This is a genomic window from Brevibacterium sp. p3-SID960, assembly GCF_025144725.1.
In the GTDB taxonomy this organism is placed as follows: Bacteria; Actinomycetota; Actinomycetes; order Actinomycetales; family Brevibacteriaceae; genus Brevibacterium.
In genome coordinates this window covers 56342-113832 of record NZ_JALXKS010000002.1, presented here as the reverse complement: position 1 = coordinate 113832, position 57491 = coordinate 56342, and the positions used below count along the sequence as shown (strand labels likewise).

Sequence of the window (57491 nt, the reverse complement as noted above, 5' to 3'; positions counted from 1 at the left end):
CGGGCGCGCGGCTGCGCTGCTGAGCACTTCGTTCGTCAGCAGCGTGCGCTCTTCGACCGGCACATCGACGTCGGCCAGGGCGAGTGCCCCCTCGGCGTCGCCGCTGGAGAGCTTCGACAGGTAGGAGCGCACAACCCCGTCGGGGCCGTAGAACCGTGAGTTGATCTGCCCGACAGCGATGACGCCGGCGATGAGCGCGAGCACAAGCGCTCCGGCGGCGATGGCCCAAATCTTGGCTCTGCGCCGGTCGATCGGCTGCGGCGGGCCCATCGGAGCCGCCCCGTATGCCGGGGGCGGTGATGCCGCTCCAGGCGGGGTCATTGCGCCGGTCGGCATGGCGCTCGGCAGCGGGGTGGCTGGCGCCGGTGCCGAGGCGGCGAACGATGCTGTTGCCGCGCCCGGTGCCGAGGCGACAGGCGGGGCGCTCGGCGAAGGCGGCGCTGCCGGCCCGCTGGGGGTCGTCGCTCCGCCTGAGGGTGCGACCGGGGGAGGAGGGGTCTTCATATCCGGGTGGCGGAGTGCACCGCGCGGCTCGCTGATGCCCAGCGGCTGACCCCAGTACGGGTGGACGGCACGCCCACCGAGCCAGGCGGCCAGCTGCGGCATCGTCAGCGCGATCCGCGGTGCGAGCGTGATCGCGAGGACCTCGATGAGCAGGCCCCAGAGGGCGAAGATGAGGAATGTCCACGGCAGCAGGCCGATACTGAGATTCATCATCGCCGGGAACTCGCTGTCGAGCAGCTCGGCACCCTGTCCGCTGACCCGGCCGCTGACGGTGACCGGCAGCAGCACGAGTGAGAGCAGCCCCCACAGCAGACCGAAGGCGGCCGGCAGCTGCCAGATCGCGGTCCACGGGCTGGAGACGCCGGACTGATGCGCCCAGCTCGGCCGGCGTGTGACGGCGGCGGCGATCGCGGTGACGAAGGCGGCCAGCAGCACGGCCAGGAGCCCGAGCCACAGAGTGCCCGGGATCGTGTCGCTGAACATCGTGACTGCTGTCGAGCCGCCCTCATGACTGGCTCCGGCCAGTGCCCGGCCGCTGGCGGACAGGCCGCCGAAGTGGGTCAGCGCTGCCATCATGAGGGCAGCAGTGCCGGCGAGCAGCGGGACGAAGCTGCCGTTGACATCGAAGTGCAGCGGCAGGGCGAAGACGCTGACGATGAGGAAGATCGTGCCGACGATGACGAGATGCAGCAGCGCGGTGCGCGCTGGTGCTGCGGCGTAGCGCAGCCATGGGAGCCCGGCAGCATCGCAGCCGCGGTAGTGGCCGAGGATCCGGCCGACCGTCGTGGCGATGAGGATGAAGATGAGCGGCAGGAAGAACGTCCGCGGAGTCACTGCGGAGAACTCGATGGAGGCTGAGAAGTAGTCGTCGCTGATGTTCGAGCGGGAGGCGAAGATGAGCTGGAGCAAGAACAGCACGGTCGTCAGCGCCAGGGTCGTCAGGCCGATGCGGATCCAGAATGCCGCGATCGTGCGGGAGGGGTGGCGCCGTTCGCTCAACATCGACCACCAGACCAGGGCGGTGGTGAACACGGCGGTGATGAGCAGCGGGGCACCGGCGAAGTGCACTGCCGCTGAGGCGCTGAACTCGTCGAAGGCCTGACCGCTGAATCGCAGTGCGGCTGATCCGCCCAGGGCGAGGGCAAAGAGGATGAAGGGCAGAGCGAAGCCGAGCGACCCGGTCGGCATGCTCTCAGCGACGTCGGTGATGGCGTCGTTGACGGTGGAGACGACGATGACGGAGATGATGAGCGAGGCGATGAAGCCGGCGGCCAGACCGATGGCAGCGGTCACGAGGGCCTCGCGGATCGTCAACCCGTCGATGGGGCTCTGGCGGGCGGGCAATGGGCCGGTGGGATAGCCGTAGGTCCCCTGCTGCGGCTGCGAGCCCGAGTAGGGTCCGGCTGGCTGACTGTAGACCTGCTGCTGCCCGTAGGCCTGCTGGTGATACACCGGCTGCGGTCCGGTGGCCGGCTGGGGCGGTATGGAAGGCGGTGACGGGATGCCCTGCTGACCGGGGTTCGAGCCGGGTGGGTTCTCAGGTGGCTGTTCCGGTGGCTGGTCGGTCATGACGGCTCCTTGGCTCAGTCGCCTTCGCTTGGGGAGGGGCGAAGCTGCTGCGACGTCGATTCAGTTCTCATCTCCCACGGGGGCCGAGCGACCCGCACGAGGATAAGCGGATCACAAGGCTCCTCGGCGCCCACCATACAAGAACCTGAACGTACTGTGTATGGTTCATAAGAGAACAGTCAGTCCATGGGTGAGGTGCCGCCGAGGACAGGAGACAGAGCCATGAGTGTTCCGCCCCAGGGAGATCCGCAGCACAACGGCTGGAACCAGCCGCAGAGCCACTGGCCTGCCGCGCAGCAGCCCCAGCATCCGCAGGGACACTGGCCGACGCCCCAGCAGCAGCCCCCGGCCGGCTACCCGCCCTACGCCCAGCAGCCCGGCCAGCCCTACACTGCCGGCCAGCCCTACACTGCCGGCCCGCAGCCCGCGCAGCAGCGCAGGCAGCGTGGCCCCTGGCCGGTGCTCCTCGGCATCGTGCTCGTGCTGGCACTCGGCGGCGGACTCGGCTGGGGAGCCCTCCAGCTGTTCGGCTCCAATGACGACTCCGGTGCCACCGCCGCCCCGAGTGCGCCGCCGTCTGCTGCACCCACCGAGGATCCGACCGGCGGGGAGACCCGCGGCCAGGGCGACGACCCGACCGGCGAGGCGAGTGACGGCGCCCTGCCCGACGACCCGGCCGAGGCGCTCAGGCAGCGCATCGACAGCGACGCCTCGGCGGTGGCCGCCGACATCGAGGGCAGCTGGGTGCCGCAGCTGAGCTCGAAGAAGGTCGGTCTCGAAGCCGAGGGCCGGACGTGGGATGAGCAGGCGATCCTCGATGAGCACGAACAGCTGCGCGAGGAGCACCCGCGCGTCAAACTGCTGTGGTCCGGGGACTACGCGAGCTTCAAGGGCAAGGACTTCTACGTCACGATCGTCGGCATCACCTTCGATGACCCTGACCAGGCGCTCGCCTGGTGCGGCTCCCACGGCCTCGACGCCGACTCCTGCTACGCGAAGAAGATCAGCACAACCGGCGGGCACGAGGGCACGACGAAGACGCGCTGATGGCCCCGCAGCCAGGACACCGTCGCGATCGCCCCTGCCATCGGCCGTCGAGGCACGGCGTGGGCGCGCAGTCTGCTGGCTGGGATGTGAGCGGACAGCGACTGGTGCCGGGACTACCATGACGACATGAGTGCCGACCCGACCAGCCAGCAGATTCCCGCGAACGAGCCTCCTGCCAGCGAGCCGACCGCCTCGGCGCCGGCCTGGGCCGAACGCGACTTCACCCACCGTGAGCTGCCCGGCGGGCTCGTCATGCGCCGGGCACGCACGAGCGATGTGAACGCGATCCGCCGGCTCGTCCAGCCGATGGTCGATGCGCGGATCCTCGTGGCCAAGGAAGCCGTCAACTACTTCGAGGGCCTGCACGAGTTCCGGCTTGTCACAGACCCGCACGCCGACGGCGGAGAGCGGGTCATCGGCTGTGCAGCGCTGCACGTTCTGTGGGAGGACCTCGCTGAGGCGCGCACCGTGGCCACCGACCCGGACTACCGGGGGCGGGGGATCGGCCGGATGCTCATGGAGCAGCTTCTCGCCGACGCCCAGGCGATCGGGGTGAAGCGCGTGTTCTGTCTGACGTTCGAGACCCGCTTCTTCACCTCCCTGGGCTTCGAGCAGATCACCGGCACCCCGGTCTCACCGGAGGTCTACGTCGAGCTGCTGCACTCCCATGATGAGAACGTCGCCGAGTTCCTCGACCTGGCCCGGGTCAAACCCAATACGCTCGGCAACACGCGCATGATGAAGCACCTCTGAGACGCCGGCGGCCGCCTCACAGCGGGCCGCTCAGTGCGGCAGGTGAAGCCTGCCGCCGGACTCGGCCGCCAGCCCGTCGGCGATGAGCGCATCGATGAGCCGGCCGATCCGCTGCCCGTCGCCGAGCTCGCGCACTCGCAGGATCGCCGTCGCCGCCGGGCCGTCAGCGGACTCCGGGTCGGACTCCGGGGCGAACGCCGTCGCCGAGGCGGTCAACAGCTCGCGGGCGACCGGTGCCTCGGCGGCCTTGAGGACGGCCATGATCGCCCCGCGCAGCTGCCGGTCGGTGCCGTGCCAGGCCTGGGTCTTGGGCTTGCGGGCCGGGTCGTCGCCTGCCGGTCGGCCGGCGGCCAGCCACCGGCACTGCGCGACCAGCGGGCAGGCCTCGCAGGCCGGGCTGCGGGAGGTGCAGACCAGCGCGCCGAGCTCCATCACCCCGGCGTTCCACGCCACATGGCGGGCGCCCGGCGCATCCGGTCCGGCGGGCACGAACTGGGCAGCCCAGGCGGTCTCCGACTTCGTCAGCGCTCCCTTGGGGTGGGCGTGGCCGTCGAAGGCGCGGGCGAGCACCCGGCGGATGTTGACGTCGAGAACGGCGGTGCGCTGCCCGCCGGCGAACGAGGCGACCGCGGCCGCGGTGTAGGCGCCGATCCCCGGCAGTGCGCGCAGGGTCTGCTCATCACACGGCACCCGGTCGCCATGCTCTGAGGCGATGACGGCGGCGCACTCCTTCAGTCGCAGGGCCCGCCGCGGGTAGCCGAGCGAATCCCAGGCGCGCAGCACCTCGGCGGTGGGCGCGGCGGCGAGGTCGGACGGTGCCGGCCAGCGGTCCATCCAGTCCCGCCAGCGGGGCGCAACCCGGGCGACTGGGGTCTGCTGGGACATGATCTCGGAGACGAGCACCGCCCACGCAGAGGTGCCCGGCGCCCGCCACGGCAGTTCGCGGGCGTGGGTGTCGAACCAGGTGAGCACCGCCTCGTGCGCGGCAGCGAGGTCGGTTTCGGCAGGTGTCCGGTGTGTCATCGTGGTTGCTTCCATCTGCAGCCCTTAGGCTTCAGGTGATGTCTCCTTCTGCGCGTGGTCAGGGTTCCCAGCGGCGCCGGCCGGGTTCGGCTCGCGGCCCGCTCCGCCCCGACCCTGCAGTCTATCGCCGCCGGCGCATCGTCGTCGGCGTGCTCGCGCTCATCGTCGTGTGTCTGCTCGTGCTCGGCATCGTGCTCATGGTCAAGGCGATCCAGAAGGTGCGCCAGGACTCCAGCGATCAGACCGCAGCCGAGGCAGCGGCCGCCCAGTCGCCGGAACCGACCCTCCCTGCCCCGACTGGGGACGAGGCCTCGGGCGCCTGTCCGGCCGATGCCGTGGAGATCATCGCCGGGACCGATGAGGAGTCCTACGCGCCCGGCGCCTCGGCGACCCTGGAGCTGACGGTGAAGAACAACCACGACGTCGCGTGCGCGATCTCGGTGGGCCCGGAGCATCAGGTCTTCGAGATCCGCCAGGGCGGCAAGACGCAGTGGTCGACGGAGTACTGCACGCCGGGCGGGGACGAAGCGGATGAGGACGTGCGCGTCTTCGCTGCGGGCACTGAGCGCAAGTCGACGCTCAAATGGCAGATGATCCCTACGGACAAGAACTGCAACCGCACCGGTGATGCGTTCGCGGCAGGCGACTACGAGCTGGTGACGAAGCTCGGTGAGGTGGAGAGCAAGCCTGCGCACTTCACGGTCGAGGAGCCGTCGTCGGAGCCGACCGAAAGGCCCGAGGACGAGGACTGAGCACAGGGCAGACGGCCGGGGCTGACGGGGCTGACGGATGCGGATGAGGCGCTCTCAGTTCTCGTGGACTTCCTCTTCGATCCGGTTGAGGCCCTCGCGTACGATCCGCGCCCGGTGCTCGCCGACGCCCTCGACGGATTTGAGCTCTGAGAGCTCAGCAGCCAGCAGGTCGGTGAAGCGGCCGAAATGCTCAGCAAGCCGGTCGACGACCATCGGAGGCACGCGGCGGATCGTCGAGAGAAGCCGGTAGCCCAGCGGGTAGACGTAGCGGTCGAGCGATTCGCTGGCAGCTGAGGAGCCGATGGTGCGTGCGACGATGTCGATGTCGATGAGGTCGTGGCCGGGCAGCGCGGCGAGGTTGCGCAGGACGCTGTCGATCGAGTGGTGCTCGGGGATCGCGTCGATGTAGTCGCGCAGCAGGTGGTACTGGCTGTCGCTGCGGGGCCCGACAAGCTCATCATGCTGCAGGGTGATGAGGCGGGCGTCGTCGCCGAGCTCGAGGATGTAGGTCTGGATCTCCTTCGAGATCCTGCGCACCATCTCCTGGCGCTGCAGGACGACGAGCATATCGGCCAAGGTGGCCCGGTCGACGATCTCCAGATACGTCAGTGTGGCGGTGACCTCATCGAGGCGGTGCTTGTAGCGCTCCAGGGTGTCGAGCGCCTGGTTGGCGCGGGCGAGGATCCTGTCGGAGGTCTCGAGCACATGCCGGATGCTGTGCACGTAGACCTGGATGATCTGCATCGACTGGCTGACGGAGATGACGGGGAACCCGGTCTGCTTGGCCACGCGCTCAGCGGTGCGGTGGCGGGTGCCGGATTCCTGTGTGTCGATCGAGGGGTCGGGCAGCAGCTGCACGCCTGCAGTGTGGATGTGGGAGGCATCGCGGCTGAGCACGATGGCGCCGTCGAGTTTGGCCAGTTCGCGCAGGCGGGTGGCGGAGAATTCGATGTCGATGTTGAATCCGCCGGTGGAGATCGAGTCGACGACCTTCGATGAGCCGAGCACGATGAGTGCACCGGTGCGGCCGCGCAGCACCCGTTCGAGGCCGTCGCGCAGCTCGGTGCCCGGGGCGACGGCTGCGAGTGTGGAGAGGACGAGATCGTAGCTGGTCTGGTCCACCTCTCGCTGAGCGTCAATGAAGAGGGGATTTGTCGCCGCGCGCACCTTTTCCCTCCGATCAGTATCTGCAGTCCTCTCAGTAGGCTAGCGAACCGTGTCGCGCCCCGGCGGGGAATACTGTTGCGAATGAGCAACAGTTGTGTTGCCGATCTGCCGCAATCCTCATGACGGCAAGGGGCATTGCTGCATTCCTCAGCGCGCGGTGTTGTTGAGTTCGAGGCCCAGGGCGGCCTCGACGGCCTGCCGGATGCTGTCGCATTCGCTGACCTCCATGCCGCGCGGGACGGTGACGTTGTTCAGTCCGCCGGCAGCGACGATCGCATGGCTGACGCCCTGCCGGTACGCCTCCTCCAGTCGCTGCTCGATGCCGGGGACATTGCGGATCTCACCGGACAGGCTGATCTCCCCGATGCCGATGACCCGGTTCTCCAACGGCCGGAACTGCCAAGCGGACTCCAACGCGAGCGCCAGTGCCAGGTCGGCAGCCGGCTCGACGACCTTGGCGCCGCCGACGGTGGAGGCGTAGACATCGCATTCGGCGAAGCTGTGCAGCATCGGCTCGCTGTTGAGCACCGCGAGCGTCATCGCCAGCCGGTTGGCATCGAGCCCGCTGACCGTGCGCCGCGGTGCCCCCCTCGTCTGCTTGTCGACGAGCGTCTGGATCTCCACGAGCAGGTGGCGCTTGCCCTCCTGCACGACTGTCAGGCACGAGCCCGGCGCGTGCCCGCTGCCGCGCGAGAGGAACAGGCCCGTGGGGTCGGGCACTGACTGGATGCCGAGCTCGGTCATGTCGAAGCAGCCGACCTCATCTGTGGGTCCATAGCGGTTCTTCACTGCTCGCAGCAGCCGCAGGCGGGAGTGCTTATCGCCTTCGAACTCGCACACAACGTCGACGAGGTGCTCCAGCAGGCGCGGGCCGGCGACCGTACCGTCCTTGGTGATGTGCCCGACGAGCACCGTCGGGACGTCGAGCGACTTCGCTGCGCGGATGATCGCAGCTGCCACCTCGCGCACCTGCGTCACGCCGCCGGGCACGCCCTGCACCTCGGCAGAGGCCAGCGTCTGCACAGAGTCGATGATGAGCAGCTCCGGTTGGATCTTGACGATCATGCCGAGCACCGTTGCGAGATCGGATTCCGCGGCCAGCAGCAGGTCGGGGTGCATGGCGCCGATGCGCTCAGCGCGCAGCCGCACCTGCCCGGCCGACTCCTCGCCGGTGATGTAGAGGGCACGGCGTCCCTCACCTGACTCGCGCGAGGCTCGCCCGGCCACGTCGAGGAGGAGGGTGGACTTGCCGACTCCCGGTTCGCCGGCGAGCAGAATGACCGCGCCAGGGACGACGCCGCCGCCGAGGACCCGGTCCAGTTCGGAGACCCCAGTACGGAATGCCCGGGTGCGAGTGCCGTCGACTTCGGTGATCGGCTTGGCGAGCTTGCTCGCCGGCACTTCCTTGGCCTGCGTCTTGATCGCAGTTGCGCCACCGGCAGCTTCGGACTGCTCGAGAGTCCCCCATTCGCCGCAGCGCGAGCATCTGCCCAGCCACTTGATGCTGCTGTAGCCGCATTCCGTGCAGGTATATGACATGTGCCCAAGTCTGGCATGGGCCACTGACATCACGGCCTTCGCTGTGGACAACCCCAGGTCAGGCAGCGATGTCAGTGCCCTCTTCTAGCGTGGGAGGCAGATCTGAAGGAGGATGTGTCGAGCGCTGAGGATCAGAGGAGATTTTCTCTGGACACGGTATGTCAGAACGATTATAATAGAACTGAAGAGGTGGTATCCGCCTCTTGATCGCTCACGAGGGGGCGGCGGCAATGAGAACGCGGAATCCTGATCCTGAGGACATGGAGCCATCGATCGAGGCTGCCCTCCGATCGCACATCCGTCGCCCGCGATGCAGGGGAGTTCTGCCCGGCCGGGCTGCCACGGGTCGCAGGGGTCACGGTGAGGCCGTGCGGGGAGACCTCGATGTCCGGCTCAACCGGCTGCATGCCAGCCGCGTCGCCCAAGGACTGCTCAAAGTGCATGAGTACGAGGATGCGCTCGCAAGCTACAGTGCACGCCTGGATCGCGAGCCTGAGTACCGCGAACTCTCCTGCATCGTGGACGAGTGGATCAAGTACCGGCCAGCGCGGTTCCGTCACCTGCCCCCTGCCTCCACCTCATCCGAGACGATCGAGTGGACGGTTCCCTGCACTGAAGAACAGCTCCGGGAGCCGGGAAGTGAGCCGAGGGACCACGTCACCTTCGTCTTCGATCCCTCCGTGATCCATCGCATCGAGGCCGACCTCAGCTGGGATCGTGGTCTGCCGGACCTCAGCGATCCCGACAGCATCCACAGCACGCTGGTCCACCAGGGAATCGACATCGGCCTCCGCCGCAAGGACGCGGTGCGACCGCGTGCGATCATCGGCCACAGTGCTCACGGGACGTTCTCACGCCTCGGCGCCGTCGGCGCGGATGACCGCAAGCGCGGCAAGAGGAGCGCGACGAGCGAGTTCCGTCCGATCGCCGACGGGGTCAGCGCACAGCTCGCGGAGCGCATGGCCGTCTCGCTCGCCCAGGTTGAGGACACATTCACAAGCGAGCTGCTTCTCAGCCTCACCGAACTGTACGACTGCACCACCCAGACAGCAGCGAGCAAGATCAAGCGGGCGGCACGGGCCATCCTCGGCACGCCACGCCTGCTGTCGATGGTGCGCGCAGGTGAGCTCTCGTTCGATCGTCTGGAGTATGCAGTGCGTGCCGCCGGCAAGCTGCCTGCACGCAAGATGCCGATCTTCGACGAAAAGATCTCCCAATGCCGGGCGACGAAGATGGTCTATTTCCGTCGAGCGGTCAACGAGCTGATCGCCGCTCTCATGACCGATGACGAGCGCAACGAGGAAGCCTTCTCCAGGCGTCGCGTCGTCACCCATCACAACGCCAACGGCACCAGCGAGATGACGCTCATCGGCCCCACGCATTCTCTCGTGCTGCTCGAAGCGCGGCTCGCCGGCATGGCCAAGGCGATCCGGCGCGGCCAGCTCTCAGCCTTCGGGGAACAGCTTCCAGACGGGCATATCCCGGTCGAGGACCGCACACTCGAGCAGCTGAAGTTCGACCTGCTGGCAGGAGCGATCCTCGCCACGGAGTCCGAGTGCGCCCCTGCTGACGAGGTGGGTGCGGAGTCCATCCCCGGTGTCGAACCGGACCGCACGCGCGTGCGCTTCACCTGCCCGACCGACACCGAATGGCTGCGCCGACAGGCGCGCGTGAACGTCACCGTGCCGATGATGACTCTGCTGAACGAGGACGCTGACATTCCCGGCACGCTCAACGGCATCCCGATCAACCCCGACGCTGCTCGCCACATCGTCGGATCCGGGCCGAAGACCGTCTACCGCATCCTCACCGACCCTGAAACCGGGAAGGTGCGCGACGCGCAGGCACAGACCTACACCATTCCCGAGGCGATGCGCATCGCTCTGGTGGAGAAGTGGCAGTACTGCACCGCGCCAGGTTGCCACCAGCCGGCGCGCAAGGCCGAACTCGATCACCAGCGGCCCTTCGATCACAGACATCCGGCAGCCGGCGGGCTTACGACGATGAAGAACCTGCATCCGCTGTGTAAGATGCACCACCAGCTCAAAACACAGGGCGCGCTGCGTCTGTCATCCTGCGGAAGCAGCGAGATGATCTGCTGGGAGATGGACGGTCGCACGTGCGATCCGGTGACGATCCCCGAAAGTCTGCTCGGCGTTCTCAATGCTGAGCACTTCGCTGCCATGGCTGAAGGACGATTGCCCAATCCCAGCCCAGAACCGGTGCTGCGCATACCCGATCGCTCCGGCGGAGACGATGACCCAGACGATTCCGCCGAAGCAGCCACCGCGCGGACACACCGACCTGCTGGTTGCATATCAGCAGACGATCCCGCGCACCCATCGCAGACGCGAACTGTCTTCGACAACCTCAGAGGCGAGCCCTCAGGCGGCTGGGAGAACTCGGCCGACCCGCCGCCGTTCTGATCGATTGCCACCGCCCGGAACGTCGACCGTGGCTGCCCGGAACGTTGACCGTGGCTGCCCGGAACGTCGACCGCCCCGGTCCGAACTTGATGCTCGAACCGGGGCGATGACAGCGGCGATCAGGCCAGCCGTGGATCAGCCGCAGATCAGCTCAGCTGCAGATCAGCTCAGCCGCAGATCACAGGAACTTCACTCCCTGGGCCAGCGGCAGCTCACCGGAGTAGTTGACCGTGTTCGTCGCCTGACGCATGTACGCCTGCCACGAATCCGCACCGGACTCACGTCCGCCGCCGGTCTCCTTCGTGCCACCGAACGCGCCGCCGATCTCAGCACCAGAGGTGCCGATGTTGACGTTGGCGATGCCGGTGTCCGAACCTGCGAGGAAGCGCTCAGCCTCAGCCTGATCCTGCGTGAAGATCGCCGATGACAAGCCCTGCGGGACGGCATTGTTCAGCTCGATGGCGTCATCGAGATCCGTGTACTCCATGACGTAGAGGATCGGTGCGAAGGTCTCCGCCTCGACGATCTCCGTCTGTCCGGGCATCTTCACGACAGCCGGCTCGACATAGTAGGCATCCGGGGCGTCATCGGCGAGCACACGGGCACCGCCGCACAGCACCTCGCCGCCCTGGGACCTCGCAGCCTCAAGCGCTGCCTGCATGTTATCGAAGGCCTTCTTGCTGATGAGCGGCCCGACGAGCACACCGTCCTCCGTCGGCGCTCCGATTCTCAGCGTGCCGTAGGCGTCGACGATCTTGCCGACGAGCTCATCGACGATGTCGGTGTGCACGATGAGGCGGCGCAGCGTCGTGCAGCGCTGACCGGCCGTACCGGCGGCGGCGAAAACGGCACCGCGCAACGACAGATCCATGTCTGCGCTCGGGGCGACGATCGCGGCGTTGTTGCCGCCGAGCTCCAGCAGCAGCCGTCCGAACCGCTGCTGCACCTTCGGCCCGACAGCCCGGCCCATCGGCACCGAACCGGTCGCCGAGAGCAGCGCGACACGCTCGTCCTCGACGAGCACCTCGCCTACGGAGCGGTCGCCGACGAGCAGCAGGTTGAGGTTGTCCGGCGCGCCCTCCTCCTTCGCAGCCTGCGCCAGCAGCGCATTCGCGCCGAGGGCTGAGAGCGTCGAGGCCTCTGAGGGCTTCCAGATCACCGTGTCACCGCAGGCGATCGCCAGCGCGGTGTTCCACGCATACGGGGCGACCGGGAAGTTGAACGCGGTGATGATGCCGACGACTCCGAGCGGATGCCAGGTCTCCATGAGCCGGTGGCCCGGACGCTCACTCGGCATCGTCTTGCCGTACATCTGCCGCGACTGGCCGACGGCCAGCTCGCAGATGTCGATCATCTCCTGCACCTCGCCGGCCGCCTCGGACGGGGTCTTGCCCGCCTCGACCGTGACGAGCTTGGCGAGTTCGTCCTTGTGCTCCTCGAGCAGGCGGCCCCAGCGCTGCACCACCTTGCCGCGCACGGGAGCCGGCACGTCCTTCCACTGGCGGAACGCCTGCTGGGACTTCGCCACCGCCTCGGCAGCGGATTCGGGAGTGTCGACGGCGATGTGGCCGAGGATCTGGCCGGTGATGGGGGAGGGCAGCGGCATCGACTGCGCCGACTCTTCGGTCAGCAGCGAATCGAAGTCGATGCCGCAGGCTGCCAGTCCTTCGCGGGTGAGCTGGATGATGGCGTCCTGGCTGGGAAAGGTCATGGATGCTCCTTCTCTTGTGGGGTGTCTTCAGTGTGTTGCAGATTGCCGGCTTACACGACGTTCATCTCGACGCGCAGCTCCTCGCGGTCGAATCGCTCGACGCTCAGACCGCTGACGTCGACGAACGGCGCGCGCCCGAGGCAGAGGTCGCGCACCACCTCGCCGACGGCTGGGCCCTGCAGGAACCCGTGGCCGGAGAACCCGGTTGCGTAGATGAACCCGGGCAGGTGGGCCGCGGTGCCGATGAGCGCGTTGTGATCCGGGGTGCACTCGTACAGGCCCGCCCAGCCCTTGCCGATCCCCACGTCGCCGAGGGCCGGTGTCCGGTGCTCGATGAGCTCGGCGAGCCGGTCGAGCCAGGCGGGGTCGGTGTGCAGGTTGAACTCGCGGACGTCCTCGACCTCCGGGGCGCCCATGAGCAGGCCGCGGCACTCGGAGTGGAAGTAGAACGAAGTGGTGAAGTCGATGGTGAACGGCAGCTTCGCGGCATCGAAGTCGACCGGCTCGGTCACCGCGACGTGCCGGCGCAGCGGGGTGACAGGCAGGTGCACGCCGGCCATCTCGCCGATCCTCTGCGACCAGGCGCCGGCTGCGCACACCACGTGCGAGGTGGCGATCTCGCCCTTCGTCGTCGTCACCCCGTGGATCTCCTCGCCGGTGGTGACGATGTCGGTGACCTCGCAGTTCTGCACGAAGGTCACCCCGCGGTTGCGCGCAGCGCACGCGAACCCGCTGACAGCCGCCTCAGGTGTGCAGTGGGCGTCCTCGGGGTTGAAGGCCGCTGCCACCAGGCCCGAGGTGGAGATCACCGGGGAGAGCTCGTGGGCTTCGGAGACGGTGAGCATCCGCGAGGACTGGCCGAGGGAGCGCTGCAGCTCGACGTTGCGTTCGAACGCTGCGGCGTCGGCGTCGTTGTCGAGCAGGAACAGGTAGCCGCTGGTGACGAGATCGAGGTCGGTGGCGAAATCGGTTGCGAAGCGGCGGAACGTCTTCAGGCTGCGGGCGCCGAGCATGATGTTGGTCTCGTCGGAGAACTGGGTGCGCAGACCGCCGGCGGCCTTGCACGTCGAACCGGAGCCGAGCTGGTCGCGCTCGATGACGACGATGTCCTCGACTCCCGATTCGGCCAGGTAGTACGCGGCTGCCACGCCCATGATGCCGCCGCCGATGATGACGATCGAAGCACTCGGGGGCAGGGGAACAGTCATGGTGAACCTCCTCCTCTTCAGGCCGGCGCGTTCTGCCGGGGCCCGGTGGGCCCTGGCAGTCGGTGCCGGGAGCGCAGGCCCGACGACTGTGTCGGGTCTCACAACTGCGTGTGCTGTCATCTTCGGCCAGCCAACCCGCCCCAGGCAACGTCCTGACAGCGATGAACTGTGAATGCAGCGTTTAGGATTGCTGAAAGGCGGCCGGTGCGGCCGATGGTGAATGTGACAGAAACGTAGGGAGCGCCGATGGCGATGAACTGGACGCTCGTGCAGCTGCGCGCCTTCGTCGCCGTTGCCGAGCTCGGCACCATGAGTGCGGCCGCCCGCGCGCTCGGCTACACCCCTGGGGCGGTGAGCCAGCACATGGCGACCCTGCGCCGGGTCGTCGGCACCGACCTGCTCGTCTCCGCCGGCCGCGGCTTCGCCCTCACGGAGGCCGGACGCACCCTGCTCGAGCGCGCCCGCGCGGTCATCGCCGCTGAGGAGCAGGCCGCCGAGGCGGTGCGCGGTCAGGACTTCGGTCGCGTCGGTGCGGTGACGCTGGGGGTGTTCGGCTCAGCCTCGGTCGTCGCCTTCGCCGCCGCGGCCGGCCGGCTGACCGGTTCAGGGGTGCAGGCGCGGGAGATCGACGTCGAACACATGCCCGAGGCGGTGCTCGCCGGGCGCATCGACGTCGGCATCGGCATCGACTACCCGGCCGCCCCACTCGCCCCGCAGCGAGGGCTGCGGGTCAAGCACGTGCACAGCGAGGAGTTCTCTGTCGTCTCTCCCGCGGGTCCGGCGCCCACCCACGAGGAGCTTGCCGGCAGCACCTGGATCCTGCCGCCGAGCCGGTCCCTGCAGGGCCGGGCAGTCCGCTTCGCGATCGCCGGGCTGGGGTTCGCCGCCCGCGAGACCCATATCATCACCGACACCTCCGTGGCGCTCGCGATGGTCCGCTCGGGGCTGGGCTACACGCTCGGCACCCCGATCATGATGGCACTCGCCCCGCCCGGGCTGCAGCTGGTTCCCGGCACGCAGGCAGGCGGCCGGCACATCGTCGTCATCAGCCGGGAGGAGCACGCCGACCGGCCCGACATCACCACAGTCACCGAGGTGCTCACCGAGGTGTTCGCCGTCGGCGCGGGGATACGATGAGGCCATGAGCTACCAGCACCAGTGGGCGCAGATGATCGCCAGGGATCCCGAGCACTCGCACCGCTACGCCGAGCGCTGGCGCAGCCTCGCCGCCGCCGGCCACGACCTCGACGGGGAGGCCCGTCTCATCGACGCGATGGCCGAACGCGGCAGCCGCATCCTCGACGCCGGCTGCGGCACCGGCCGGGTCGGGGCGTACCTGGCTGCGCGCGGGCACAGCGTAGTCGGCGTCGACCTTGACGAGGTGCTCATCAGCGAGGCGCGCGAGACCTGCCCTGCAGCCGAGTGGCACGTCGGTGACCTCGCCGAGACCGGCCCCGAACAGCTCGGCGACGGCTTCGACATCGCCGCCAGCGCCGGCAACGTCATGACCTTCCTCGACCCCGCCTCACGCGCGGCCGTCGTCGCCAACCTCGCCTCCGTGCTCGCACCCGGCGGGCGGCTCATCACCGGCTTCGGTGCCGGGCGCGGTTACGACTTCGACGAATACGCCGACGACCTCTCACAGGCCGGCCTGCGCATCGAGCACCGCTTCGCCACCTGGACGCTGCAGCCGTTCGCAGCCGACAGTGACTTCCTCGTCTGCGTCTCAGCCAGGATCTGACCCCGCGGGCCGTCTGCAGTGCAGGCGGGCCGTCACGACCCGATCGTGAAGATGAAGTTCCAGGTCCCAGCGGCGACCGCCGCACCGATGGTGACGGCAGCGGCGATGATCGCACCGGCGAGGAGCACTCCGTCGCGCGGATGGAAGGACGAGACCCGCGCCCAGGTGCGGTCCTGCGCACCGAAGCCGCGGCCTTCCATCGCCATCGCCAGCCGGGTGCCGCGCCGGATCGCCTGCACGAGCAGCGCGAACGACGTCTGGAAGAAACCGCCGACCCGGGCGAACACGTTCCCGCCGGCCACACCTCGGGCCCGGCGGGCTTGGGTGAGGGTCTGCCATTCGGCGATGAACAGGGTCACGAGCCGGGCGGCGGCCAGCGCCGCGAGCACGAAGGTCGCCGGCAGCCGCAGGTGCTGGATGAGGCTGTCGGCCAGGTCGGTCGGGTCGATCGTCGCGATGAGGATGACCGCCGGCAGCGCAAGTGCGAGCGCGCGCAGCGCAACTGCTGCGCCCATCGTCAGCGAGTCGCTGGTGAGCAGCAGCGGGCCGGCGTCGACGATCACCGTGCCGGTCTTCTGCGACAGCAGCGCGGTGCCCCAGCCGGCCATGAGCGCGGCCAGCGGCAGGAACCACAGCCGTTTGACGAGTATGGCCAGGTCGAGGCCGGTGAGCGGCAGCATGAGGACGACGAGTCCGAGCATGACGGCTGCGGAGACGACGTCGATGCTGAGCACGACCGCAACGGCGAGCACCGCACCGGCGGCGAGCTTGGCGACCGGATTGCAGCGCACCAGCGCGGTCTCCCGGACGACTGGGACGAGGAGGTCGGCATTCATGCGCGCACCGCCTGCCCGCGGCCGAACAGCATCCGCTCGGCGGCGATCGCCTGGAGGAACTCCGCATCGTGGCTGACGGTCAGCAGCGCGGTCCCGGCATCGAGCAGCTCGCAGCTGAGCGCCGCCAGCTCCCGCCACGTGTTGGCATCCTGTCCGAAGGTCGGCTCGTCGATGATGAGCACCGGCGGGCGGGTCGCCATCATGCATGCCACCGACAGCCGCCGCTTCTCCCCGCCGGAGAGCGTGTGCGGATGCGCGCCGGCCAGCCGGGTGAGCCGGAGGCGTTCGAGCAGCTCGGCCACCCGCGCTTCGGTCTCAGCCGGCGTGCAGCCGGCCTGGCGCGGGCCCAGCCGCAGCTCATCGGCGACCGTGGTCGTGAGGAACTGGTGCTCCGGCTCCTGGAACACCGTGCCGATCCGGGCGACGAGGTCGGCCGCCGGCCACCGGTGCGGGTCGCTGTGGCGGGGAGCCCCGTGCCCGAGGTCGAGCAGCCGCGGCGTGGCCCGGACCCTTCCAGCACGGGCAGGCAGCAGCCCGCCGAGGGTGAGCGCTGTCGTCGACTTGCCGGCGCCGTTGTGACCGACGAGCGCCAGCGCCTGCCCTTCGGCGAGGTCGATGCTCAGATCGCTGACGGCGACCGGGCCGCGGCGGGCCCGGGCGACGGCGAGCCCATCAGCCTCCAGCAGCACCGCACCTGCCGACTGTCGGGTGCGCGGCTGGGGGAGTGCGGCACCAGGCAGCCAGACCCCGGCTGCGGTCAGGTTGCCGCGCAGCTCCGGGTCGTGCAGCACAGCAGCGGGCGAGCCGTCGGCCACCACCCCGGTCTCACCGAGCACGATGATCCGGTCGACGTGCTCGGCCCAGATGTCGACGCGGTGCTCGACGATGAGCAGGGTCGCCCCGGACGCGGCCTGCGCGCCCAGAACCGCCTGGCACACCTCGGGCACGGCGGCCGGATCGATGTTGGCCGTCGGCTCGTCGAGGACCATCAGGCCGGGGGTCATGGCGAGCACTCCGGCCAGGGCGAGACGCTGCTTCTGCCCACCCGACAGCGCCGAGGTCGGGTGGTCCCACGGCAGGTCGAGGCCGACGGTGGCCAGCGCCTCGCGGGCGCGGGCGGGCATGGCGGCCGGGTCGACGCCGGTGTTCTCCATTCCGAAGCACACATCGTCGCCGAGCCGGGCGAGCACCACTTGCGCGTCCGGGTCCTGCAGGACGAGCCCAGTGGTGCCCGAGGTGGGATCCGGTGGGCGGCCGTCGACGAGCAGCTCGCCGGTCCGGTACCCGGATTCGGACGGCAGCACACCGGCAATAGCGTGCAGCAGTGTCGATTTCCCAGCCCCCGAGGAGCCGAGCAGCAGGACGCGCTCACCAGCCTCGATGCTCAGGTCGATGTCGCTGACGGCGGCGCGCTTGCGACCGGAGTGCCGCCAGCCGAAGCCGCGGGCGAGGACGTCGACGCCGCCGGTCGCGGCTGCCATCAGACTTCTCGCGCGCTGCGTCCGGAGGCGAAGGCGCCCAGTGCTCCGGTGCGGGCGATCGCCTTGAGCGCAAACCACGACACGAGGCCGGCGAGGACCATGCCGGAGATGCCGGCGAAGACGGTGTAGAGCGCCTTGTGCTCGAACGTCCAAGCGGCGTTGTAGAAGATGTTCTCGCCGATCGCCAGCGACAGCCCGGCACCCAGGCCGGCGATCAGTGTGGCGGTGAGGGTGTAGCGGCGGTAGCGCAGTGCGGCGAAGATGAGCTCGGCGCCGAAGCCCTGGATGAGCCCGGAGACGATGACCATGAGCCCGAAGTAGTTGCCCGGCACCGCCGAGACGATCGCAGCGAGCACCTCGACGTACAGTGCCGCACCGGGCTTGCGGATGATGAGCCCGCCGAGCACTCCGCCGAGCACCCACACGCCGGTCAGCAGGCCCTTGGTGGGCGGGTAGAGGGCCTGGAACGGGGCGCTGATCGTCTCCCAGGAGTTCGACCAGGCCCAGAACACGATGCCGATCGCGACGGCGAGCACCGAGGCGACGACGATGTCGACGACTCTCCAGCGCATCGTGGCCGGCACGCCGGCCGGAGTGGGGTTGGGTTCGGAATCGGTGTGGCGGGTCTGGACGTCAGACATCGCAAATCCTCCTTCAATCAGGCAAGGAGGGGTGAAGAGACTCGACTTCCTCCGGCGGTATGAACCGCGTCAGGTTCGAGGGTCTGCAGCTGTGCACTCTCAGCGCTCCTCGTGAGCGCTCCCCTGTCGTCGCGTCTACGGTAGCAGACCCATGTACGCCAGGGCGGCCTTGACGATGTGCTCCTGCCCGTGGTTCATCTCCGCGACGATGTCCTCGCGCAGCGCCTCATCCGGGGTCAGCCAGTCGAGGCTGAGCGCATCCTGGCGCGGCGTGCACTCGCCCTGCACCGGCAGGATGTAGCACAGCGCGATCGCATGCTGGCGCGGGTCGTGGAGCCTGGAGGCCCCCTCGGTGGGGAAGTACTCGGCGATGTGGAACGGGTTGAGCGAAGTCGGCAGCGACGGGAACGCCAGCGGCCCGAGGTCCTTCTCCGCGTGGCGCATGAGCGCAGCCCGCAGGGTCTCGTGGAAGCGCACCCGCCCGCCGATGACCTCGCGCACAAGCGAGCCGTCGTCGCCGGTGCGCAGCAGCAGGCCGACCTTCTCGGGCACGCCGTGGTCATCGAGCAGCACCGGCACCGCATTGATGTAGGCCATCGGCAGGCGTCTGCGCAGCTCGGCCAGCTCATCGGGTTCGAGCCAGTTCTCATCGAAAGCCAAAGCGGTGCGTGTCATAGTCCTATGGTTCCACACGCGCCCTGGTCAGGCCAGACTCCGGGCGCATGTCCGCAGCTCCCGGCAGCGTCGACCGCCGGCCCGGCCCTGCGGTAGGTTCGGGGTATGAGCGATGACACGCATGAGCCGACCACCGGCGGAGACCAGCGCCTGGCCGACGAGATCAGCGCCCATTACCACCCGATCGCCATGACCCTCTTCGGCCTGCTCGATGCCGAGGATCAGATCGATCAGCCCGAATCGCAGGCCGTTGACGCCGCCCGGATCGCCGAGGTGGCGGTCGTCAGGGCCGCGCTGCGGATCTGGCAGTGGGTCGCCTCCGGTCCGAACGCCCAGCGCCCGGCCGCTGAGTCCGGCGAGCTGACCGGCGAGGAGCTGACTGCCGTTGCTGAGCTCGCGGATCTTGACGCACCCGGCGCGGCCGGATCTGCCCGCGCCCTGGCCGAGCTTCCGCTGACCGAGCGGGCCTGGGCGACGCTGCTGCTGACCGGCATGCTCGAACAGGCCGGATCCGATGCGGTGACGGTCGGGCTGCCCGAACTCTTCGGCCCCGTCGCCGAGGCGGTGGCTGCCGGCCGTGCGGTCGAGCTCAGCGACGAGCAGGCCGGGGCGCTCGCCCGCTGGCTCAGCGTCTGGGCGCTCGCCGCAGCGAACCACTGGCAGCAGGTCAATACGCAGGTCACCGGTGCCGGAGACCTCGACATCCCGCTGTTCTCGACCCTGGCGATGTACCTCGGTGCCGCCGGCCGGGTGAGCCTGCCGGAATCCGAGCAGATCCACGCTGTGCTGGAGGCCGATGAGCGGCTCCCGGCGCACACCGCTGAGTTCTTCCGGCTGCTCGGCTACGCCCCGGAGACGATCTCCGGTGAGAGCTTCGCCCACGTCGTGCTCGCCGGCACGTCTGAGACCCTGCTGCGGATCCTCGGTGACTGGCGCTCAGGCGGCGTGCTCATCGATGCCGGGGACGACATGCTGCGGGCGCATCCGGGAGCGCGGCTGTCGCTTGTCACCCTCGTCTCGATCATCCAGGGAACCGGACAGCCGGCAGAGGGCTGAGCTGGCAGAGGACGGAGAAGACATAGCATCATCGCTGGCCAGCGAGCTGCGCGCGCGGCTGGGGCGGGACCCGGTGAGCGGGGCCACACGTGGGCGTGGCATCCTAGAGAACGTACGGCGTTTGTGTTGCCCCTGCTCGTGTTTTATCTTGATGTCAAGATAAAGTGTGGCGTGGCGCTCAGCCCGCGCCGCTCATACAGTTGAATGCAGCCCGCGCACACCTCGGGCACTGACGGTCAGCGTCGCCGACACCTCGGCTGCCGACGTCGAGATAAGGAGAATCTCCATGATCAACCATGAAGTCCGCACGTATAAGAGCTCGGAAAACCTCCCCCGCGAAGATCAGCTGGCCTGGAAGATCGCAGAAGTCGCATCCGATCCCGTCGCCGTCGACGCGGAGGTGACCGACATGGTCATCAACCGCATCATCGACAACGCTGCCGTCGCTGCCGCCTCGGTCCGCCGTGACGCACCGACCCACGCCCGCGAGCAGGCGCTGCCGCACAAGTCGAAGCCCGGCGCGACCGTCTTCGGCCAGCCGCTCGACGACACCGTTTCCCCGGAATGGGCTGCCTGGGCCAACGGCGTGGCCGTGCGCGAACTCGACTTCCACGACACCTTCCTCGCCAAGGACTACTCGCATCCCGGTGACAACATCCCGGCCATCCTCGCTGTCGCGCAGCACCTCGGCGTCGACGGCAAGGACCTCGTCAACGGCATCGCCACCGGCTACGAGATCCAAGTCGACCTCGTCAAGGGCATCTGCCTGCACGAGCACAAGATCGACCACGTCGCCCACCTCGGCCCCTCGGCCGCAGCCGGCATCGGCGCAATGCTGCACCTGCCGACCGAGGTGACCTTCCAGGCTGTGCAGCAGGCGCTGCACGTCACCACCGCCACCCGCCAGTCGCGCAAGGGCGAGATCTCCTCGTGGAAGGCCCACGCACCGGCATTCGCCGCCAAGATGGCTGTTGAGGCCGTCGATCGTGCGATGCGCGGCGAAGGTGCCCCGAGCCCCATCTACGAAGGCGAGGACGGCTTCATCGCCTGGATCCTCTCCGGCCCCGAGGCCCGCTACACCGTGCCGCTGCCGGCCAAGGGCGAAGCCAAGCGCGCGATCCTCGACACCTACACCAAGGAGCACTCGGCTGAGTACCAGGCCCAGGCGCTCATTGACCTCGCCCGCAAGATGGGCAAGGAGATCGACGACCTGACCAAGATCAAGAAGATCGTCATCCACACCTCGCACCACACCCACAACGTCATCGGCACCGGCGCCAACGACCCGCAGAAGATGGATCCGAAGGCCTCGCGCGAGACGCTGGACCACTCGATCATGTACATCTTCGCCGTCGCCATGGAGGACCAGGGCTGGCACCACGAGGACTCCTACGCCCCCGAGCGCGCCGCCCGCCCGGAGACCGTCGCACTGTGGCACAAGATCGAGACCACCGAGGATCCCGAGTGGACCCGCCGATACCACTCGACCGACCCGGAGGAGATGGCCTTCGGCGGCCGCGTCGAGATCGAGTTCGAGGACGGCTCGACGATGGTCGACGAGATCGCCGTCGCCGACGCCCACCCGAACGGCGCACGCCCGTTCGTGCGCGAGAACTACATCGAGAAGTTCCGCACCCTGGCCAAGGGCATCATCGCCGAGGAGGAGCAGGACCGCTTCCTCGACCTCGTCCAGCGCCTGCCGGAGCTCTCAGCCGATGAGATCCGCGAGCTGTCCTTCGTCGTCGAGGGCCTGGAGCACACCGGGTCGAAGGGGATCTTCTGATGCTCGGCGCCACCACACCAGCAGCCGAGCGACGCAAGCGGTTCCGCGAACTGCTCGCCGGCAGCGAGATCGTGCAGTTCCCGGGCGCCATCAACCCGATCAACGCCCAGATCATCGAACAGCTCGGCTTCGAAGGGGTCTACATCTCCGGCGGTGCGTTCTCCGCAGCGCAGGGGCTGCCCGACATCGGGCTCACGACGCTGACTGAGGTCGTCGCCCACGGCCGGAACATCTCCCGGGTGACGAACCTGCCGACCTTCATCGACGCCGACACCGGCTGGGGCGAGGCGATGAACGTCGCCCGCACCGTCCAAGAGTTCGAGGACGCAGGCCTGGCGGGCATGCACCTGGAGGACCAGGTCAACCCCAAGCGCTGCGGTCACCTTGACGGCAAGGAGGTCGTCTCGACCGCCGAGATGGTCAAGCGGATCTCGGCCGCGGTCAAGGGCCGCCGGGATGAGAACTTCGTCATCTGCGCCCGCACCGACGCCCGTGCCGGTGAGGGACTCGACGCCGCGATCGACCGTGCGAAGGCCTACGCCGACGCCGGGGCGGATCTCATCTTCCCCGAGGCCATGCGGGACCTGTCGGAATTCGAGACCTTCGCCTCGGCGCTCGATGTGCCGATTCTGGCGAACATGACCGAATTCGGCAAGAGCGAGCTGTTCACCACCGAAGAGCTCGCTGGCGCCGGCGTGCGGCTCGTCATCTACCCGGTGACGACGCTGCGCATCGCGATGGGAGCCATCAAGCGCGGACTCGAGACGATCCGCGCCGAAGGCACCCAGGAAAGCATCGTCGAGGGCATGCAGACGCGTGCCGACCTGTACGAGACCATCGACTACGGTGCGTACAACGACTTCGATGCAGACATCTTCAACTTCTCACAGGAGGGTCACCAGTGACCGAGACCGACATCAAGAAGGGCCTGGCAGGCGTCGTCGTCGACACCACGGCTGTCTCCAAGGTCGTCCAGGAGACCAACTCGCTGACCTACCGCGGCTACCCCGTCCAGGAGCTCGCCGCGAACTGCACCTTCGAGGAGGTCGCCTACCTCATCTGGAACGGCGAGCTGCCGAGCGCTGCCCAGCTGGAAGAGTTCACCGCCCGTGAGCGCTCCCAGCGCGCCGTCGACGACAAGCTCGTCGACCTCATCCTCGGCCTGCCGAAGGACTGCCACCCGATGCACGTCGTGCAGACCGCTGTCGCCTACCTCGGCTCCGTCGACCCGGAGGCAGACGTCGAGGGCGAGGAGGCCAACCGGGCGAAGGCCGAGCGCCTGTACGCGCAGCTGCCGACGATCGTCGCGATCGATCACCGCCGTCGCCACGGCCTCGACCCGGTCGCCCCGACGACCGATCTGTCGTATGCTGCTAACTTCTTCAAGATGGTCTTCGACGAGGTCCCGGCCGACGAGGTCGTGCGCTGCTTCGACATCTCGATGATCCTCTACGCCGAGCACTCCTTCAACGCCTCGACGTTCACCGCCCGCGTCATCACCTCGACGACCTCGGACCTGTACTCGGCCGTCGCCGGTGCCGTCGGCGCTCTCAAGGGGCCGCTGCACGGCGGTGCCAACGAGGCCGTCATGGCGATGCTCGAAGAGGTCGGCACCGCTGATAAGGCGGAGGCCTGGATCGACAACGCTCTGGCGAACAAGCAGAAGATCATGGGTTTCGGCCACCGCGTCTACAAGAACGGCGACTCGCGCGTACCCACCATGCGCGCCGCCTTCGAGGACATGGTCAAGGTCAAGGGAGCAGACGAGCTGCTCGCCCTCTACAACGCCTTCGAAGAGGACTTCGTGTCCCGCAAGGGCATCTATCCCAACCTCGACTATCCCTCAGGTCCGGCCTACCACCTCATGGGCTTCGACACTGAGCAGTTCACGCCGATCTTCGTGATGAGCCGGATCACCGGCTGGACCGCCCACATCATGGAGCAGCAGGCGTCCAACGCACTCATCCGCCCGCTCTCGGCCTATGACGGCGAAGAGCAGCGCGCAGTCCCCGCGGACCGCGGCTGACATGAGCACGCTGGACCAGCTGCGCCGGTCCATCGAGAGCATCGAGGGTTTCGGCTTCACCATCACCGGTGGAGTCGGGACCCTCGTGTTCGATCGGCCGGAGAAGCGCAATGCTCTGTCCCGTCAGATGTGGCAGGCCCTGCCGGACATCCTCGCGACCATCGACGCCAGCGATGAGCTCTCAGTGCTCATCCTCACCGGCGCCGGCGGGCACTTCTCTGCAGGCTCCGACATCCACGATCTCGATGTGCCGCTGGCGGACTTCTGGGAGACGAACTCCACCGCCGAGGCGGCACTGGCCTCGGTGTCGATTCCCACCATCGCCGCGATCGAGGGCAACTGCGTGGGCGGTGGCACCGAGCTGGCTGCGGCCTGCGATGTGCGCGTGGCAGCTCCCGGCACCATCTACGGGGTGACGGCTGCCAAGCTCGGGCTCGTCTACCCGCCAGGGCCGACGAAGCGGCTGGCGGCGATCATCGGCGATGCGTGGGCGAAGTACTTCCTGCTCACCGCCGAGATCATCGACTTCGACCAGGCCCTGAACCTCGGCTTCATCCACGCCGTCAGCGACGGTCCGCTCACTACCGCGCACGAGATCGCCGCGACGATCGCCAGCCGTTCGCCGCTGTCGCAGACCGGGGCGAAGAAGATCCTCGCCGGCGAGCTGCCCGACGCCGCAGAGGGCTCGTGGCTGGCCGAGGCCTATGCCACCGAGATCGTCGAGGGTCAGGAGGCGTTCTTCGCCAAACGCCGGCCCGACTTCACCTTCACCCGCCAGGACTGGCAGGACTGACCCGCCCCCGAGGCGTTTCTTGCCTCCCAGCGCGCTGACGCCCCCGCATTTGTGCGGGGGCGCTCTTGCATCCCCCTGCGTTGAATGGTTTACTACTTAAGTAAGTAACCAAGGAGGGAGAGATCCGTGATCGAAGAAGGACGTGCGCTGTTCCTGCAGATCGCAGAGAGCATCGAGAACAGCATTGTCGACGGCTCACTGGCCGAGGAGTCCCGGGCACCGTCGACGAACGAGCTCGCCGCGTTCCACCGCGTCAACCCGGCCACCGCCGCCAAGGGCCTGACCGTGCTCGCCGACAAGGGCCTGCTGACCAAGAGGCGGGGAGTCGGCATGTTCGTCACCGCCGGTGCTCGCGAGAAGCTGCGTGCTGAGCGCCGGGCCGTCTTCGCCGCTCGCTTCGTCGAGCCGCTCATGGTTGAGGCCGCCACCATCGGGCTCAACGCCGGAGAGGTCATCGCCATGGTCAAGGACCGTGCCACGGCAGTCGGAGCGCAGTCATGAACCCCGTCGTCAGAGCCCGCGATCTCGTCAAGGCCTACCCGGCGGGCAATGCGCTCGACGGCGTGGGCTTCGATCTGGAGGCGAACACCATCTACGGCTTCCTCGGCCGCAACGGTGCCGGCAAGTCGACGACCATGTCGATCATCACCAGCCAGCTCTTCGCCACCTCGGGAACGGTGCGCGTCTTCGACGAGGACCCGTACGAGAACCCGCGCGTGCTCGGCCGGATGTGCTTCGTGCGCGAGAACCAGAAGTATCCCGAATCGATGACCACCGCACACGCCCTGCGCGCAGCCAGCCTGTTCTACCCCGGCTGGGACCATGACTTCGCCGAGCGGCTCGTGGCCGACTTCCGGCTGCCGCTGAAGACGAAGGTCAAGAAGCTCTCACGCGGTCAGCTCTCGGCCGTCGGCGTCATCATCGGGTTGTGCTCGCGGGCCGAGATCACCTTCTTCGACGAGCCCTACCTCGGACTCGACGCGGTGGCCCGGCAGATCTTCTACGACCGGCTCATCGCCGACTACGCCGAGCATCCGCGCACCATCCTCATGTCCTCGCACCTCATCGACGAGATCGCCGACCTCATCGAGCGCGTCCTCGTCATCGACGGCGGCCGCATCATCATGGACGAGACCGTCGAGGAGGCGACCTCGGCGCTCACCCGAGCGACCGGACCCACCGCCGCACTCGACCGGCTGGCCCGCAGCCACCGGGTGCTCGAGCGCAGGACCATGGGCAGCGCAGGCGCACTCGTCTTCCACGGCATCCCCAGTGAGGCCGAATCCGAGACCGCCACCCACGCCGGCGTGCGCCTCGAGTCCGTCGGACTGCAGGAGTCGATCGTCCACCGCACTGCGGCCGCCGCGACGGCGACCGGACCGGAGCTGTCCCCCACGAGCATGGAAGGAGCGCTGTCGTGAGCCAGACTGCGCGCATCGTCAACGTCATCCGCCTGCAGTTCGTCAACCGGCAGCCGTTCCTGTGGATACCGCTCCTCGTCTTCGGCCTCGCGGTTGCGCTGTCGCTCATGATCTACGCGATGATCCCCGAAACCGGTCCCAAGTACGGCGGCGCGGCTCAGGCGCCGATGTGGACCTTCCTGTTCGTCGGCGTGTCCGCGATGACCCTGACCTTCCCGTTCTCCCAATCGGTGGGCCTGGCGCGCTGGGAGTTCTATCTCGGCAGCCTCGCTGCTGCAGCCGTCGGTGCTGCAGCGCTGGCGAGCGCGTTCATCGTCCAAGGCTTCATCGAACGCGCCACCGACGGCTACGGCATGGATGGTTACGTCGCGCACCTGCCGTGGCTGTGGGAATCGGGCTGGTGGGCTGCGTGGCTGACGTTCTTCGTCTTCACCCTCATGGCCTTCGTGCTCGGCTTCTGGAGTGCGACTGTGTTCAAGCGCTGGGGCATGACGGTGCTCGTCGCCGTGCTCGGCGTCCTCGGTGTGGCGATCGCCGGTGCGCTGCTCGTCGTCTCCCGTCGCGAAGCCTGGGGTGAGGTCATCGCCTGGTTCGCCACCGCCGGCTGCCTGCAGCTGACCGGCTGGCTCGCGCTTCTGACCGCCGTGCTCGCCGGACTGTCCTACCTCACGCTGCGCCGCGCGGTGCCCTGAGCTGGTGTGTTGCACTGGGGACCGCGCCCGAGGCGGGACTCGCCTGCGCAGATGGGCAGGTCGCGGTGGCCGGCGGGCGCCGGATGAGCGGTCGGACGTGTGACGGTAGGATGAACCCGTGCGTCTTGCAGTTCTCGATATCGGATCCAACAGCATCCACCTCCTCGTCGTGGATGCCCACGTCGGTGCCCCGCCGATGCCGGCGACCTCCCACAAAGAGGTGCTGCGCCTAGCCGAGCACCTCAAAGACGACGGATCGATCACCTCCTACGGCCAGCAGCGCCTCGTCGACTTCTGCAAGGAGTCGATCACGATCGCCGAAGAGCAGGGCTCCGAGCAGATCCTCGCCTTCGCCACCTCGGCGATCCGCAGTGCGCCCAACGGAGATGAGACGATCGAACGGATCCACGACGAATCCGGGCTCACCCTCAACGTCATGAGCGGGGAGGAGGAGGCCCGCATCACCTTCCTCGCCGCCCGCCGCTGGTTCGGCTGGTCGGCCGGCAGCATCCTGCTCCTCGACATCGGCGGCGGTTCCCTGGAGATCGCCGCCGGCACCGACGAATACCCCGACATCGCATTGTCCCTGCCGCTGGGCGCTGGGCGCATGCACAGCCGGTTCCTCTCCGCCGACCAGCCCAGCGAGGACGACATCGCCGCTCTGCGGCATCTGGCCCGCAAGGAGATCGGCCGGATAGCCGGAGACGTCAACCGCGTCGGCAAGCCGGAGAAGATCGTCGGCTCGTCGAAGACCTTCCGGTCGCTGGCGCGCATCGCCGGGGCCGCCCCGAGCGGCGATGGGATCTACGTGCCGCGCAAGCTCCAGCGCAAGGACATGCCCGGCATCATCGACACCCTGCTCTCGCGCACTCCCGCCCAGCGCGCCGAGCTGCCCGGCGTCTCAGCAGCCCGCTCCGGGCAGGTGCTCGCCGGCGCGATCGTCGCGGATGTCGCCTTCACGATCTTCGGCATCGAATCGATGAAGATCAGCCCCTGGGCGCTGCGCGAGGGCATCATCATGCGCAAGCTCGACCTGCTCGACTCCTCGGAGTCCGTGTCCATCCCGCGCGGCCGTCCGCTCGCCCTCGACCTGTAGGCCGCGTACTAGACTGTTCGGTGTGACACCGAGAGCATCGCGACCCCGACGGACGTTCCGCAAGGCGCTGACGACGCCGAACTCCGCGCGCGCGAACTCCCGCCGCCACCGCGAGTTCTTCGAACGTGTCCCCGTCTACGAGTTCGGCGTCAAACACGTCTCCGACCACCCGATCCGGCTGGGTCTGTCGACCTCCTCGGTCTATCCGATGACGGTCACCACCTGCTTCGACACCGCCGCACGGCTGGGCTACGAGGGCGTCGAGATCATGATCACCAACAGAGCCGAAACCCAGGACGTCGATTTCATCCGCTCCGAAGTCCAGCGCACCGGTCTGCCCGTGCTCTCGCTGCACGCCCCGACCCTGCTGTTCATGCCGCGGGTGATGACGAGCGACCACTGGGAGAAGCTGCGTATCACCTGTCGCATCGCCGCTGAGGTCGGCGCCCGCTCAGTCGTCCTCCACCCGCCGTTCCGCTGGCAGGGCGACTACGCCCGCAACTTCGTCACCGGGGTGCGTGAGATCAGCGAGGAGACCGGCATCACCCTGGCCGTGGAGAACATGTACCCGTGGCGGGCCGGCATCCGCGAGGTCCAGGTCTACCTGCCCGACTGGAACCCGATCGGCTATGACTACGACGCCGTCACCTTCGACTTCTCACACGCCGCGACCGCCGGGATGAACGCGCTCGAATCGGTCCAGGAGCTGTTCGGCCGGCTGCACCACATCCACCTGACCGACGGCGCCGGATCTCTCAAGGACGAGCACCTCGTGCCCGGTCGCGGCCACATGCCCGTCGCCGAGGTGCTGCAGTACCTGGCCAAGGAGAACTGGTCCGGTGACGTCGTCGTCGAGGTCAACACCCGCTTCACCACCAGCTCCCGCAAGCGCGAGGAGATGCTCATCGAATCGCTCGAGTTCGCCAAGCGCCACCTCGGCCTGCGCGACTGAACCGAACCGACAGGAGGACCTCATGACACTGGCATTCATCGGCACCGGATCGATGGGTACCGCCCTGCTGGCAGGAGTCATCGCCGGCGGCTGCGACCCGGCTGAGATCATCGCGACGACGAAGTCCGCCGACAGCGCCCGCAGCCTCGAACGCGAGCACGGGGTCCGCGCCCTGGCCCTTGACGACGATCCCGGCGCCAATCGCAGCGCTGCCGCCGAGGCGGACTGCGTTCTCCTCGGCGTCAAGCCGTGGATGGTCAAGGACACCGCCGCCGAGGTGGGTGCTGCGATGGCAGCCGACGCGATCCTCGTGTCGATGGCCGCAGGCGTCACCCTCGATCAGCTGGCAGCCGCCTCCGGGCGCGAGGCGGTCGTGCGGATCATGCCGAACACGCCCTGCCAGATCGGCTGCGGGGTCATCTCGCTGTCCCCAGCTGACGCGGTCAGCCCGGACAGGGTCGAGACCCTGCGTCAGCTGCTGTCCGGTGCCGGTGATGTCGTGCCCCTAGACGAAGATCTCATCCCGGCGATGACCGGAATCTCCGGTTCGGGAGTCGCCTACTTCTTCCTGCTCGCTGAGGAGATGGTCAAGGCCGGTGTGGCGATGGGCCTCGATGAGCAGACCGCCGCCGGCATGGTCGTGCGCACCGCCGAGGGCGCTGGACGGCTGCTGGCCAAGCACCCGGACCCTGCGGCGCTGCGCACGGCGGTGACGAGCACCGGCGGGACGACCCACGCGGCGATCACGACATTCGACGACGCCGGATTCGCAGACCTGGTCGCACGCGCGGCCCAGGCCGCCGGGCAGCGGGCCATCGAGATGGCCGAGGAGTACTGAACCGAGGAGTACCGAGCCGGCGAGCCGGTCAGCCAGCGCGACGCTCCCGCTCGATGTGGGTGCGTGCGTGCGCGACTGCGGCGTCGAGGTCGTCGAAGAGGTGATTGGGGTGCCGCAGAGCCGCTGACAGCCCGCCGGTGCGGGCCAGCCGCTCATGGCGGGCCTGGATGCCTTTGACGAGCACCGTGATGCCGCGGCGCTCGAGTGTGGTGACGAGTTCGGTGATGACCCGGGCGCCGGTCGAGTCGAGCATCCGGATCTGCGACATCCTGAGGATGACGACCGAGACGTCTTCGATATCGGCCAGCTCGGTCAGCAGCCGGTCGCCGACACCGAAGAACAGCGCCCCGTCGAGCCGGAACAGGGCGATGCGCTCATCGCCGGGCTGCGCCGCGCCCGGCAGCTCCTCCCGCGTCGTCGTCGACTGCGCCGACAGGGTGCGCAGCGCGAAGAACGCGGTGACGACGATGCCGATCCCGACCGCGATGATGAGATCGAAGGACACGGTGATGAGGGCGGTGAGCCAGAAGACGAGCGCATCGGCACGCGAGGCGCGGCACACCTCGGCGGCCACAGGCACATTCACCATCCGCACCGCCGTCAGCAGCAGCACCCCAGCCAGCGCGGCGAGCGGGATCTGGGAGACGAAGCGGGCGGCGAAGAGCACCACACCGATGAGCACGAGAGCGTGGACGACGGCCGCCAGACGCGTCTGCGCACCGGAGCGGATGTTGACGGCCGTGCGCGCGATCGCACCGGTGGCCGGCATGCCGCCGAAGAACCCGGCGCCGATCGACGCCAGCCCCTGGCCAACGAGCTCTCGGTCTCCGTTGTAGTGCCCGACCGGGCTGAGTGTCGACGCGACGCGGGCCGAGAGCAGCGACTCGATCGCCGCCAGTGCTGCGACCGTGAGTGCGGGACCGGACAGGGCGGCGATGAGGTGCAGATCGAAGGCCGGCAGATGCGGCAGCGGCAGCGTCTCGGGCAGGGTGCCGATGCGCTCAAGCGGAGCGTTGAGCCAGGCGGCGAGCAGCGCGGCGACGATGATCGCGATGATCGAGCCGGGCAGCTGCGGGTGGATGAGCGGGGCCAGCAGCATGATGCCGATGACGAGGACCACGGTGCTCAGCGTCCAGCCGAGCTGCGGCCAGCTGGCCCCGGCGGCGGCCTGCACGGCGTGGACGACGGCGTTGCGCGACTGCCCGGTGTCACTGCCGAGGGCAGCCGGGATCTGCTGGAAGAAGATGATCGTCGCAATCCCGAGCGTGAAGCCCTCGATGACGGGAAACGGGATGAACGCGACGCTGCGGCCCAGCCGCAGCAGCCCGGCGAGGACGACGAGGGCACCGGCCATGAGGGCGACGACCGGGATCGCGGCAGGACCGTGGGCAGCGGCGATCGGGGCGAGCACGACGACCATCGCACCGGTCGGCCCGGACACCTGCACATGCGAACCGCCGAAGACCGCGGCAATGAGGCCGGCGACGATCGCCGTGACGAGTCCGGCCTCGGCCCTGAGCCCTGAGGAGATCGCGAATGCCAGCGCCAGCGGCAGCGCGACGATGCCGACGGTGAGACCGGCGAGCAGATCCCGCCGCCACGTCTGCGGCAGCCGCCGGTAGTCCGCCGCATTGGGCAGCAGCGAGGCGCGCGGCAGCCGCGCGCGCAGGCGGCTGGGCTCAGGGGGCACAGGCACCGTCACACCTCCGGCAGTCGACACAGGCACCCCCAGCGACCCGCTGGGGGCCGAGCATCCTCATCAAAGCACACCGGCGGCCGTCGCGGGGGCAGTGTCAGGAAGCTGAGACCGCCGGGCTCAGCGTGTGGGGTTCAGGGACGGCCGGCGAAGCGGCCGAGCAGCTCGACGTGACCGGCGACGATGAGGACGTCCTGGCTGCCGATGCGGGAGGACGGCTCCGGGTAGGTGAAGTCCCGCCCGGGGCTCTTGATGCCGACGACGGTGACGCCGTAGGTGTCGCGGATGCCGGATTCGGCGAGCGTGAAGCCCTGCACCTCCTTCGGTGGGCGCATCTTGACGACAGCGAAGTGGCCGTCGTCGAACTCGATGTAGTCGAGCATCTGCGAGGACACGAGGTGGGCTACGCGCGCTCCGGCCTCGGATTCGGGGAACAGCACATGCTCAGCGCCGATGCGGCGCAGGATCTTGCCGTGGGAGTTCGAGATCGCCTTCGCCCACACCTGGTCGATGCCGAGGTCGACGAGATTGGCCGTCGAGAGCACACTTGCCTCGATTGAGGTGCCGATGCCGACGACCGCGGTCGAGAAGTCCTGGACACCCAGCTGGCGCAGCGCTTCGATGTTCGTCGCATCCGCCTCGACGACGTGGGTGAGCCGGCCGGACCACTCCTGGACCATCTCCGCATTTCGCTCGACAGCCATCACCTCGCGGCCGAGCCTGATGAGGTTCTCAGCCGTCGAAGCGCCGAAGCGGCCGAGGCCGATGACGAGGATCGCATCGTTCGCGGGTTTTCCCGACTGCTTAGCCAATGATCGGCCTCTCCTCCGGATAGCGGAACAGACGTTGCTGGTGTCTGGCGGACAGCGAGGCCGCCAAGGTAATCGTACCGAGCCGGCCGAGGAACATGAGAGCACTGAGGACGTACAGACCGGCATCAGGGGACTTCTCCGTCACTCCGGAGGACAGCCCGCAGGTGGCGAAGGCGGAGATGACATCGAAGACGACCTCATCGAGCGGCAGCCGCGTGATGTGCAGCATGAGCAGAGTGCCGACGAAGACGAGCGCGGCGCCGGCGAGCGTGATCGAGATCGCTACGCGCACCGCTGCCGGGTCGATGCGCCGGTGGAAGACGGTGACGTCCCTGAGCCCGCGCGCCTCGGCGAGCGCGGCGAGGACGAGCACCGCGATCGTCGTGACCTTGATGCCGCCGGCGGTCGAGGACGAGCCGCCGCCGATGAACATGAGGACGTCGATGAGCAGATGGCTGGTGCCGTACATCTCGGTGACGTCGATCGAGGCCATGCCCCCGGACCGCGGCATCGCGGCCATGAACAGGGTGTTGGTGATCGAATCGCCCAGGCTCAGCCCGCCGATCGTCTTCTCGTTGCCGGATTCGAAGATGTACAGCAGCACGAAGGACACGAGCAGCAGCACTCCGGTGGTCGCCAGCGTCAGCTTCGTGTGCAGATCCCAGCCGCGCGGGCGATTCCACGTGATCGCGACCATGAGCACCACCGGGAAGCCGAGCGAGCCGATGAGCATCGAGACCATGAGCACCATGAGGATCCACGGATCGTCGGCGAAGTACTCGATGCCCCCGGTGTGCAGCGTGAACCCGGCGTTGTTGAAGGAGGTCACGGCATAGAACAGGCCGTGCCACAGCGCTTCGCCCAGCGTCTCGCCGCGGATGAGGAAGCGGGGGGTGAGCAGGGCCATGATGACAGCTTCGACGGCGAAGATCGTGATGAGCACTGCGCGCAGCAGCGTGCCGACCTGGCCGATCTGGAAGGTGTTCGTCGCCTGTGCGGCGATGAGCCGCTGACGCACGCCCAGCCGTTTCGACACCGCCATCCCGAGCAGCGACGCCAGTGTCAGGATGCCGAGGCCGCCGACCTGCATCGCCGCGACCATCACCCAGTGGCCGAACGTCGACCAGTACTCCTCGGTCACGACCGGGGTCAGGCCGGTGACGCAGACGGTGGACACAGCGACGAACAGACTGTTGGCGAACGAGTAGTCGGACGCGTCGGCGTGGGCGACCGGCAGCGACAGCAGCACCGTGAAGATCGCGATCGCGATGACGAACGAGGCGATCGCCAGCCGCGCCGGCGAGGCCTCGGCGACCTCGTCGAGGACGTCGCGCAGCCGCCGCCCCGGGTGGAACACCCGGTCGGTGAAGGTCGTCTTCGGTCGCTGATGAGCCACAGCGTCAGTGTAGCCGGGGGCGGTGCGGCTGCCGCGGCGCTGGTGGCGGGACGGTGCGCTGTTCCGCAGCTCACACCGAACCAGTAGAGTATGGCCATGGCCAAGCGAGAGACAGAAGTCTTCGTCATCTGGGACGAATCCTTCACGCAGTACAACTTCGGACCGACCCATCCGATGAACCCGCTGCGCCTCGACCTGACCGCGAAGCTCGCGACCGAATTCGGTCTCTTCGACCACCCTCGCATCCACATCTCCGGCGTCGGCGGCGTCGACGAGGACGCGCTCGCAGCCCTGCACACCCAGGACTTCATCGACGCAGTCAAACGCGCCGAGACGACCACGGACATCGCCCCTGACGTTGCGCAGACCTTCGGAGTCGGCACCGATGACGTGCCCCGCTTCGACAGGATCCATGAAGCCTCCGGACGGATCTTCCAAGGCAGTCTCGAAGCCGCCCGCGCCATCACCTCGGGACGCTATGAGCGGGCGGTGAACTTCTGCGGCGGGATGCACCATGCGATGCCGGGCAGGGCCGCCGGATTCTGCATCTACAACGACCTCGCCGCCGCCATCCAGCATTTCCTCGACCACGGCTATGAGCGGATCTGCTACATCGACCTCGACGCCCACCACGGGGACGGCACCGAGCGCTTCTACTGGGACGACCCGCGGGTCATGACGATCTCCGTGCACGAGAACGGCCGCTTCCTGTTCCCCGGCACCGGCTTCGCCAACGACATCGGCGGACTCGACGCCGCCGCCTCAGCCGTCAACATCGCCCTGCCCCCGCGCACCGACGACCACGACTGGCTGCGCGCCCTCGACGCCGTCATCCCGGCCGTGATCCGCGAATTCGACCCGCAGGTCATCGTCAGCCAGCACGGCTGCGACGGGCATTCCGCCGACCCGCTCACCCACCTGCGGCTCAGCGTCGACGCGATGCGCGTGGCCACCCAGTGGGTGCGCGACGTCGCCGACGACTACGCCGAGGGCAGGTGGCTGGCCACCGGCGGCGGGGGATATGCGCTCGTCGAAGTCGTCCCCCGGGCCTGGACGAACCTCGTCGCGATCGCGGCTGGAGCCGACATCGACCCCGCCACCGCGCTGCCGGAGCGCTGGCGGACCTACGTCGAGGATGTCACCCGGATCACCGCACCGCACATGATGACCGACGGCCACGACGGCACCTTCGACCCGTGGGCCAACGGCTACGATCCCGAATCCGACCTCGACCGCACCGTCATGTCGACGCGGAAGAACATCTTCCCCTTCTACGGCCTCGACGCCCACTTCGACTGACATCCGACCCGCCGCGCAGGCGGCCTCCTTGACTCGAGTGCGCAGTTTTGGAATAGCTCCAGGCAACGATAGAATTAAGCGGTTACGTCTGACAGGCGAACGAACAGTGTTCGCCCCGATCGCCTACCCGTGAGGATTTATCTATGGGCTCAGTCATCAAGAAGCGCCGCAAGCGGATGTCGAAGAAGAAGCACCGGAAGCTTCTGCGCAAGACCCGCCACCAGCGCCGCAACAAGAAGTAAGCGGCTGCGTGCGTCCCCGTCGTTTCGAGCGGCGGGGTTTCGTGCTGATAAGGCCCCGGCACGCAGGCCGACAGCGAGGAGGATGACCGGATGAGCGTCGAGCTGACGTTCCTCACCCGCCCCGGATGCGGGCTGTGCGTCACCGCCATGGACATCATCGAGGACACCCTCGGCCAGCACATCGCCGCAGCCGACGTCACGGTCACCGTCGTCGACATCGAAACCGACGCCGACCTCCTCGCCCAGCACGAATGGGACATCCCCGTCGTGCTGCTCAACGGCCGCAAGCACGCCAAGCACCGCATCGACGGGGCCCGGCTGAGGCGCACCGTCGAGACACTGCTCGCCCGCGGCTGAGACCGCCGGCGGGCCACACACCATACGGCATCGTGACACAGACAGGGGGTGAGGTCGTTGGTGAGCACCGCTTCGCAATCCGGCGGCACCGGACTGTCCTCCGTGCCCGCCCCGGTCGTCGCCCGCATGCCCGGCTACCTGCACGCCCTTGACGAACTCGCCGCCGCCGGCCAGCAGACGGTCTCCAGCGAGGAGCTCGCCGGGCGCTGCGCCGTCGGCTCGGCGATCCTGCGCCGCGACCTGTCCCACCTCAAGTTCGCCGGCCGCCGCGGCGTCGGTTACGACACCGCCGCCCTCGGTGCCGCGGTGCGCCGCTTCCTCGGCCTCGACCGCACCCGCCGCATCGCCATCGCCGGTGCCGGCCGCCTCGGCTCGGCGATCGCCGACTACGCTGCCGTGCGCTTCAGCGGATTCGAGCTCACCGCCGTGTTCGACACCGCACCCGAGGTGGTGGGCACCACCGTCGGCGGCGCGCCCGTCCTGCCGATCGAACAGCTGGCGTCCGTCACCGCCGAGACCGGCATCGAGATGCTCATCATCGCCGTGCCCGCCCCTGCCGCCCAGGCTGTCGCCGAAGCCGCTGTCGCCGCCGGCATTACCGGCCTGCTCAACTTCGCCCCCGCTATGGTCACCGTGCCCGAGGACGTGCACGTGCGCCATGTTGACCTCGCCACCGAGCTGCGGGTCCTCGCCCACTACACCGCCCCGGCCCAGCCGGCCGGAATCGACTCGACCGACCTTCGCAACACACGTCCTAGGGAGCATGCACTGTGACATTCCTCGTGCTCGGGATCTCACATCGGTCCGCACCGATGTCCGTCCTCGATGCCATCGCGCTCGACTCAGACGGAGTCGAGGCATTGGCCGCCGGGGTGCGCGCCGGTGACTACGTCGACGGCGCCTGCGTGCTCTCGACATGCAACCGGCTCGAGGTCATCGCCGACGCCTCGGCCTTCCACGGCGGCCTGGCCGACATCGGCTCCGCGCTCGTCGACGCCACCGGCCTGGACTGGACGCGGCTGTCCGAGCACGTCTACGTCTACTACGACGCCAAGGCCGTCGAACACCTCCTCACGCTCGCCTGCGGCCTCGACTCGATGGCCGTCGGCGAAGCCCAGATCCTCGGTCAGCTGCGAAGCGCCTACGTGCACGCCCAACAGGCCGGTCAGCTGACGAAGGAACTCGGCATCGTGCTGCAGCAGGCGCTGCGGGTCGGTAAGCGGGCGCATGCCGAAACCGAACTCGACTCCGTCTCCCAGTCCCTGCTCGATAAGGCGCTGACCTCCGCCGAGGCGCACATCGGCAGCCTGGAGCGGGCCAGCGCTCTCGTCGTCGGCGCCGGGGCGATGTCCGGGCTGAGCGTCGCGACCCTGCAGCGGGCAGGCGTCGCCCGCATCACCGTGATGAACCGGACGGTGGAGAAGGCCGAACGGCTCGTCGCCCCTGTCGGCGGCCGTGCCGTCGAGCTGACCGCCGACACCCTCACCGCCGAGATCGCTGATGCGGACCTCATCGTCTCCGTCACCGGGTCGCGCGGCACTGTGCTCTCGCGCGAGGACATCATCGCCGGCATGCAGGCCGACTTCGACCAGCAGCCCAACAAGTTCCTCGTCGACCTCGCCCTGCCGCGTGACATCGACCCGAGCGTGCGCGAACTGCCCCACATCCGGCTCATCGGCCTCGCAGAGCTCTCCGAGATGTTCGCCGAATCCGATCTGCGCAGCCCGTCCGGCGTCGTCGAGATCGTCGCGGAAGTCCGCAGCATCATCCGCGACGAGCTCGCCGCCTACCGCGCCGAGCACAAGGCCCGCTCGATCGCCCCGACCGTCACCGCGCTGCGCTCGCACGCCGAGACCACTGTGGCCGGTGAGTTCGAGCGACTGAGCCGCAAGATCGGCGCGAAGGTCGACGGCGAGGTCCTCGACGAGATCCGCACCGCGCTCAAGCGCACCGCCGACAAGCTCGTCCACACCCCGACCGTGCGGGTCAAGCAGCTGTCCGTGCAGGATTCCGACGTCGACTATGCCGCGGCCCTGACTCAGCTCTTCGACTTGAGTGCCACCTCCGGCCGCCGCGCCGAGCCCCAGCGCATCGACCGCTCGAAGGTCTCCGTCACCGCCCCCGGTGTCACCCCGGTCACCGCCCGGACCGACCACCACGTCGAGGCCGACGGGCTGCGCCCGGTCGCCGACCACACCCTCGACGTCGTCGAACCGGCCCATTACGTCGGCCGGACCGTCAAGCTCGGCACCCGCCGCTCCCGCCTGGCCCGCTCTCAGTCGACAGCGGTCGCCCAGCAGATCGCCGCACAGACCGGCTGGCGGGTCGAGATCGTCGAGGTCGTCACCGAAGGCGACGTGAACATGAGCCCGCTGGCCGCGATGGGCGGCTCCGGCGTGTTCGTCTCCGCGGTGCGTACGGCCCTGCTGACCGGCAGGATCGACATCGCCGTCCACTCGCTCAAAGACCTGCCGACCGCCCCGGCCGCTGGCATCGACCTCGTCGCCGTGCCCCCGCGCGTCGACCCCTCCGATGTGCTCATCGCCCGCGACGGCATGACCCTGGCCGAACTGCCCGCCGGCGCCGTGCTCGGCACCGGCTCGCCCAGGCGCGCCGCCCAGCTGCGCGCCGCCCGGCCCGACATCGAGGTCCGCGGGGTGCGCGGTAACGTCGACACCCGCATCAAGCACGTCACCGACGGCCGCCTCGACGGCGTCGTGCTGGCCGCCGCCGGGGTGCGCCGCATCGGCCGGCTGGCCGAAGTCACCGACGTCCTCGACGCCGCCGTCATGCTCCCGGCCCCCGGGCAGGGCGCCCTGGCCGTCGAATGCCGGGCTGCCAACGCCGATGTCGGCGAGTTCGACACCGAGCTGCGCGCAGCCCTGTCCGGCATCCACGACCCCGACACCGCCCTGGCCGTGCAGGCCGAACGCGCGATCCTCGCCCATGCCGAAGCCGGCTGCTCCGCCCCGATCGGCGCGCTTGCCGAGATCGACGGCAACGCACTCACCCTCACCGGTGTGATGGCAGACGACACCGGCCGCCTGCAGCGGGTGACCCGCACCGCCGACCTCACCACCGCCTCGGGCGCGGACGACCGCCCGGTCATCGCCAAGGAGCTCGGCAGCGCAATCGCTGACGAGCTGCTCACCATCCTCGGTGTCGTCCCCGACACCGTCACCGGCGCCAACGCCCCGAGCGCGCACATCGACCCGCGCAGCGAACACGCCGCGGCACCGGACCGGCAGTCCGTGAGCGAGGTGAGCCGATGAGCCAGGATTCCCGTCCCGAGGCGCAGTCGTCTGCCCGTCCGATCGTCCACTTCCTCGGCGCCGGCCCCGGCGACCCGGGGCTCATGACGTACAAGGGTGCTGAGCTGCTCGAGCGCGCTACCCTCGTCGTCTACGACGCCGGCGAACTCGACGATATCGTCAACGCCTACGTCCCGGCCTCAGCTACCCGGCTCGATTCGGCCGAACTCGGCTCGGCGGCGACCACCCGCGGGCGCAAGCTCGCCCAGCTGGCCCGCGAGTACACCCGGGTCGTGCGCATCGTCCCGCACGACGGCGTGCTGTTCTCCACCACCACCGATGAAGCCGCCGGCTGCAAGCGCAACGGCGTCGACTTCGAGATCGTGCCCGGCGTCGGGCTGACCTCGTCGGTGTCGGCCTACACCGGCACCCCGATCACCACCAGCCGGGTGCGCTCGGTTCGCTTCATTGAGGCAAGCCCGCAGACCTACGTCGACGTCGCCCGCCACCGCAACACCGGCCACGTCATCACCGGCAGCGTCGACGAGGTCTCGGTGGCCATCGACAGCCTGCTCGGCGACGACTGGGCTGGCGACACCCCGATCCTGCTCACGATCGGGGTCTCGACCCTCCAGCAGGTCTCCGTGGAGACGACGCTCGGCGATTCCGGCCGGCACCTGGCCAAAGCGAGCCCCGACCAGCGGGTCGTCATGCTCATGGGCCAGGGCATCGACATGCGCAAGGAGCTGTCCTGGTTCGAGACCAAGCCGCTGTTCGGCTGGAAGGTGCTCATCCCGCGCCCCCGCGAACAGGCCCCGGCCACCCAGGATCTGCTGGCCGAATACGGTGCCGAAGGCACCATTGTGCCGACGATCGCGATTCAGCCGCCGCGCACCCCGAACCAGATGGAGAAGGCGATCCGCGCGCTCGTCGAAGGCGACTACCAGTGGGTCGGCTTCACGTCTGTCAACGCCGTGGCTGTGGTGCGCAACTGGCTTGAGGATCTCGGTCTCGACGCCCGCTGCCTGGCCGGCGTCAAGGTCGCCGCGGTCGGCGACCAGACCGCGGCCAGCCTGCAGGAATGGGGTGTGATCCCCGACCTCGTGCCCTCCGGCGAGCAGTCCGCTCGTGGGATGCTCGAGGACTGGCCGCCGTTCGACGACAGCTACCACGCGATGAATCGGGTGCTGCTGCCGCGCGCCGACATCGCCGGTGAGGTGCTCGTCACCGGATTGCGCGAGGAGGGCTGGGAGGTCGACGACGTCACCGCCTACCGCACCGTGCGCGCCGCCCCGCCGCCGGCCCCGGTGCGCGAGGCGATCAAACGCGGTGACTTCGATGCGGTGCTCTTCACCTCCTCGTCGACCGTGCGCAACCTCGTCGGCATCGCCGGCAAGCCCTTCCACACCACCGTCGTCGCCTGCATCGGCCCGGCGACGGCACAGACCGCCACCGACCACGGCCTGCGCGTCGACGTCATGGCCGATGAAGCCAACCTCGGCTCCGTCGTCACCGGGCTCGTCGAGTACGCCCGCGACCGCCGCGAGGAGATGCTCGCCGCAGGCCGGACCCCGCTGCGCCCGTCGCAGACCCGCCGACGCAGCTCACGCCGCAAGAAGTGAGGATGCACATGACGCCACCCAACCCGTCTGCACACGCGACCGATCACGCTCTCGGGCTGGCCCCGGGCGCGATCCGCCCGCGCCGCCTGCGCACCACCCCGGCCCTGCGCCGGTTGGTCGCCGAACACCGCCTCGACCCCGCTCAGCTCATCCTGCCGATGTTCGTCAAGGAGACCCTCGACGCCCCCATCGAGCTGCAGGGCATGCCCGGAGTCTTCCAGCACACCCTCGACTCGCTTGTCGAGGCCGCCCAGCAGGCCGCAGATGCCGGCGTCGGCGGGATCATGCTCTTCGGCATCCCCGCCGAACGCGACCCCGAAGGCAGCCAGGCCTGCGCCGCTGACGGGATCCTCAACCGTGCCATCACCGCCGTGGCCGAGGCGGTCGGTGAGGACACCGTCGTGATGGCCGATCTGTGCCTGGATGAGTTCACCTCCCACGGCCACTGCGGCGTGCTCGCCGATGACGGCAGCGTCGACAACGACGCGACCCTCGACCGTTATGCCCAGATGGCGCTCGCCCAGGCCCGCGCCGGGGCCCACGTGCTCGGCCTGTCGGGCATGATGGACGGCCAGGTCGCTGCCGTGCGCGCCACCCTCGACGCCGCCGGATTCACCGATGTCGTAGTCCTCGGCTACACCGCCAAATACTCTTCGGCCTTCTACGGGCCCTTCCGCGAAGCCGTCGAATCCCAGCTCGAAGGAGACCGCCGCACCTACCAGCAGGACCCGGCCAACGGCCGTGAGGCGATGCGCGAGCTCGAACTCGACCTCGCCGAAGGCGCTGACATCGTCATGGTCAAACCCGGCCTGCCCTACCTCGACGTCCTCGCCCATGTCGCTGAGGCCTCCCCGGTGCCGGTGTGGGCCTACCAGATCTCCGGCGAATACGCGATGGTCGAGTTCGCCGCCCGGGCAGGGGCCATCGACCGGATGCCGGCGATCCTCGAAAGCCTCACCTGCTTTGTGCGCGCCGGCGCTGATGCGGTGCTCACCTACTGGGCGACCGAAGTCGCCGAGCACCTGAACGCCGCGGCCGCCGGCAGGGCAGGCAGGCGAGGATGATGGAGCGCGACCGGGTGTGCGACGGCGAGCGGGTCCCGTACGTCTCACCGGTGACCGAGGCGCCGGATGAGCCGCGGTGGCTCAGCGCGGACCAGCAGGTGGCCTGGCGCAGCTTCCTCATCGCCCACCAGCTGCTCATGAGCCAGCTCGACAAGGAGCTGCGCCAGACCCACCGCATCGGGCTGCCCGAATACGAAGTCCTTGTCCACCTCTCCGAACAGGCGGGTCGCTGCATGCGCATGGCGCTGCTCGCCGACGATATGGGCATGAGCCGGTCACGGCTGACCCACATCGTGTCCCGGATGGAGAAGCGCGGGCTCGTCGAGCGCACCGCGATCGCCGAGGACGGCCGCGGCATCAACTGCTCCCTCACCGACGACGGCTGGACGCTGCTCAAGCGCTCCGCCCCGCTGCACGTCGAAGGCGTGCGCCAGCACCTCATCGATCTGCTCGACGACAGTGAGATCGAGACGATGCGCTCGATCTTCCTCAAAGTGAATTCCCATATGCGCGACGTACCCTAAGTGCCGCATGCGCCCTGGCCAGCGGCCGGGCACCTGACCGTGACGAACCGCCGAAAAGGAGCTCCATGACCTCGCAGAACCTGACAGCCTCCCAGCAGCTCTTCGACCGGGCGCTGACCGTCACCCCCGGTGGCGTCAACTCACCGGTCAGGGCCTTCGGAGCTGTCGGCGGCACCCCGCGCTTCATCGACTCGGCACAGGGTGCGATGCTGCGCGATGTCGACGGCAACGACTACATCGACCTCATCGGCTCCTGGGGGCCGATGATCCTCGGCCACGCCCACCCCCAGGTGCTCGCCGCCGTCACCGAGGCCGCGCAGAAGGGCTTCTCCTTCGGCACCCCGTCGGCCAATGAGGTGGCGCTGGCTGAGGAGATCGTCGCGCGCGTCGAACCGGTCGACGAGGTCCGCCTCGTGTCCTCGGGCACCGAGGCGACGATGTCGGCGATCCGCCTGGCCCGCGGCTTCACTGGCCGGGCGAAGGTCGTGAAGTTCGCCGGCTGTTACCACGGGCACGTCGACGCGCTGCTCGCCGCCGCCGGCTCCGGACTGGCGACCTTCTCCCTGCCCGACACTCCCGGCGTGACCGGCGCGAGCGCGGCCGACACGATCGTGCTGCCCTACAACGAGCCAGACGCCCTGGCTGCCGCCTTCGCCGAACACGGCGCCGACATCGCCTGCGTCATCACCGAAGCCAGCCCCGGCAACATGGGCGTGGTGCCGCCACGTGACGGATTCACCCAGACGATCCGGTCGCTGACCCGCCAGCACGGCGCACTCATGATCTCCGACGAGGTCATGACCGGCTTCCGCGTCTCGGCCGCCGGCTGGTACGGCTACGAATCCGCCGCCGCCGGCTACCCGGAGGGCGCGGCCGACCTGTTCACCTTCGGCAAGGTCATGGGCGGCGGCTTCCCGGCAGCGGCCTTCGGCGGCCGCGCCGAGGTGATGCAGCACCTCGCCCCGGCAGGCCCGGTCTACCAGGCCGGCACGCTGTCGGGAAACCCGGTCGCCACCGCGGCCGGAGTCACCACCCTGAAGCTCACCACCGAACTCGACGTCTACTCCCACCTCGAACGCGCCGCCGATATCCTCCGCCCAGCCGTCAGCGAGGCGCTGACCGCCGCCGGTGTGCCGCACCGGATCCAGAGCGCGAACTCGATGTTCTCGGTGTTCTTCACCGACCGGGAGGTGCGCAGCTACGATGACGCCCGCGCCCAGGATTCCGCCGCCTACGGGGCGTTCTTCACCAGCATGCTCGAATCCGGCATCCATCTGCCCCCGAGCGCCTTCGAGGCTTGGTTCCTGTCTCTGGCCCACACCGACGAGGTGCTCGAGCGGATCATCGCCGCTCTGCCCGCCGCCGCCTCGGCCGCGGCCAGCCACCGCGGAGGAGAGAAGGCATGAGTCAGGTGCGCATCCACCTCACCCGCCACGGCGAGGTCCACAACCCCGAAGGGCTGCTCTACGGCCGGCTGCCCGGCTATGGGCTCTCGGCCTGCGGACACGAGATGGCCGGCCGGCTCGCCGAGCACTTCACCAGCCCGGACTTCGCCGTTGCGGCACTTGTGAGCTCGCCGCTGCAGCGCGCCCAGGAGACCATCGCCCCGCTGGCCGGTGCTTTGGAGATGACCCCACGGATCGATGAGCGGGTCATCGAGGCCGCCAACAGCTTCGAGGGCATGGTCGTCGACCGCTCGCAGCTGTCGCAGCCGGCCAACCTCGTGCGCCTGCACAACCCGCTGCGCCCGTCATGGGGTGAGCCGTACCGGCAGCAGGTGATGCGCATGCGCGCCGCGATCGCCAGCCTGCGCCGCCGGCTCGAACCCCTGGCTGCCGGCGACGGCGCGGCCGGGGGAAACGGCAGCGTCGACGGCGTCATCGTCTCCCACCAGCTGCCGATCTGGGTGACCCGCCGGGCCGCGGAGGGCCGGCGGCTGTGGCACGATCCGCGCGAACGCGAATGCGCGCTCGCCTCCGTCACCACCTTCACCTATGAGGCAGGAGAGCTCACCGGCATCGATTACACCGATGTGTGCGCTGATCTCCAGCCGGCCAAGGCGGTGCCCGGGGCATGAGTGACCAGCCCTTCGGCCGCCGTCCGCTGAGCCGGCGCGGACTGCTGACGCTGGCCGCCTCGGCCGCCGGAACGATCGTGCTCGCCGGCTGCGCGAGCGAGAACGACGAACTCGCCCAGCAGGCCGGTTCCGAACAGGGATACGTCTCCGGCTCCGGAGTCATCACCCAGGTCGCCCCCGGCGACCGAGGCGAGCCGCTCGACCTCGACTTCGAGACCCTGGACGGCCAGCAGCAGTCCCTGGCCGGGCTGCGCCCCAAGCTCGTCGTCATCAACCTCTGGTACGCCGCCTGCCCGCCGTGCCGCAAGGAGGCCCCGGATCTCATCGAGGTCTCCGAGACGTTCGCCGACGACACCGTGTTCCTCGGCGTCAACGTCCGCGATCAGGCAGGGGCAGCCGAGGCGTTCATCAGGAACTTCGATGTGCCGTACCCGAACATGCTCGACACCGACGGTGCGATGGTCGCCCTGCTCTCGGACATCCTGCCGCCGCAGGCCACCCCATCGACCGTCATCCTCGACACCGAGGGCCGCGCGGCCGCCCGCGCCGTCGGTGCCGTCGACGCCTCGACGCTGAGCGGGATGATCGAAGACGTGCTCGGCGAATGACCGATATCGGCAACACCTTCGCCCAGACGATCCTCGACGGGCCGCTGCTCATCGCGATGCTCGTCGCCGCGCTCGCCGGCGCGGTGTCCTTCGCCTCCCCGTGCGTGCTGCCGCTCGTGCCCGGCTACATCGGGTACGTCACCGGGCTGACCGGCACCTCGATCGAGGACAAGCGCACCTCCACGGTGCTCGGAGGAGTCGCCCTCTTCGTCCTCGGCTTCGCCGTCGTCTTCGTCGCTCTCGGCACCGCCTTCTCCGGGCTCGGCGCTGCAGCGGGGGAGTGGATCGGCCTGCTCACCCGGATCATGGGCGCTGTCGTCATCATCGCCGGCATCGTATTCATGGGCGGCTTCGGCTGGCTGCAACGTGACCGCCGGCTTCAGAAGAAGCCCAAGGCCGGGCTGTGGGGCGCACCCGTGCTCGGAGCGACCTTCGCGCTCGGCTGGGCGCCGTGCATCGGCCCGACCCTGGCCGCCGTGCTCGCCCTCTCCACCGGATTCGGTGCCGAAGGGCAGGTGTGGCGCGGCACGCTGCTGACCTTCGTCTACTGCCTGGGCCTCGGCATCCCGTTCCTCATCGTCGCCTTCCTGCTCCACCGCGGCGCCGGCCGGCTGGCCTGGGTGCGCGAACACCAGCAGACGATCGTGCGGATCGGGGGGATCATGCTCATCCTGCTCGGCCTGCTGCTCGTCACCGGTGTGTGGAACGCCTGGATCCAGCAGCTGCAGGGCACCATCGGCGACTTCGACCTGCTGATCTGACGGCCCCGACCATCTGCCACACTTGACGAGGACATGAGTACGAAGACCGCGAAACCCGCCCCGCCCGACATCGGCGCACTCGGCATGCTGCGCTGGGCCTGGCGGCAGCTGACGACGATGCGCACCGCACTCATCCTGCTGCTCATCCTCGCCCTGGCCTCGATCCCCGGATCCCTGCTGCCCCAGCGCATCCAGGACCCCGCCCAGGTCACCCAGTACATCGAGGACAACCCGCGGATCGGCCCGTTCCTCGACGCCGTGCAGCTCTTCGACGTCTACGCCTCCGTGTGGTTCGCCGCGATCTACATCCTGCTGATGGTCTCGCTCGTCGGCTGTGTGCTGCCGCGCAGCAAGCAACACTACAAGGCGATGCGCCAGGCCCCGCCACCGGCGCCGCGGCGGCTGTCCCGGATGCCCGGCTACCAGGCCTTCACCGCCTCGGGCACGGCCGAGGACATGCTCACCGCCGCCGAGGCGAGGCTGAAGAAGCTCGGCTACCGCACCACCCGGCGCGGGGACGCGATCTCAGCTGAGCGAGGCTACCTGCGCGAGACCGGCAACCTGCTCTTCCACATCTGCCTGCTCGGGGTCACCGTCACGATGGCGGTCGGCGCGCTCATCGGCTACTCCGGCCAGCGCATCCTCGTCGAAGGCGACACCTTCACCAACTCGCTCGTCGCCTACGACTCCTTCGAACCCGGCTCCTACTTCTCCGCCGACCGGCTCGACGACTACCGGCTGCGGCTCAACAGCTTCGACGCCAGCTTCGACGACACCGCAGCCGGCAACCAGTTCGGCCAGCCGCGCGCGTTCAACGCCGACGTCACCACCATCCAGGACGGCCAGGAGACCGACCACAGCCTGCGGGTCAACGAACCGATCCGGATCGACGGTTCGCGCGTCTACCTCACCGGCAACGGCTACGCCCCGGTCATCACCGTGCGCGACGGCGACGGCAACGTCACCTATTCCGGGCCGGTCGTGTTCCTGCCGCAGGACGGCGTCTACACCTCCCGCGGCGTCGTCAAGGTCCCCGACGCCAGCCCCGACCAGCTCGGCTTCGTCGGCATCCTGCTGCCGACCGCCTCGCAGAACGAGAAGGGCGAACTCGTCTCCCAGTTCGCCGAGCTGCGCAACCCCTACCTCGTGATGAACGTCTTCGCCGGCGACCTCGGCCTCGATGCCGGCGTCGCCCAGTCGGTCTACGAACTCGACACCGACAACCTCGACCAGCTCGCCGGGCCCGACGGGCAGCCGCTGCAGCTGTACCTCAAGCCCGGGGAGACCACCGAGCTGCCCGATGGGCTCGGCAGCGTCGAACTCGAAGAGATCAAACGCTACGTCGCCCTCGACATCCGCCACGACCCCACCCAGGGGATCATGCTCGCCTTCACCATCTTCCTGCTCGCCGGCCTCGGACTCTCCCTGTTCGTGCCGCGGAGGCGCATGTGGGTCCGCGCCGCCGACACCGACGACGGCGTCGCCACCGAGGTCGCCTCCCTGGCTCGTGGAGAGGACCCGCGCGTGGTGCAGGCGGCTGAGAGCCTTGCAGTAGAATTGAACAACTCACCCAGTCGAAAGGCATGACCTCCATGGACGTCAACGTCACGCTTGCGACGTGGTCGAACCTGCTCGTCTACTCGGCGATGGCTGTCTACGCGATCGCCTTCCTGCTCTACTCCAGCGACCTGTTCGCAGGCCGCACTCTGGCCAGCAGCGGGAAGCAGGCCGCATCCGGCAGGGCCAGCGCGAAGGCCGGAACGCCGGTGCGCACCTCACGCAACAGCGCCGTCGCCGTCCTCGACCGCGAGAACGACGCCGAGACCGGCGGCACGGGAACCGGTGACACGGGGTCGGGCGGACCCGATGAGGAAGCGACCACCGCCTCGAAAGCGGCCGGACGCCGCACGACCGCCCGGATGGCGACCGCACTGACGGTGCTCGCCGCCGGCCTGCACGTGGCCGCTGTGCTCACCCGCGCGCTGTCGGTCACCCGGGTGCCGTGGGGCAACATGATGGAGTACGCGCTCACCGCCTCGGCACTCGCCGTGCTCGTCTACATCGTCGTGCTGTACTTCGCCGACATCCGCTACCTCGGCACCTTCGTCGCCGGCGGAGCGCTTGTGACACTGGGCCTGTGCATCACCGTCTTCTACACCCCGGCCGCACAGCTTGTGCCGGCGCTGCAGTCATACTGGATCTGGATCCATGTGCCGATCGCGATCCTGTCGACCGCGCTGCTGAGCGTCTCAGCGATCCTGGCGGTCTTCCAGATCCTCAAGGCCCGCACTGAGCAGAAGGACACCGTCACCGGGCTGGGCTGGATGTTCAGCCGCGTGCCTACCAGCGAGGCCGTCGAGCAACTGTCCTACCGGATCGCCGCGGTCGGGTTCGTCACCTGGACCTTCACCCTCATTGCCGGTGCGATCTGGGCTGAGGTCGCCTGGGGCCGACCGTGGGGATGGGACGCCAAGGAGATCTGGACGTTCGTCGTCTGGGTCGTCTACGCAGCCTACCTCCACGCGCGCGCGACCCGCGGCTGGTCGGCCACGCAGGTGGCGGTGCTCAACATCGTCGGTTTCTCCAGCCTCATCTTCAACTTCGCTATCGTCAACGTCTACTTCGACGGCCTGCACTCCTACTCCGGGCTGTGAGCCTGACGTGAGCTGAATGCATGAGCTGAATGCAGATGATCCGCAGGACCTCACGGTCCTGCGGATCATTTTTTCTTGTGGCTTATGAGCGGCCGTTGGCGGAGTTGGCGCCGTTCTCTCCGCTCTCCGGGTGATCATCCGGGGTGTCGCGTACTGCCTGCTCCTCGCGTTCGCGTTCGGCCAGCCAGCGTTCGAACTGCTCGTGCGGGCTCAGCTCCTCAAAAGCAGCCCCCGGCTCGGCTGCAGGTTCGTCAAAGGGTTGGGGCGTGGCGGGTGCGTCGACGTCCTCCTGCGACTGGGCCTGGGCGCCGTGTGCTGCGGCAGTGCTGCCGGTGCCGGTGGACCTGCGGCGGCGCTCGATCTCCTCTCGGCGCTTGCGGCGCTCGGCCTGTTCGACGTCATCGGCGATCTTCTGCAGGTAGTCGGGGTCATCATCCGGGGCGACCGGGCCGACCGAGCGGCGCTGGCCGAAGCTGGAGCGGCCGAACAGGAACCACAGCAGCAGCCCGAAGACCGGAACGAGGAGGATGACGAGCAGCCAGCCCCATTTGGGCAGGACTCGAATGTGGGCGCGGTCGCGGACGACGCAGTCGAAGAAGCTGTACAGCGTGACAGCGACGAGAATCAGTGCGGCGGCTACCAGAATCCTTGTCATATTGCCTATCAGGATAGTCGATCGGCGCAGGCGGACGGAAACGACCCAGCGTCTCAGATGCGGCCTCTCAGCGCGGACTCAGGTGCGCCTCCCGCGTTCGGACGGACCGCCGGCACCGGTACACTGGTGGGCATCATGCGTGACTATCTGATGTACCTGCTTGCCCGCCTCGCTGTGCTCATGGGCACGATCGTCGTCGTCTGGTGGATCGCGGGCCCCGGCCTCATCTCGACGATCGCGGCGATCATCATCTCCGCCCTCATTAGCTATCTGGCGCTCAGGCCGCTGCGCGATTCGGCGACCGGTTCGCTCATCGCCTGGCAGGAGCGCCGCCGGGCCCGCAGCGGGAAGGTCAAGGCGCGCACCGTGAAGAAGGGCAGCGACGAGGACCTGGAGGACCGGGAACTCGACCGCAGAGATCCTGACCGCTGACGTCTGCTGGCCCAACAGCCGTCTGCACGCCTACAGTGCCAGGCCGAGCGCCAGCAGCGCCGCATAGGCCAGAGCCGCGAGCCCCGTGTGCTTGATCGGCGGGATGAGTGCTGTGCCCTCCGAACCGGAGAGCACCACCTGCAGCGGTGAGATCGTGAGCACCAGCGACAGCGCGGCCAGCACCGCAGCCGGATGCCCGGTGAGAATCGGCACGAGCAGCAGTGCATACGGGAGGAACACGAGCAGCGTGTAGGCAAGCCTCGCCCGCTTCTCACCCAGCAGCACCGCCAAAGTCAGTTTGTCGGCCTGCCGATCGGTGGGGATGTCGCGCAGGTTGTTGACCATGAGCACTGCGCAGGCGAACAGCCCGATCGCGACCGCACCGGCGATCGCGGCCGCTGAGATCGTCGAGACGAGCGCATAGGTCGTCCCGAGCGTGGCGACGAGGCCGAAGAAGACGAAGACGAACAGCTCGCCCATCGCCCGGTAGCCGTACGGCTTCGAACCGCCGGTGTAGAACCAGGCCGCCCAGATCGCGGCGGCACCGACCGGGATGAGCCACCACGCCTGGGAGATGATGACGAGGATCGCACCGGCGGCCACGGCGACACCGAAGCTGATGAATGCCGCCCGCTTCACCGCCTCGGGCTCGGCCGCACCGGAGGCTGTCAGCCGCAGCGGTCCGACTCGTACGTCGTCGGTGCCGCGCACGCCGTCGGAGTAGTCATTGGCGTAGTTCGACCCGATCTGCAGTGCCAGGGACACGATGAGTGCGAGCGCTGCCTTGAGCAGCAGGAACGATAGTGAGACATCAGGGTCAGGGTCGTCGAGCATGCTGCCGATGACGAGGGCCGACAGACCGCCGAGCACACCGAGCGCGGCTCCGGTCCCCAGCAGCACGGGGGCGACGGCCAGCGGCAGGGTGCGCAGCCGAGCTCCCTCGACCCACTGCGGGAAGGTTGCCATCGAAGTCCTCAATGTCATTCAGATCGAGCCATGGTCAGTGCGCTGGCCAGCAGTTTCGCTGGCATGCAGACCAGTCTAGTCTGCCACTGCGACAGGCCGTTTCCCAGCGCGGCGCATCACAACTCGGTTGCAGTCAGGTGCGCTCGGCCAGCCCGAGACGCTCAACCAGCTGGCGGCGCAGGGCGCGCCTGTCCGGTTTGCCCAGACCGGTCGCCGGCAGCGCTTCGAGTTCGACCGCATAGATCGGCCGGTGCAGGCTCGGCAGGTCCGGCACCGCGGCGGTGAGCCGGTCGGCGAGTACGCGTGCGGCGGCGACGGGGTCGCCGTCAGTCGTGCCGGGGCGGTCGGTGACGATCGCGCAGGCGAGCACCTCACCCCATTCGGCATCGGGCACCCCGGTGACGAGCACCTCGCGCACCCCTGCCGGTTCGAGGGCGGCGAGCAGTGTGTTTTCGACGGTCAGCGGGCTGATGTTCTCCCCACCGGAGATGACGACGTCATCGGCCCTGCCGAGGACGCTCAGCACCCCGTCGGTGATCGTCCCCAGATCGCTGGTGACGAACCGGCGGGCCCCGTCGTCACCGGTGGTGAACCCGCTGCCGGGGCCCGCCTCGGGGTCGGGGAGTGCGCGCAGCCGGCCGCCGGTGATGTCGACATAACCGTCGGCGAGCACAGCGCCGGCCAGCACCACCCGGCCGGCGTCGTCGATGCTGACGTCGACGTCTGCGAAGGGGATCCCGTCGTAGACGCAGCCCCCGCACGTCTCGCTCATGCCGTAGGTGCGCACGATGTTCAGGCCGGCTGATGCGGCGCGGGCGAGCAGACCGGGGGAGATCGCCGCCCCGCCGAGCAGGATCACATCGAAGGCGCGCGCGAGCTCAGCGGCGACCGGGTCGGCCATGATGCGGGTGAGCTGGGTGGGCACGAGCGCGGTGTAGAGCGGGCCGGCCGGGCCGGAGGAGGCGATCATGTGCAGGGCCGCCTCCTGCAGTGCCATGACATCGGCGGTGAAGGACTGTGCAGTGAACGGCCCGCGCGCGGCGAACGGCACCGTCTGTGCCTGCAGCGAGCGCAGCACTACCTGGACGCCGGCGATGTGGTTGACCGGCAGGCACAGGTACCAGCGGCCCGGCCCGCCGAGGATCGCTTCGGTCGCCGTCGCCGAGGCGGTGAGCGCCTCGGCCGACAGCGCGACGCCCTTGGGTGTCCCGGTGGTGCCCGAGGTGTGCACGACGAGGGCCGGGGGTCTGCGGCCGGTGCCGGCGTCGTCATAGCGGTGCGGGTCGATGACCGAGACCTGCCCGTCGCGGGTGGGCGGCAGCACGACGGTGTGCGCGCCTGTCATCGCCCGGCGCAGCAGTTCGGCGAGTTTGGTGTGGTCCATGCAATCAGAGGAGGAGAGTCGTTAGCTGAGGCGGAGGAACAGGTGCTGCTATGAGGATATCTTGAGCACTGAAGACTCCCTGGGCGTTCACGAATGGTGAGGACCCAGGGAGTCTCCGGCGGGTTGCAGGCTTCTTACTGGCGACCGATGAAGTAGTCGAAATCCGCTGATTCGACTTCTCCGTCGGCAAAGCGCGAAGGTCGGAAGTCAGCCAGCAGTTCGGATTCCTGTCCTTCGAGTTCTTCGGCAGCGAGGCGGCCGAAGAGCGGGCCAAGGGTCATGCCTGAGTGGGTCACGATCGCATACAGCTTCTTCGCGTCATCGAGGAATCCGATGATCGAGTGACCGTCCTCCGGGAAGCTCCGGCCCGAGTAGTAGACCTTCTCTACCGCAATCTTCTGTCCGAAGAACCGCTCGAGTTCAGCCTCCATCTCGGAGCCGACCTCCTCGAGCATCTGCTGGGAGTCTCCTTCGGTGACCCGTTCTTCGAGGCGCGCAACCTGCACCCACATCCTGCCGTCGTGTCGAGGGCGAACATTGAGGCGATTGGAGATCACGATCCTCTGCAGCGGAATCGACGTCGGTTCCGTAATGCCAAGCAGGCTGTGCGTACGGGTGGACTGCTCCGCGAGATCGGCCACCGGGACGAAGAAGCCTGACTTCTGGGCGAGCTCGCGTGACCAAGCGCCGACGGCGAGGACGGCGGCATCCGCGGACAGCTCGCTGCCATCGGATAGGTTCACGCGTGCCTCATTCGGATCGGAGTCGACGTATGTGACTGTCGCGGTGCGAACTTCCACACCATGCTCAGTCAGCACCCGCAGGAGTTCTTCACCGAGAACATCATTGTCGAGCCAGGCTTCTTCGGGATAGAAGAGTGCGGAGTCGATTTCCTCCGGCCACTGGGCGGACGGTTCGAGCTCGCGCAACCGACCCAGGTCGATCTTCTCGACCGGGTACCCCATATCGTTTGCATCACTGAGTCGCTTCGCGTAAGTGGCGTCGCGGGTGTCCGTAAAGTCGACAAGGATATTTCCGGAAGGATGCAGCCAGGTCCTTTCGGACGGGAACTCTGTCTGGAATCGCTTGTGCTCGTCGAGTCCTGCCCGATTGATCCGGTAGTAGGACTGAGGGAATTTGTTGTTTGCATTGAGCCATGCGAACGATCGATGGCTCGCTCCAGCGAACGGCCGGTCCTTCTCCACAATGGTGACCTCGTGGCCGCGCTTCTTCATTGAGTAGGCGGCGGTCAGGCCGAGAATTCCGGCCCCGATAACAATGATCTTCATGTGAGCTCACCATTCCAATTCGAGTCGGGGGTTTTCGAGTCGTACACAGGCTTGTCCTCGACGAGGTCTCCCTCAGTGCGGACGGGCTTCCAGATTGCAAGGCTCACGGCGTAGGCCATGCTGCCTCCGATGATTCCGAAGACGGCGAAGGGCGCGCTCGTGCCAATGATGTGTGCGATTCCGCAGGCCAAGAGACCGACGGCCATCGACACGAATGCCACCTGCGTCCGTACGCGGAAATGTTTCTTCGCGAGAATGATGCCGATGAGCATCGGTGCTGCAAGAATCGAAGCAGAGTATGCATACGTGGCCACGAGCCAATCGAGAGCTCGCGGGTAAACAATTGCTAATGCGGCTGCGACCAGCGTCACCCCGACGGTCAGCCACCGGGAAAGCGTGATGGTCTGCTTCTGAGTGGTCTTGCCCTTGATGAGTGCACCGCGGAGGTCGTTGATGAGATTGGCCACTACTGACTGCAGGGCCGAACCAGTCGTCGAGACGATCGTTGCCATCAGGAACGCGCCATAGAGAGCGAGCAACCAGGTTGGAACCTGTGTGAGGAACCATCCGGCGGCCATCTCCCGCCCGTCCTCGCCAAGCGACGGATTCATCGCGCGGATGGATACGCCGATGAAGAATGCGTAGACGCCAGCGACCATCACCATCACCGCTCCCAGATAAAGCGAGGAGCGGGCGTCCTTTCCGGACTTGGATGCGAAGACGCGCTGGTAGTAGAGCTGGTTGGTGAGCGTGCCGGGAACAATGGCGAAGAACCACAAAACGATCGTCCCCGCGCCGGCGAGCGTCAGGCCCTGCGGCATGGTGAACATGTCGTCAGGGACGTTCTCGACGACCTGCCCCCACCCCCCTGCACTCATGACGGCGTAGATGGCGATAATGATAGACGTACCCACCATGAAGACGCCGAAAAAGAAGTCTGACCATGCGACTGAGGTGAGTCCACCGGGAAGGACGAACAGCAGGCTGATGATCGCCATAGCGATGATGAGTGGTGTGAACGGGATGCCGGTGACCTCACTGAAGAGGTTGGCGAATGCGACGAACTGAGTTGCCAGCCACCCGAACGGTACGACGATCACTGCGATGGCAACGGTCGACAGAAGCACGGTGTTCTGGCCATAGAGACGGGTGAAGACTTCCGGGATTGTCGAGAACCGACCCTTGCGCAGCCAATTGGCGAAGAGCGCAATGATGAGCATTCCGGCGACGACGAAGAGCTCGTACCAGAAGACTGACAGACCCCAGGCGTAGCTGATGCCTACGTGGGCGACGAGAACACCACCGCCGACAGCGGTGGCGTACTGGGTGAACGCGACGACGATCATCGGCAGGCTGCGACCGCCGACCAACCAGTCGTCCTCCGTGTTGTGTTTCCTGCTGACGTAGAACGAGATCCAGGCGCCAATGCCCAGAACGACGGCGGCCGTGATGGTGACGAGGGCGATAGTTCCGAGGTTCATTCTGAGCCTCCGGTAGTGAAGCGGGCAGAATTCATGATGTCGAGCGCGTCCTCGGAGCTCCCTGAGGTGACGAAGTCGGCGACGACGGATCCGATCATGGGGGAGAACTTGAACCCCTGGCCGGACATACCGACAGCGAGAACGACCCGGTCATCGATTGGGCTGGGTCCGACGATTGGTGCTCCGTCGGGAGTGAAGCCTTCCGTCCACGTCGAGACTCGGACGGCGGTTGGATCGAGGTGCGGCATGAGCCGAGCGACTGCGGTCTCTGCGGACCGGACGAAGACAGGATCGACGAACCGCGCAAGGTGCTCGACGCTGTCGATATGCGGCCATTCGAGGTGGTGCGTCAGGATCTTCACTCCGACACCGTCGAGGCAGGGGAATCCAGAGAACGCCCCTTCGGAGTGACGTCGGATGGAAATCGGCATCCGCGATGGCTCGTGCATTGCGACATCTGTAGCCGGGAACCAGCAGCCGACAAGCTGCCGATTGGTGATGGTTCCAGCATCGAGACCCGAGAGCTCGGCAGCCCAGGGGCCAGTAGCCACGACGACCGAGTCGAAGGCCTCAGCCCCGTCGGCCGTGTGGATGACGACACGGTCCGGGAGCGAGCGGATGTTGAGTACGGAGCTGTATGTGCGGTAAGTAGCACCTAGCCGAATGCTCTCATTACGGGCCGCGAGTACGGCTGGTTCGGGGCGGAAGACCCCGGCGTTGGGATCGAATACCCCGATCTCGTCGTCGTCGACGCCGTAGGCGGGAAATTCCGCGCGCATTTCCTCGGCATTGAGGACGCGATGCTCAAGGTCGAGTTCCTCCGCGCACTCGAGGACGGCAGTCACATCTGGGTGGTCCGGCTTCCCGATGGTGAGGCCGCCGCACCACTCAAGAACGCGCGTGTCCTGGGCGCTTTCGAGTTCTTTCCACTTTTCGCCGGCCTTTTGGATGAAGCCGACATATTCGGGACCTTCCTTGTAGAGAGTGCGGAAGATCCGGGACTCTCCGGCTGAGGCTCCTCGGTCGTTTGGCGTATTCCAGCGCTCGAAGACGGTGACAGAGTGGTTACGCTGTGCGAGCTGCCATGCTGACATGGTGCCGATGATCCCGGCGCCAATGACGGCGACACGGCGGTTCGCACCCCCGGTCTTTTGTGAAACCGTCGATTCTTCAGTGTTCAATTTGGGTGACCTCCAAAGTGAGTTTGGTTGGGTGGAAGAGCATTTCGAGACGTTCGATCGGCTTTCCGTTCCCGGTGTGCAGAGTGCGGACCTGTCTGACCACGGGCGTCGTCGTGTCGAGATCGAGATGATCGGCATCCGACTCGGTGAGGTGCGTCGCCGAGAGAACGCTCGAAGCTCGAAGCTGCGAGATCCCGATTGACGTGTAGTACGCCGCAGTCGTCAGTTCTGCGAGATCTTCGTTGAGAATGTTCGGAGCCATCGCCAGATCGATGACGCAGCGTTCCACAACGATGCCGCGCGATGAGCTGTCGAGCTTCACACGGACGAGTTCCGCGATCGGGGTCCCCGCGCGGAACAGATCGACTGAGAGCGGGTGGTGCTCGGCAGCGGTGACTCGTGTGCTGATGACCCGGTGCAGGCCCTCGACTTCCGGGCCGTCGGTCGTTGCATGGAGCAGTCGCATAAGGCTGCTGCGCAAACCTGTCGAGGCAACGACTGTGCCAGAGCCGCGCCGTCGTTGGACAAGACCTGTTTCGACGAGTTTGGACATGGCGGTCTGAACCGGGTTGCGGCTGACCGCGAAGCGCTCCATAAGTTCACGCTCGGTTGGTAGACGATCGCCGATGGACAAGTTGCCGCGGGAGATTTCTCTTTCGATCCACTCGCGAATCTCTACATGCTTCGCACACGTCATGGGTGTGAGCTTAGTCATACATCTTATTCATGGCAACAGTAAAGTTGTCATGATATTTCATGCGGTTTCAGCACGCTTTAGGGACGTTGTATCGGTCGGCTTCGTGCATGAGTGAGCAGCAGCAGAGAGCAGGAATAGTCGTGATCTTCCAGCCGGACACTATGTACCCCGTCGGGCTGTTCGAGATAGAGACTGGGATCTGCAACACCGATTAGGTCAACATTGAAGAAGAATTCGCAAGGGTGGAATCAGGCATCGAGTCGTCAGATCTCGTGCTCTACGTTGTCGTCAGTCCTGATCGCGTCTGCTCCTTCAAAGACGGAGGCGAACTCGAACTCGCCCCACCGCGCCGGTATGTTCTCGACAGGCAAGATGGCGCAGATCAGCCAAGGTTGCGCGGCAAGCCTCGCATCATGTCGAGCGCTGGGCGTTTCCATTCAATGCTTGATACGAGATGTTCCAGCCCGACCACAGATGGTCGGTGCTGGCTCTGCCAGCCGCGGCAAGGTGGAAGTACGCCGACCTTGAAGTACGAGACTGACGAAAAGCCGTCGACCGGTTCTCGGCGATGAGCTTCAGTAGTACCAGGGGAACGGCGACCAGTCCGGGTCGCGCTTCTCCAAGAACGCGTCCCGGCCCTCGACGGCCTCATCGGTCATATAGCCCAGGCGGGTGGCCTCACCGGCGAAGACCTGCTGGCCGACGAGCCCGTCGTCGACGAGGTTGAAGGCGAACTTCAGCATCCGCTGGGCATTCGGGGACTTGCCGAGGATCTCGCGGGCCATCGTCAGGGCCGCGGTTTCGAGCTCGGCATGGTCGACGACCTCGTTGACCGCACCCATATCGGCCATCTCCTGGGCCGAATAGGTGCGGCCGAGGAAGAAGATCTCCCGGGCCCGCTTCTGCCCGACCATCTTCGCCAGATACGCCGAACCGTAGCCGGCATCATAGGAGCCGACATCGGCGTCGGTCTGCTTGAACTTCGCATGCTCACGCGAGGCGATCGTCATATCGCACACGACGTGCAGGCTGTGCCCGCCGCCGGCCGCCCAGCCGGGAACGACGGCGATGACGATCTTGGGCATCGTGCGGATGAGCCGCTGGACTTCGAGGATGTGCAGACGCCCGGCGCGTACCGGGTCGACGGTCTCTGCGGTCTCACCGTCAGCGTACTGGTAGCCGGAGCGTCCGCGGATGCGCTGGTCGCCGCCGGAGCAGAAAGCCCAGCCGCCGTCCTTCCCGCTCGGGCCGTTGCCGGTCAGCAGCACACAGCCGACGTCGGGAGTCTGCCGGGCGTGGTCGAGAGCGCGGTA

53 protein-coding genes and 1 riboswitch (2 of these 54 running past the window's edge) are annotated in these 57491 nt (G+C 67.9%); of the genes, 32 read left to right on the top strand and 21 right to left on the bottom strand.

What is annotated here, in order from left to right; genetic code table 11:
* Positions 1 to 2073: the 5' portion of a YppG family protein gene (locus M3B11_RS01345; protein WP_259874806.1), read on the bottom strand. Its footprint begins 789 nt before the window's first position; only the first 2073 of its 2862 coding nucleotides appear in the window; its start codon is at positions 2071 to 2073; the stop codon falls past the left edge of the window.
* A 222-nt stretch (positions 2074 to 2295) separates the two neighbouring features.
* On the opposite strand from M3B11_RS01345, the gene M3B11_RS01340 reads away from it, so the two are divergent.
* Both M3B11_RS01340 and M3B11_RS01335 read left to right on the top strand, forming a co-directional pair.
* Complete coding sequence (locus M3B11_RS01340; RefSeq protein WP_259874804.1) at positions 2296 to 3120, top strand: hypothetical protein; 825 nt, start codon at positions 2296 to 2298, stop codon at positions 3118 to 3120.
* Positions 3121 to 3372: 252 nt separating this feature from the next.
* Positions 3373 to 3873, top strand: coding sequence for an amino-acid N-acetyltransferase (locus tag M3B11_RS01335; RefSeq protein ID WP_259874811.1), 501 nt, complete (start codon positions 3373 to 3375; stop codon positions 3871 to 3873).
* 30 nt (positions 3874 to 3903) lie between these two features.
* Here M3B11_RS01335 and M3B11_RS01330 read toward each other — a convergent pair whose 3' ends face one another.
* Positions 3904 to 4896 carry an A/G-specific adenine glycosylase gene (locus tag M3B11_RS01330; RefSeq protein ID WP_259874802.1) on the bottom strand — a complete coding sequence of 331 codons (993 nt, stop codon included), beginning with the start codon at positions 4894 to 4896 and terminating at the stop codon, positions 3904 to 3906.
* A gap of 38 nt (positions 4897 to 4934) precedes the next feature.
* On the opposite strand from M3B11_RS01330, the gene M3B11_RS01325 reads away from it, so the two are divergent.
* Positions 4935 to 5648: a hypothetical protein gene (locus M3B11_RS01325; RefSeq protein ID WP_259874800.1), complete on the top strand. Its 714-nt coding sequence runs from the start codon at positions 4935 to 4937 to the stop codon at positions 5646 to 5648.
* A gap of 54 nt (positions 5649 to 5702) precedes the next feature.
* On the opposite strand, the gene disA is transcribed toward M3B11_RS01325, so the two are convergent.
* Both disA and radA read right to left on the bottom strand, forming a co-directional pair.
* Entirely contained in the window at positions 5703 to 6770 is a 1068-nt protein-coding gene (disA, locus tag M3B11_RS01320) for a DNA integrity scanning diadenylate cyclase DisA (protein ID WP_259874798.1), read from the bottom strand.
* A gap of 192 nt (positions 6771 to 6962) precedes the next feature.
* Positions 6963 to 8354: a DNA repair protein RadA gene (radA, locus tag M3B11_RS01315; RefSeq protein ID WP_259874796.1), complete on the bottom strand. Its 1392-nt coding sequence runs from the start codon at positions 8352 to 8354 to the stop codon at positions 6963 to 6965.
* Positions 8355 to 8722: 368 nt separating this feature from the next.
* On the opposite strand from radA, the gene M3B11_RS01310 reads away from it, so the two are divergent.
* Positions 8723 to 10780: an HNH endonuclease signature motif containing protein gene (locus tag M3B11_RS01310; RefSeq protein WP_259874795.1), complete on the top strand. Its 2058-nt coding sequence runs from the start codon at positions 8723 to 8725 to the stop codon at positions 10778 to 10780.
* Positions 10781 to 10958: 178 nt separating this feature from the next.
* On the opposite strand, the gene M3B11_RS01305 is transcribed toward M3B11_RS01310, so the two are convergent.
* Both M3B11_RS01305 and M3B11_RS01300 read right to left on the bottom strand, forming a co-directional pair.
* Positions 10959 to 12491, bottom strand: a complete 1533-nt coding sequence (locus M3B11_RS01305; RefSeq protein ID WP_259874792.1) for an aldehyde dehydrogenase family protein — start codon at positions 12489 to 12491, stop codon at positions 10959 to 10961.
* Between the two features lie 50 nt (positions 12492 to 12541).
* Positions 12542 to 13699, bottom strand: coding sequence for an FAD-binding oxidoreductase (locus M3B11_RS01300; protein ID WP_259874789.1), 1158 nt, complete (start codon positions 13697 to 13699; stop codon positions 12542 to 12544).
* A 246-nt stretch (positions 13700 to 13945) separates the two neighbouring features.
* On the opposite strand from M3B11_RS01300, the gene M3B11_RS01295 reads away from it, so the two are divergent.
* Together M3B11_RS01295 and M3B11_RS01290 are read left to right on the top strand one after the other, a co-directional pair.
* Positions 13946 to 14836 (top strand): LysR family transcriptional regulator, encoded by an 891-nt coding sequence (locus M3B11_RS01295; RefSeq protein WP_259874788.1) that lies wholly within the window; start codon positions 13946 to 13948, stop codon positions 14834 to 14836.
* Positions 14837 to 14840: 4 nt separating this feature from the next.
* Complete coding sequence (locus M3B11_RS01290; RefSeq protein WP_259874785.1) at positions 14841 to 15440, top strand: class I SAM-dependent methyltransferase; 600 nt, start codon at positions 14841 to 14843, stop codon at positions 15438 to 15440.
* A 32-nt stretch (positions 15441 to 15472) separates the two neighbouring features.
* Here M3B11_RS01290 and M3B11_RS01285 read toward each other — a convergent pair whose 3' ends face one another.
* The 4 genes from M3B11_RS01285 to M3B11_RS01270 all read right to left on the bottom strand — a co-directional run bounded on the left by M3B11_RS01285 (position 15473) and on the right by M3B11_RS01270 (position 19073).
* On the bottom strand, positions 15473 to 16276 hold the full coding sequence (locus M3B11_RS01285) for an energy-coupling factor transporter transmembrane protein EcfT (protein WP_259874783.1): 804 nt from the start codon (positions 16274 to 16276) through the stop codon (positions 15473 to 15475).
* Complete coding sequence (locus M3B11_RS01280) at positions 16273 to 17757, bottom strand: ABC transporter ATP-binding protein (RefSeq protein ID WP_259874781.1); 1485 nt, start codon at positions 17755 to 17757, stop codon at positions 16273 to 16275. Before M3B11_RS01280 ends, M3B11_RS01285 begins: the two co-directional genes overlap by 4 nt.
* A complete protein-coding gene (locus tag M3B11_RS01275) occupies positions 17757 to 18398 on the bottom strand; it encodes an ECF transporter S component (protein ID WP_259874779.1) in 642 nt (213 codons plus the stop codon). The genes M3B11_RS01280 and M3B11_RS01275 overlap by 1 nt, the downstream gene beginning before the upstream one ends.
* Before the next feature lie 29 nt (positions 18399 to 18427).
* A riboswitch (TPP riboswitch) is annotated at positions 18428 to 18533 on the bottom strand.
* A complete protein-coding gene (locus tag M3B11_RS01270; protein ID WP_259874777.1) occupies positions 18534 to 19073 on the bottom strand; it encodes an NUDIX hydrolase family protein in 540 nt (179 codons plus the stop codon).
* Between the two features lie 105 nt (positions 19074 to 19178).
* Here M3B11_RS01270 and M3B11_RS01265 point away from each other — a divergent pair, with 105 nt between their 5' ends.
* From M3B11_RS01265 to proC, 11 genes are all read left to right on the top strand, one after another.
* Positions 19179 to 20129, top strand: a complete 951-nt coding sequence (locus M3B11_RS01265; protein WP_259874775.1) for a hypothetical protein — start codon at positions 19179 to 19181, stop codon at positions 20127 to 20129.
* Positions 20130 to 20415: 286 nt separating this feature from the next.
* On the top strand, positions 20416 to 21912 hold the full coding sequence (locus M3B11_RS01260) for an MmgE/PrpD family protein (RefSeq protein WP_175293108.1): 1497 nt from the start codon (positions 20416 to 20418) through the stop codon (positions 21910 to 21912).
* Positions 21912 to 22817 (top strand): methylisocitrate lyase, encoded by a 906-nt coding sequence (prpB, locus tag M3B11_RS01255; RefSeq protein WP_259874772.1) that lies wholly within the window; start codon positions 21912 to 21914, stop codon positions 22815 to 22817. Before M3B11_RS01260 ends, prpB begins: the two co-directional genes overlap by 1 nt.
* The gene (locus M3B11_RS01250; RefSeq protein WP_259874770.1) at positions 22814 to 23938 is read left to right on the top strand and encodes a bifunctional 2-methylcitrate synthase/citrate synthase; all 1125 of its coding nucleotides are present in this window, start codon (positions 22814 to 22816) and stop codon (positions 23936 to 23938) included. The genes prpB and M3B11_RS01250 overlap by 4 nt, the downstream gene beginning before the upstream one ends.
* A gap of 1 nt (position 23939) precedes the next feature.
* A complete protein-coding gene (locus M3B11_RS01245; protein WP_259874768.1) occupies positions 23940 to 24731 on the top strand; it encodes an enoyl-CoA hydratase/isomerase family protein in 792 nt (263 codons plus the stop codon).
* 126 nt (positions 24732 to 24857) lie between these two features.
* Entirely contained in the window at positions 24858 to 25232 is a 375-nt protein-coding gene (locus M3B11_RS01240; protein ID WP_259874766.1) for a GntR family transcriptional regulator, read from the top strand.
* Complete coding sequence (locus M3B11_RS01235) at positions 25229 to 26152, top strand: ABC transporter ATP-binding protein (protein WP_259874764.1); 924 nt, start codon at positions 25229 to 25231, stop codon at positions 26150 to 26152. The genes M3B11_RS01240 and M3B11_RS01235 overlap by 4 nt, the downstream gene beginning before the upstream one ends.
* On the top strand, positions 26149 to 26844 hold the full coding sequence (locus M3B11_RS01230; protein ID WP_259874762.1) for a hypothetical protein: 696 nt from the start codon (positions 26149 to 26151) through the stop codon (positions 26842 to 26844). The genes M3B11_RS01235 and M3B11_RS01230 overlap by 4 nt, the downstream gene beginning before the upstream one ends.
* Before the next feature lie 118 nt (positions 26845 to 26962).
* Positions 26963 to 27940: a Ppx/GppA phosphatase family protein gene (locus tag M3B11_RS01225; RefSeq protein WP_259874760.1), complete on the top strand. Its 978-nt coding sequence runs from the start codon at positions 26963 to 26965 to the stop codon at positions 27938 to 27940.
* Positions 27941 to 27962: 22 nt separating this feature from the next.
* Complete coding sequence (locus tag M3B11_RS01220; RefSeq protein WP_259874758.1) at positions 27963 to 28892, top strand: sugar phosphate isomerase/epimerase; 930 nt, start codon at positions 27963 to 27965, stop codon at positions 28890 to 28892.
* Between the two features lie 22 nt (positions 28893 to 28914).
* On the top strand, positions 28915 to 29730 hold the full coding sequence (proC, locus tag M3B11_RS01215; RefSeq protein ID WP_259874756.1) for a pyrroline-5-carboxylate reductase: 816 nt from the start codon (positions 28915 to 28917) through the stop codon (positions 29728 to 29730).
* A 28-nt stretch (positions 29731 to 29758) separates the two neighbouring features.
* On the opposite strand, the gene M3B11_RS01210 is transcribed toward proC, so the two are convergent.
* The 3 genes from M3B11_RS01210 to M3B11_RS01200 form a co-directional block, all read right to left on the bottom strand.
* On the bottom strand, positions 29759 to 31420 hold the full coding sequence (locus M3B11_RS01210) for a SulP family inorganic anion transporter (RefSeq protein ID WP_396121511.1): 1662 nt from the start codon (positions 31418 to 31420) through the stop codon (positions 29759 to 29761).
* 140 nt (positions 31421 to 31560) lie between these two features.
* Complete coding sequence (locus M3B11_RS01205; RefSeq protein WP_254697949.1) at positions 31561 to 32238, bottom strand: TrkA family potassium uptake protein; 678 nt, start codon at positions 32236 to 32238, stop codon at positions 31561 to 31563.
* Positions 32231 to 33634, bottom strand: a complete 1404-nt coding sequence (locus tag M3B11_RS01200) for a TrkH family potassium uptake protein (protein WP_259874751.1) — start codon at positions 33632 to 33634, stop codon at positions 32231 to 32233. Before M3B11_RS01200 ends, M3B11_RS01205 begins: the two co-directional genes overlap by 8 nt.
* Before the next feature lie 96 nt (positions 33635 to 33730).
* On the opposite strand from M3B11_RS01200, the gene M3B11_RS01195 reads away from it, so the two are divergent.
* From M3B11_RS01195 to ccsB, 14 genes are all read left to right on the top strand, one after another.
* On the top strand, positions 33731 to 34933 hold the full coding sequence (locus M3B11_RS01195; protein ID WP_259874749.1) for an acetoin utilization protein AcuC: 1203 nt from the start codon (positions 33731 to 33733) through the stop codon (positions 34931 to 34933).
* 143 nt (positions 34934 to 35076) lie between these two features.
* Positions 35077 to 35175, top strand: a complete 99-nt coding sequence (locus tag M3B11_RS01190) for a 30S ribosomal protein bS22 (protein ID WP_005504750.1) — start codon at positions 35077 to 35079, stop codon at positions 35173 to 35175.
* Positions 35176 to 35265: 90 nt separating this feature from the next.
* The gene (locus M3B11_RS01185) at positions 35266 to 35532 is read left to right on the top strand and encodes a glutaredoxin family protein (RefSeq protein ID WP_259874747.1); all 267 of its coding nucleotides are present in this window, start codon (positions 35266 to 35268) and stop codon (positions 35530 to 35532) included.
* Between the two features lie 60 nt (positions 35533 to 35592).
* Entirely contained in the window at positions 35593 to 36306 is a 714-nt protein-coding gene (locus M3B11_RS01180) for a redox-sensing transcriptional repressor Rex (protein WP_259874745.1), read from the top strand.
* Positions 36303 to 38804 carry a glutamyl-tRNA reductase gene (gene hemA, locus M3B11_RS01175; protein WP_259874743.1) on the top strand — a complete coding sequence of 834 codons (2502 nt, stop codon included), beginning with the start codon at positions 36303 to 36305 and terminating at the stop codon, positions 38802 to 38804. The genes M3B11_RS01180 and hemA overlap by 4 nt, the downstream gene beginning before the upstream one ends.
* Complete coding sequence (locus tag M3B11_RS01170; protein WP_259874740.1) at positions 38801 to 40405, top strand: uroporphyrinogen-III synthase; 1605 nt, start codon at positions 38801 to 38803, stop codon at positions 40403 to 40405. The genes hemA and M3B11_RS01170 overlap by 4 nt, the downstream gene beginning before the upstream one ends.
* Positions 40406 to 40413: 8 nt before the next feature.
* On the top strand, positions 40414 to 41469 hold the full coding sequence (gene hemB / locus M3B11_RS01165; protein WP_259874739.1) for a porphobilinogen synthase: 1056 nt from the start codon (positions 40414 to 40416) through the stop codon (positions 41467 to 41469).
* Complete coding sequence (locus tag M3B11_RS01160; protein ID WP_259874737.1) at positions 41466 to 41993, top strand: MarR family winged helix-turn-helix transcriptional regulator; 528 nt, start codon at positions 41466 to 41468, stop codon at positions 41991 to 41993. The genes hemB and M3B11_RS01160 overlap by 4 nt, the downstream gene beginning before the upstream one ends.
* A gap of 65 nt (positions 41994 to 42058) precedes the next feature.
* Entirely contained in the window at positions 42059 to 43399 is a 1341-nt protein-coding gene (hemL, locus tag M3B11_RS01155; RefSeq protein WP_259874734.1) for a glutamate-1-semialdehyde 2,1-aminomutase, read from the top strand.
* Complete coding sequence (locus M3B11_RS01150; RefSeq protein ID WP_259874732.1) at positions 43396 to 44070, top strand: histidine phosphatase family protein; 675 nt, start codon at positions 43396 to 43398, stop codon at positions 44068 to 44070. Before hemL ends, M3B11_RS01150 begins: the two co-directional genes overlap by 4 nt.
* Complete coding sequence (locus M3B11_RS01145; protein ID WP_259874730.1) at positions 44067 to 44678, top strand: TlpA disulfide reductase family protein; 612 nt, start codon at positions 44067 to 44069, stop codon at positions 44676 to 44678. Before M3B11_RS01150 ends, M3B11_RS01145 begins: the two co-directional genes overlap by 4 nt.
* Complete coding sequence (locus M3B11_RS01140; RefSeq protein WP_102161374.1) at positions 44675 to 45439, top strand: cytochrome c biogenesis CcdA family protein; 765 nt, start codon at positions 44675 to 44677, stop codon at positions 45437 to 45439. Before M3B11_RS01145 ends, M3B11_RS01140 begins: the two co-directional genes overlap by 4 nt.
* Positions 45440 to 45472: 33 nt before the next feature.
* Positions 45473 to 47026 carry a cytochrome c biogenesis protein ResB gene (locus tag M3B11_RS01135; RefSeq protein ID WP_259874729.1) on the top strand — a complete coding sequence of 518 codons (1554 nt, stop codon included), beginning with the start codon at positions 45473 to 45475 and terminating at the stop codon, positions 47024 to 47026.
* Positions 47023 to 48093, top strand: a complete 1071-nt coding sequence (gene ccsB, locus M3B11_RS01130) for a c-type cytochrome biogenesis protein CcsB (RefSeq protein ID WP_259874727.1) — start codon at positions 47023 to 47025, stop codon at positions 48091 to 48093. The genes M3B11_RS01135 and ccsB overlap by 4 nt, the downstream gene beginning before the upstream one ends.
* An 82-nt stretch (positions 48094 to 48175) precedes the next feature.
* Here ccsB and M3B11_RS01125 read toward each other — a convergent pair whose 3' ends face one another.
* A complete protein-coding gene (locus M3B11_RS01125) occupies positions 48176 to 48748 on the bottom strand; it encodes a PLD nuclease N-terminal domain-containing protein (protein ID WP_259874725.1) in 573 nt (190 codons plus the stop codon).
* 135 nt (positions 48749 to 48883) lie between these two features.
* On the opposite strand from M3B11_RS01125, the gene M3B11_RS01120 reads away from it, so the two are divergent.
* Positions 48884 to 49180 carry a DUF4229 domain-containing protein gene (locus M3B11_RS01120; RefSeq protein ID WP_170273243.1) on the top strand — a complete coding sequence of 99 codons (297 nt, stop codon included), beginning with the start codon at positions 48884 to 48886 and terminating at the stop codon, positions 49178 to 49180.
* Between the two features lie 30 nt (positions 49181 to 49210).
* Here the strand turns inward: M3B11_RS01120 and M3B11_RS01115 are convergent, their stop codons facing one another.
* From M3B11_RS01115 to M3B11_RS01085, 7 genes are all read right to left on the bottom strand, one after another.
* Positions 49211 to 50146 carry a 1,4-dihydroxy-2-naphthoate polyprenyltransferase gene (locus tag M3B11_RS01115; protein WP_217006973.1) on the bottom strand — a complete coding sequence of 312 codons (936 nt, stop codon included), beginning with the start codon at positions 50144 to 50146 and terminating at the stop codon, positions 49211 to 49213.
* A 133-nt stretch (positions 50147 to 50279) separates the two neighbouring features.
* On the bottom strand, positions 50280 to 51530 hold the full coding sequence (locus M3B11_RS01110) for an AMP-binding protein (protein ID WP_259874722.1): 1251 nt from the start codon (positions 51528 to 51530) through the stop codon (positions 50280 to 50282).
* 134 nt (positions 51531 to 51664) lie between these two features.
* Entirely contained in the window at positions 51665 to 52819 is a 1155-nt protein-coding gene (locus M3B11_RS01105) for an FAD-binding oxidoreductase (RefSeq protein ID WP_259874720.1), read from the bottom strand.
* Positions 52816 to 54300: a sodium:solute symporter gene (locus M3B11_RS01100; protein WP_259874718.1), complete on the bottom strand. Its 1485-nt coding sequence runs from the start codon at positions 54298 to 54300 to the stop codon at positions 52816 to 52818. Before M3B11_RS01100 ends, M3B11_RS01105 begins: the two co-directional genes overlap by 4 nt.
* Positions 54297 to 55481, bottom strand: a complete 1185-nt coding sequence (solA, locus tag M3B11_RS01095; RefSeq protein WP_259874717.1) for an N-methyl-L-tryptophan oxidase — start codon at positions 55479 to 55481, stop codon at positions 54297 to 54299. The genes M3B11_RS01100 and solA overlap by 4 nt, the downstream gene beginning before the upstream one ends.
* Entirely contained in the window at positions 55471 to 56196 is a 726-nt protein-coding gene (locus tag M3B11_RS01090) for a GntR family transcriptional regulator (RefSeq protein ID WP_259874716.1), read from the bottom strand. The genes solA and M3B11_RS01090 overlap by 11 nt, the downstream gene beginning before the upstream one ends.
* Positions 56197 to 56753: 557 nt before the next feature.
* Positions 56754 to 57491, bottom strand: partial view of a 1,4-dihydroxy-2-naphthoyl-CoA synthase gene (locus M3B11_RS01085; RefSeq protein WP_259874714.1) — the 3' portion only. It continues 180 nt past the right edge of the window; the window shows 738 of its 918 coding nt (coding positions 181-918); the start codon falls outside the window, past its right edge; its stop codon occupies positions 56754 to 56756.

Bases quoted from the DNA above. Each gene is read 5' to 3' on its own strand.
- M3B11_RS01340 (WP_259874804.1), top strand. From the start codon at position 2,296: ATGAGTGTTCCGCCCCAGGGAGATCCGCAGCACAACGGCTGGAACCAG.
- M3B11_RS01335 (WP_259874811.1), top strand. From the start codon at position 3,373: ATGCGCCGGGCACGCACGAGCGATGTGAACGCGATCCGCCGGCTCGTC.
- M3B11_RS01330 (WP_259874802.1), bottom strand. From the start codon at position 4,896: ATGACACACCGGACACCTGCCGAAACCGACCTCGCTGCCGCGCACGAG.
- M3B11_RS01325 (WP_259874800.1), top strand. From the start codon at position 4,935: ATGTCTCCTTCTGCGCGTGGTCAGGGTTCCCAGCGGCGCCGGCCGGGT.
- radA (WP_259874796.1), bottom strand. From the start codon at position 8,354: ATGTCATATACCTGCACGGAATGCGGCTACAGCAGCATCAAGTGGCTG.
- M3B11_RS01305 (WP_259874792.1), bottom strand. From the start codon at position 12,491: ATGACCTTTCCCAGCCAGGACGCCATCATCCAGCTCACCCGCGAAGGA.
- M3B11_RS01300 (WP_259874789.1), bottom strand. From the start codon at position 13,699: ATGACTGTTCCCCTGCCCCCGAGTGCTTCGATCGTCATCATCGGCGGC.
- M3B11_RS01295 (WP_259874788.1), top strand. From the start codon at position 13,946: ATGGCGATGAACTGGACGCTCGTGCAGCTGCGCGCCTTCGTCGCCGTT.
- M3B11_RS01290 (WP_259874785.1), top strand. From the start codon at position 14,841: ATGAGCTACCAGCACCAGTGGGCGCAGATGATCGCCAGGGATCCCGAG.
- M3B11_RS01285 (WP_259874783.1), bottom strand. From the start codon at position 16,276: ATGAATGCCGACCTCCTCGTCCCAGTCGTCCGGGAGACCGCGCTGGTG.
- M3B11_RS01280 (WP_259874781.1), bottom strand. From the start codon at position 17,757: ATGGCAGCCGCGACCGGCGGCGTCGACGTCCTCGCCCGCGGCTTCGGC.
- M3B11_RS01275 (WP_259874779.1), bottom strand. From the start codon at position 18,398: ATGTCTGACGTCCAGACCCGCCACACCGATTCCGAACCCAACCCCACT.
- M3B11_RS01270 (WP_259874777.1), bottom strand. From the start codon at position 19,073: ATGACACGCACCGCTTTGGCTTTCGATGAGAACTGGCTCGAACCCGAT.
- M3B11_RS01265 (WP_259874775.1), top strand. From the start codon at position 19,179: ATGAGCGATGACACGCATGAGCCGACCACCGGCGGAGACCAGCGCCTG.
- M3B11_RS01260 (WP_175293108.1), top strand. From the start codon at position 20,416: ATGATCAACCATGAAGTCCGCACGTATAAGAGCTCGGAAAACCTCCCC.
- prpB (WP_259874772.1), top strand. From the start codon at position 21,912: ATGCTCGGCGCCACCACACCAGCAGCCGAGCGACGCAAGCGGTTCCGC.
- M3B11_RS01245 (WP_259874768.1), top strand. From the start codon at position 23,940: ATGAGCACGCTGGACCAGCTGCGCCGGTCCATCGAGAGCATCGAGGGT.
- M3B11_RS01235 (WP_259874764.1), top strand. From the start codon at position 25,229: ATGAACCCCGTCGTCAGAGCCCGCGATCTCGTCAAGGCCTACCCGGCG.
- proC (WP_259874756.1), top strand. From the start codon at position 28,915: ATGACACTGGCATTCATCGGCACCGGATCGATGGGTACCGCCCTGCTG.
- M3B11_RS01195 (WP_259874749.1), top strand. From the start codon at position 33,731: ATGGCCAAGCGAGAGACAGAAGTCTTCGTCATCTGGGACGAATCCTTC.
- M3B11_RS01190 (WP_005504750.1), top strand. From the start codon at position 35,077: ATGGGCTCAGTCATCAAGAAGCGCCGCAAGCGGATGTCGAAGAAGAAG.
- M3B11_RS01185 (WP_259874747.1), top strand. From the start codon at position 35,266: ATGAGCGTCGAGCTGACGTTCCTCACCCGCCCCGGATGCGGGCTGTGC.
- M3B11_RS01170 (WP_259874740.1), top strand. From the start codon at position 38,801: ATGAGCCAGGATTCCCGTCCCGAGGCGCAGTCGTCTGCCCGTCCGATC.
- hemB (WP_259874739.1), top strand. From the start codon at position 40,414: ATGACGCCACCCAACCCGTCTGCACACGCGACCGATCACGCTCTCGGG.
- M3B11_RS01160 (WP_259874737.1), top strand. From the start codon at position 41,466: ATGATGGAGCGCGACCGGGTGTGCGACGGCGAGCGGGTCCCGTACGTC.
- hemL (WP_259874734.1), top strand. From the start codon at position 42,059: ATGACCTCGCAGAACCTGACAGCCTCCCAGCAGCTCTTCGACCGGGCG.
- M3B11_RS01150 (WP_259874732.1), top strand. From the start codon at position 43,396: ATGAGTCAGGTGCGCATCCACCTCACCCGCCACGGCGAGGTCCACAAC.
- M3B11_RS01145 (WP_259874730.1), top strand. From the start codon at position 44,067: ATGAGTGACCAGCCCTTCGGCCGCCGTCCGCTGAGCCGGCGCGGACTG.
- M3B11_RS01140 (WP_102161374.1), top strand. From the start codon at position 44,675: ATGACCGATATCGGCAACACCTTCGCCCAGACGATCCTCGACGGGCCG.
- M3B11_RS01135 (WP_259874729.1), top strand. From the start codon at position 45,473: ATGAGTACGAAGACCGCGAAACCCGCCCCGCCCGACATCGGCGCACTC.
- ccsB (WP_259874727.1), top strand. From the start codon at position 47,023: ATGACCTCCATGGACGTCAACGTCACGCTTGCGACGTGGTCGAACCTG.
- M3B11_RS01125 (WP_259874725.1), bottom strand. From the start codon at position 48,748: ATGACAAGGATTCTGGTAGCCGCCGCACTGATTCTCGTCGCTGTCACG.
- M3B11_RS01120 (WP_170273243.1), top strand. From the start codon at position 48,884: ATGCGTGACTATCTGATGTACCTGCTTGCCCGCCTCGCTGTGCTCATG.
- M3B11_RS01115 (WP_217006973.1), bottom strand. From the start codon at position 50,146: ATGGCAACCTTCCCGCAGTGGGTCGAGGGAGCTCGGCTGCGCACCCTG.
- M3B11_RS01110 (WP_259874722.1), bottom strand. From the start codon at position 51,530: ATGGACCACACCAAACTCGCCGAACTGCTGCGCCGGGCGATGACAGGC.
- M3B11_RS01105 (WP_259874720.1), bottom strand. From the start codon at position 52,819: ATGAAGATCATTGTTATCGGGGCCGGAATTCTCGGCCTGACCGCCGCC.
- M3B11_RS01100 (WP_259874718.1), bottom strand. From the start codon at position 54,300: ATGAACCTCGGAACTATCGCCCTCGTCACCATCACGGCCGCCGTCGTT.
- M3B11_RS01090 (WP_259874716.1), bottom strand. From the start codon at position 56,196: ATGACTAAGCTCACACCCATGACGTGTGCGAAGCATGTAGAGATTCGC.